The following is a 57,671-nucleotide window of genomic DNA, read 5'->3' on the forward strand; positions in this document are numbered from 1 at the left end:
CGCCTGCCGTAACGGCGGGCTGCAGCAGCATCACTGCGAAGTCGCCACGCTGTGCGCCGAACTCGCCGAATTGTTGCAGCGCTGCGGCCAGCCAGCGGCTGCCGACAACCTGCAAGAGGAAGTCGAACGGGTGATCCACGCCACCGCCGCCAATTACTCTTCGATGTATCAGGACGTCGCCAACCAGCGCCGCACCGAAATCAGCTATCTATTGGGCCACGCCTGCCAAGTTGCCACCCGCCATCAATTGAACCTGCCGCACCTCAAGCAATTGCAGCAGCGCCTCGTCGCGCATCTGCACAGCCTTGGATTGCCCAGCGACTGAGCAGCGGCTACGCTGGCCACTTGTTCCTTTGCTGCGATAAACCTGATGCCATTGCGCCAGCGCCTCGAAAACCTGCCGGTCGGCCAGAAACTGCTGGCCGCCCTGCTGGTGCTGTTGACCACTGTCCTGCTGGTCGCCAACCTGACTTTTATCAGCGCCGCCTATTATATTTCCCAGGAAAGCATGGCACCGCAGGCCTTGCAGACCATCGGCCGACTGATTGCCAACCCGAGTCTGGTCAGCGAGTCCCTGCAATCACCGGAGAGCGCCGAGCGTCTGCTCAAGGAGCTCGACAGTTATTCACCGCTGCGCGCCGCCGCCCTGTATGACGGCAAAGGCGAACGCCTCGCTCAGGTGCAGCGCGGCGACAAACTGAAACTGCCGGAGCGTTATCGACATATCGAAGCCTGGCAGCTCACCGAATTTCGCAGCAATCAGCTGATCACCCTGCCCCGCCCCGGCACCGCGCCCGGCCATCTGTTGCTGGTGGCGAGCAGCGAACTGCCGATGGCCTTCTACACCGGTACGTTGACCGCGAGCCTCGGCATCCTGATTTTCAGCGTGCTGCTGTGGCTGGTGATTGCCCGGCAGATCAAGCGTTTGATCACCCGGCCGATCCACCAGCTCGAAGAGTTGTCGCGTCAGGTCACCCGCGAAGAAAACTACGCCCTGCGTGCCTCGCGCGGTAACCACGATGAAATCGGCAGTCTCGCCGAGGCCTTCAACACCATGCTCTCGCGTATCGAGGCCCGTGAGCAGCAGCTCAAGCGCGCCCGCGATGACTCGCAAGCCGCTTACGATCAGGCGCAGGGGCTGGCGGAAGAAACCCGCCACACCAACCGCAAACTGGAACTGGAAGTGCAGGTGCGCAGCAAGATCGAGAAGAAGCTCACCGGTTTCCAGAACTACCTCAACAGCATCATCGACTCGATGCCCTCGGCGCTGATCGCCCTCGACGAGCAGCTCTACGTCACTCAATGGAACCAGGAAGCCAGCGCCCTCTCCGGGACACGCCTGGACGAGGCGCTGAACCAGCCGATCTTTCTCGCGTTCGAACCGCTCAAGCCATTCCTGCCGCAGCTCAAGCAGACCGTCGAGCAACACACCGTGGCGAAAATCGAGCGGGTGACGTGGTTCAAGGACGATGAGCCAAAGCACTATGCGCTGACGTTCTACCCGCTGATGGGCGGTGCCGGGCGCGGCGTGGTGATCCGCATCGATGACATTACTCAGCGCCTGTCGCTGGAAGAAATGATGGTGCAGTCGGAAAAAATGCTCTCGGTCGGCGGCCTCGCCGCCGGCATGGCGCACGAAATCAACAACCCGCTGGGGGCGATCCTGCACAACGTGCAGAACATCAGGCGCCGGCTGTCGACAGAGCTGCCGAAGAACCTCGAAACCGCCGAACAACTGGGCATCGAACTGGACACGGTCAACCGCTACCTGCAAGGCCGCGAAGTGCCGCAACTGCTTGATGGCATTCAACAGGCTGGCGCCCGGGCAGCAAAAATCGTCACGCACATGCTCAGTTTCAGTCGCCGCAGCACGCGGCAAATGGCGCCGTGCGATTTGCCGGCACTGATCGACCAAGCGGTGGACATCGCGGGCAACGACTTCGATCTGGCCATCGGTTTCGACTTCAAGGGTCAAGCGATCATTCGCCAATTCGACCCGGCGCTCGGCCCGGTACCGGGCACCGCCAATGAACTGGAACAAGTGCTGCTCAACCTGCTGAAGAACGCCGCGCAAGCAATTCACCAGCGCGAGGACGACAGCGAGCCCGGGCGGATCATTCTGCGCACCAAACTCAATCCGCCGTGGGCCGAGATCCAGGTGGAAGACAACGGCATCGGCATGAGCGAGAACGTGCGCAAACGCACCTTCGAGCCATTCTTCACCACCAAGGAAATCGGCCAGGGCACAGGGCTTGGCCTGTCGGTGTCGTACTTCATCATTACCAACAACCACAAAGGGCAGATGGAAGTGCAGTCGGCTCCCGGTCAGGGCACCTGCTTCACTTTGCGCCTGCCACTGGCGCAACCGGCGCCGATCGCAGCCGAAAACAATCAACTACCGAGGTAACCCATGGGCTTTCGCTTGTCGAAGATTTACACCCGCACCGGCGACAAAGGCGAAACCGGCCTGGGCGACGGCCGCCGTGTGCCAAAGGATCATCCGCGCATCGAGGCGATAGGTGAGGTCGACACGCTGAACAGTCAGGTCGGCGTGCTGTTGGCCGGTTTGATTGCCGAACGTGAGGCCTATCCTGGGCTGAATGAACTGATCGAAGTGTTGGCGCCTTGTCAGCATCGGCTGTTTGATTTGGGCGGCGAGTTGGCGATGCCCGAGTATCAGGCGTTGAACGCAGGGGAAATCGAACGGCTGGAAGCGGCGATCGACGTGTGGAATGAGGAGCTGGGGCCGCTGGAGAATTTCATTTTGCCGGGTGGGTCGATGCTGATTGCGCAGGCCCATGTGTGTCGCAGCCTGGCGCGCAGTGCCGAACGGCGCTGTCAGCATTTGAATGCGCTTGAGCCGCTGGCCGGGGTTGGCCTGGCGTATATCAATCGGTTGTCGGATTTGTTGTTTGTCGCGGCGCGGTTGATTGCGCGGCGACAGGGGATTGCGGAGATACTTTGGCAGCCGGCCCCAAAACCGACAGAGATGTAGCGCCTGACCGGCCGCCATCGCTGGCAAGCCAGCTCCCACAGGTTTCGAGTTGTACACAACATTTGTGAACGACACAAAACCTTGTGGGAGCTGGCTTGCCAGCGATGAGGCCTGCTGCCTTTACAGAGAATCAGGCCAGAACGCGCGGATCCCCGCCACACCCTGCGCCCCAACACCCCAAGCCTTCTCGCGCTCCACCGGGCCAACACCGCCCAACAGAAACACCGGTTTACTGAACCCCTCAATCAGCGCCCCAGCCTGCTCCCAGCCCAACGGCTGCGCATCCGGATGCGTCAACGTCGGCTGCACCGGCGACAGCGTGACAAAGTCCACACCCATCTGCTCAGCCAGCGCCAACTCCTCAGCGTTGTGGCACGACGCCGCCAACCAACGCTCCGCCGGCAACGGACGCCCCGCCGCTGCGTATTTACGCAATTGTGCGGAGGTGATGTGCCATCCGGCAGACGGGAAATCGCCGAGCCATTCGAAGGGCCCTTTGATCATCAACTGCGCCTTGCCCGCACACAGGCCGGCCGCATCGACCGCCAGATCGCGGTACTTGGGGTCATAGCCATTCGGCGCACGCAGCTGAATCAACTTGATCCCGCCGGCAATCGCCTTCTGGATACCGCGCAACAACGCCGGGGTTTCCAGGTCTTCCGGGGTGATCAGGTATTCAGCCGGCAAACGCGCTGCCGCCACGATCGGCTGATTGGCCGCCGGGAACTCGTAGTTGACCAACTCCTTCGCCGTCACCCAGGCGAATGGCTGGCCTTCGGCACCGTGCGGTTCACCGGTGAATGCCGAGACTTCCCAGACATCCAGCAGCACTTGCTTGTCGGGATAGTCGTGACGCACTTTGATCAGCGGTCGGGCGGCGCCAACGACGATGCCCAACTCTTCGTGCAGCTCACGGGCCAGCGCGGTTTCGACTGTCTCGTCAGCCTCGACCTTGCCGCCGGGAAACTCCCACAACCCACCTTGATGCTGTGAGTCGGCGCGGCGGGCAATCAGGATTTTGCCGCTGTCGTCACGGATGACGGCGGCGGCGACGTGTACGCGTTTCACGGATTCAATTCCTCCAGTCCAGCCTTTTGCCACGCCTTGAACGCGGGCCATTGGTAGACGGTTTCAACATAGGCTTGGTCGACGGCCGGCAGTTGCACTTGATAAGTACGCAGGCGCACGGCAATCGGCGCGAAGAAGGCATCGGCCAGACTCACCCGGCCGAACAAATACGGCCCGCTCTCGGTGGCGGCGGCACGGCATTCGGCCCACAGCGCGAGCATGCGTTCGATGTCGACCTTCACTTCTGGCGGCACCGGGCTGAGCGGCGCATCGTGATTGAGGTTGAACGGCATGTGATTGCGCATGGCGAAGAAGCCGCTGTGCATTTGTGCGCAAGCGGATCGGGCCTGCGCACGGGCGAAGATATCGCTCGGCCAGAGCTGCTCGGACGGGAACTGTTCAGCGAGGTATTCGGCGATGGCCAGCGAATCGGCGACAGTGCCACGCGAGGTTTGCAGCAGCGGGACCTTGGCGGTCGGCGAATGCTTGAGCAGCAGCTCGCGGGTGTCGGGCTTGCCGAGCTTGATCAGTTCTTCGGTATAGGGTGCGCCGGTCAGCTCCAGCGCCAGGGCGGCGCGCAGGGACCAGGAGGAAAGCAGTTTGTCGCCGATGATCAGGTGCAGGGACATGGGTGAATACCTTCTTGTCAGGGAAACAATCCAGAATGTCTGGCGTCTGTTCGTCCGTCATCGCGGGCAAGCCCGCTCCCACAGTGATTGAGGTCGCTCACAAATTTTGTGTACACCACAGAACCCTGTGGGAGCGGGCTTGCCCGCGATGAGGCCGGCAGCCCGCTCCACCTTTTAGATCAAGTGCGGTACTCAGCGTTGATCTTCACGTATTCATGCGACAGGTCGGTGGTCCAGATGGTTTCGCTGCAATCGCCGCGACCCAGTTCGATGCGGATGGTGATTTCTTCCTGCTGCATCACCGCCGAACCCTGCGCCTCAGTGTAGGTCGCCGCACGCGCGCCACGGCTGGCGATGCACACCTCGCCAAGGAACACGTCAATCTTGCTCACGTCCAGATCCGGCACGCCGGCACGACCGACGGCAGCCAGAATGCGGCCCCAGTTCGGATCGGAGGCGAACAGCGCGGTCTTGATCAGCGGCGAGTGCGCCACGGTGTAGCCAACGTCGAGGCATTCCTGATGGTTGCCGCCGCCATTCACTTCAACGGTGACGAACTTGGTCGCGCCTTCGCCATCACGCACGATGGCCTGGGCGACGTCCATGCACACTTCGAATACCGCTTGCTTCAGTTTGGCGAACAACTCGCCTTCGGCGCGGGTGATTTCCGGTAGTGCAGCCTTGCCCGTGGCGATCAGCATGCAGCAGTCGTTGGTCGAGGTGTCGCCGTCGATGGTGATGCGGTTGAACGACTTGTTGGCGCCGTCGAGCATCAGGTTATGCAGCACATCGCGGGAGACTTTGGCGTCAGTGGCAATGTAACCGAGCATCGTCGCCATGTTCGGGCGGATCATGCCCGCGCCTTTGCTGATGCCGGTAACGGTGATGGTCACGCCGTCATGCTCGAACTGGCGGCTGGCGCCCTTCGGCAGGGTATCGGTGGTCATGATGCCGGTGGCGGCCGCTTCCCAGTTGTTTTCCGAGAGGTCGTCCAGCGCAGCTTGCAGTGCGCCTTCGATCTTCTCGACTGGCAGCGGCTCGCCGATCACACCGGTGGAGTACGGCAGGATCTGCTCGGCAGCAACGCCGGTCAGTTCCGCCAGTTTGGCGGTGGTGCGTTCGGCAGCGGCCAGGCCTGGCTCGCCGGTACCGGCGTTGGCATTGCCAGTGTTGGTCAGCAGATAACGCACGGCGTTCTGTACGCGCTTCTTCGCCAGGATCACCGGCGCGGCGCAAAAGGCGTTCAAGGTGAACACGCCCGCCACGGTCGAGCCTTCGGCGCAACGCATCACGACGACATCTTTGCGCCCGGGGCGCTTGATGCCGGCCGAGGCGATACCGAGTTCAAAACCGGCAACCGGGTGCAACGTTGGCAAAGGACCAAGACCAACAGCCATGAATGCGCTCCTTACTCAATGATGTCAGCACCGCCAATCGATGCGGCGGTGATTTAAATGGCAAAACGCCGCGACGGCAGGAGCCGGTCGCGGCGCGGGTATTTCAGCGATTGAAACGGGTTTTACTGAATCTGCCCGTGGCAATGCTTGAATTTCTTGCCCGAACCGCAGTAGCACAGTTCGTTGCGGCCCAGCTTCTGCTCGTTGCGAACCGGGGCGGTGGCGAGGGCCACATCGACCTCTTCACCGAGCAACTCCGGTTGCTCCAGACCTGGCGCTTCAGCGTGTTCGAACTGCATGCGGGCGGCCAGTGCTTCAGCTTCCTCACGCAGACGTTGCTCTTCGGCTTCCGGGTCTTCGCGACGAACCTGAACGTGCGACAGCACACGGATCGAGTCGCGCTTGATCGAATCGAGCAGCTCGGAGAACAGCGTGAACGACTCGCGCTTGTACTCTTGCTTCGGGTTCTTCTGGGCGTAGCCACGCAGGTGGATGCCGTGACGCAAGTGATCCATGGTCGACAGGTGGTCTTTCCACAGGTCGTCCAGCACGCGCAAAACGATTTGCTTCTCGAAGGAACGCAGTGCCTCGGCACCCGCCTGGTCTTCTTTCTCGTTGTACGCGGCAATCAGCTCGGCCATCAGCTTCTCGCGCAGGGTTTCTTCGTACAGGTGATCGTCTTCGTCGAGCCATTGCTGGATCGGCAGTTTCACGCCGAAGTCGCTGGCAATCGTCGCTTCCAGACCGGCCACGTCCCACTGCTCTGGCAGCGATTGCGGTGGAATGTGGGCGCTGACGGTGGCGTTGAGCACGTCCTGACGGAAGTCGGCGATGGTTTCACCAATGTTGTCAGCGGCCAGCAACGTGTTACGCATGTGATAAATCACTTTACGCTGTTCGTTGTTGACGTCGTCGAACTCGAGCAGTTGTTTACGAATGTCGAAGTTACGGCCTTCAACCTTGCGTTGCGCCTTCTCGATCGCGTTGGTCACCATGCGGTGCTCGATCGCTTCGCCCGGCTGCATGCCCAGGGCTTTCATGAAGTTCTTCACTCGATCAGAAGCGAAGATGCGCATCAGGCTGTCTTCCAGCGACAGGTAGAAGCGGCTCGAACCGGCATCGCCCTGACGACCGGCACGGCCACGCAGCTGGTTGTCGATACGGCGCGACTCGTGACGCTCGGAAGCAATCACCTGCAGACCGCCGGATTCCAGCACTTGCTGGTGACGCTTCTGCCAGTCGGCCTTGATCTGGGCAATCTGCTCAGGCGTCGGGTCTTCCAGCGACGCGACTTCAACTTCCCAGTTGCCGCCCAACAGGATGTCGGTACCACGACCGGCCATGTTGGTGGCGATGGTCAGTGCGCCCGGACGACCGGCCTGCGCGATGATCTCGGCTTCTTTTTCGTGGAACTTGGCGTTGAGAACCTTGTGTTCGATGCCTTCCTTCACGAGCAGTGCGGACATGTGCTCGGAGGTTTCGATGGTCGCCGTACCCACCAGCACCGGACGGCCGGCCGCCATGCTTTCCTTGATGTCGGCAACGATCGCCGCGTACTTCTCTTCGGCGGTGAGGAACACCAGGTCGTTGAAGTCTTTACGCGCCAACGGTTTGTTCGGCGGAATGACCATCACTTCCAGACCATAGATCTGATGGAATTCGAACGCTTCGGTGTCAGCGGTACCGGTCATGCCGGACAGCTTGGTGTAGAGACGGAAGTAGTTCTGGAACGTGGTCGAGGCCAGGGTCTGGCTCTCGGCCTGGATGTTCAGACCTTCCTTGGCTTCGATGGCCTGGTGCAGGCCTTCGGACAGACGACGGCCCGGCATGGTACGACCGGTGTGTTCGTCGACCAGTACCACCTGGCCGTCCTGCACGATGTATTCGATATTGCGGTTGAACAGCTTGTGCGCACGCAGACCGGCATAGACGTGGGTCAACAGGCCCAGGTTATGCGCCGAGTACAGGCTCTCGCCTTCAGCCAGCAGGCCGACGCGGGTGAGCATGTCTTCGATGAACTGGTGACCGGCTTCGTTGAGTTCGACCTGACGGGTCTTCTCGTCAACGGTGTAGTGGCCAGCCTTGGTGACTTCGCCTTCGACTTCTTCAACGTGCAGTTCCAGCTGCGGGATCAGCTTATTGATCTCCATGTACAGCTTGGAGCTGTCCTCGGCCTGACCGGAAATGATCAGCGGGGTACGCGCTTCGTCGATGAGGATGGAGTCGACTTCATCGATCACGGCAAAGTTGAGTTCGCGCTGGAATTTTTCTTCCATGCTGAACGCCATGTTGTCGCGCAGGTAGTCGAAACCGAATTCGTTGTTGGTGCCGTAGGTGATGTCGGCGGCGTAGGCCAGACGTTTCTCTTCCGGCGGCTGGAACGGCGTCACGACGCCGACGGTCAGGCCGAGGAATTCATACAGCGGGCGCATCCAGTTGGCGTCACGACGCGCCAGATAGTCGTTCACCGTCACAACGTGCACGCCCTTGCCGGACAATGCGTTGAGGTAAACGCCCAGGGTTGCCACGAGGGTTTTACCCTCACCGGTGCGCATTTCGGCGATCTTGCCTTCGTGCAAGGTCATGCCACCGACGAGCTGTACGTCGAAGTGGCGCATACCCATGATGCGCTTGCCGGCTTCGCGGGCGACCGCAAAGGCTTCTGGCAACAGCTTGTCGAGGGTTTCCCCTTTGGCGATGCGGGCCTTGAACTCAGCGGTCTTGGCGCGCAATTGATCGTCCGAAAGGGCCACCATTTGCTCTTCGAAGGCATTGACGAGCTGCACCGTCTTGAGCATGCGTTTGACTTCACGCTCGTTCTTGCTTCCAAAAAGTTTCTTTAACAAAGGCGCAAACATATCGGCAGGATCTTCCACACTAAAGGGATGGAGGGCGGCCCCGTGAGCGTCGCCCGTGCAGCCCTCATGGCCGCATGCGAACGAGCATTCTACCCGGAAACGGAAGTGAGGAAAGTGGCGATGTTCCACGATGCTGGCACTGCGCTTTGACGGGGCTCACTTAAAATAGGGGCGTTTTGCTCAACTTCAAGTCATAAAAGGCAGAAGTTAGTCGTTGATTTAATGGGTAAAGCGGGGGCAAAAGCAATGGGCGAGTGATTTCGGCCTTTCTGCTACCATGGCGTTTCTGTTACTTCAGGTGTTCGATCATGGCATTTCGCCCTCTTACGGCCAGAGCACCCGCCGTTCTCCTGCGCGAAGCCAAGCCGCTCAAAGCCATTCTCGGCCATGCCCAGCGACTGGGGCATTTGCAGCGTCTGCTCGAAAGCCAACTGCAACCTGCCGCCCGTGAACATTGCCATGTCGCCTCGTGGCGTGAGGGCAGTTTGTTGCTGATTGTCACCGATGGCCACTGGGCCACACGCCTGCGTTACCAGCAAAAACGCTTGCAGCGGCAATTGCAGATGTTTGACGAGTTTGCCAGTTTGACGCGGATTCTGTTCAAAGTGCAGCCGCCGACGGTGCAGCGCGCGGTGGTTGGCAATACGATGGATTTGTCGACGGATGCCGCGGCGACAATTCAGGCGACGGCGGACGGGATCAGTGATCCGGGTTTGCGTGCAGCGCTGGAACGATTGGCGGCACACGCCAAAGACAAAACCTGAAGCAAGGTCAAAAGATCGCAGCCTGCGGCAGCTCCTACATTAACTCCTGTAGGAGCTGCCGCAGGCTGCGATCTTTACTTTCAGCGGCGTTTGCTGCCGCCTAATAAAGAGCCCATCAGGCCGCGTACCAGTTGTTTGCCCAAATTGTTGGCGGCCTGGCGCATGGCGGATTTCAGTGCCTGGCCGGCGGCGGTGCCGAGGAATTCTCCGGCCCTGTCGGCCAGGCTTGGCTCTTCAGGCGCGGGTTTTGCGTCGGGGGTTTCGGCCTCAGGTGCCAAGCCTTTGCGACCCATGAGGATTTCGTACGCCGACTCACGATCGATCGGCTTGTCATAGCGCCCCTTGAACGGTGACCCGGCGATCAGCAGCGTACGCTCGGTTTCCGTCAGCGGCCCGATCCGCGATTGCGGCGGTGCCACCAGCACACGCTGAACCATCTCCGGCGTGCCCTTCTCGGCCAGCGTGCCGACCAATGCCTCGCCGATACCCAACTCGGTCAGCACCGACAACGTGTCGAACGCCGGATTCGGCCGGAAGCCGTCCGCCACTGCACGCAGGGATTTCTGCTCCTTGGCGGTGAATGCGCGCAAGCCGTGCTGCACGCGCAAACCCAGTTGCGCCAGCACGTCATCCGGCAAGTCCGCCGGCGATTGCGTGACGAAATACACGCCAACGCCTTTCGAACGAATCAACCGCACCACTTGTTCCAGGCGCTCTTGCAAGGCCTTGGGCGTATCCCCAAACAACAAATGCGCTTCATCGAAAAACAATGCCAGCAGCGGTTTGTCGGCATCGCCGCGCTCCGGCAGCTGTTCGAACAACTCCGCCAGCAGCCACAGCAAGAACGTTGCGTAGACCTTTGGCGCCTCATGCACCAGACGACTGGCGTCGAGCAGATGAATCCGTCCACGCCCATCGGCCGCCGGCTGCAAAATATCTTCCAATTGCAGCGCCGGTTCGCCGAACAGGGCTTCGGCGCCCTGCTGTTCCAGCGTCGCCAGACGGCGCAGCAGCGCCTGACTGGAACCGGTGGTCATCAGCGCGGCGTCCTCGCCGAGCATTTGCGGGTTGTCCTTGAGGTGATTGAGCAGCGCCTTCAGGTCTTTCAGGTCCAGCAGCAACAACCCTTCGCGATCGGCCACTTTAAAAGCGGCATACAACGCCGCCTGTTGGCTGTCGGTGAGTTCCAGCAAGCTGCCGATCAACAGCGGCCCCATTTCACTCAACGTTGTGCGCAATGGATGACCGGACTGACCGTGGATGTCCCACAAGGTCACCGGATACGCCTGCGCCTTGTAGTCGAGCCACGGCATCCCGGCGATGCGCTCGGCGACCTTGCCCTGCGGGTTGCCGGCAGCACCGAGGCCACACAGGTCACCCTTGATGTCAGCGGCGAAAACCGCGACACCGGCGTCGCTGAACGCTTCGGCCAGACGCTGCAAGGTCACGGTTTTACCGGTACCGGTCGCGCCGGCGATCAGGCCGTGGCGGTTCGCCAGGCGCATGGCCTGACCAATCGGTTGCGCGGTGAGATCGGCGCCGATTACGAGTTGCGATGAGTCAGGCATTTTGTCACCCATGGTTAATCTTTGATTCACTTTGGCCGATAGATAAAGCGTGAACCTGACTGAAAAGTCGGTCGGACATTTCCCTAAGGAGAGTCGGAAATATCAGTTTGCATTCACCTTTGCCCATATTGCGCGCCTTTATAAAAGCACGCCCAGGACATTAAGACCTTAGCGGAACCCCAAGCCATGAACAAAAATCTGCGCTTCAGCCATAAAATTTTGCTTGCCGCCGCCCTCATCGTCATCGCCGCCTTCGCCTCGTTTACGCTGTACAACGACTGGCTACAGCGCAACGCGATCCGCGATGACCTGAACAACTACCTCAACGAAATGGGCGAGGTCACCGCCGGCAACATCCAGACCTGGCTCAGCGGTCGCATTCTGCTGATCGAAAACGCCGCCCAGAACATCGCCATCAACCCGGAACCGGCCAACGTCGCCAGCCTGCTGGAACAGAAGACCCTGACCTCGACGTTCATGGCCACCTATCTGGGCGATGCCACCGGGCACTTCACCATTCGCCCGGACACGAAAATGCCAGACGGTTTCGATCCGCGCGTGCGCCCTTGGTATAAAGGTGCCGAGAGCAGCAGCACCTCGACCCTGACCGAACCGTACATCGACGCCGCTACCGGGCAACTGATCATCTCCATCGCCACCGCCTCGAAAAAGGCCGGCCAGAGCGTCGGTGTGGTAGGCGGCGACTTGAGCCTGCAATCGCTGGTCGATACCCTCGCCGCCCGCGATTTCGACGGCATGGGTTATGTGTTCCTGGTCAGCGCCGACGGCAAGATCCTCGTGCACCCGGACAAGGCCCTGGTGATGAAATCACTCAAGGAAGCCTATCCACAGGACACCCCGCGCATCAGCAGCGATTTCAGTGAAGTCACCGTTGATGGCAAGACCCGCATCGTCACCTTCGCGCCGATCAAAGGCCTGCCGTCGGTGAACTGGTACATCGGATTGTCGGTGGACAAGGATCAGGCGTTCGCGATGCTCAGCGAGTTCCGCACCTCGGCAGTGATTGCAACAATCATCGCCGTGGCGATCATCATCGCGTTGCTCGGCATGCTGATCCGCCTGCTGATCCAGCCGCTGCACGTGATGACCCGCGCCATGGAAGACATCGCCGACGGTGAAGGCGACCTGACCAAACGCCTGACCATCGTCAATAACGATGAATTCGGCATTCTGGGTACCGCTTTCAACCGTTTCGTCGAGCGTATTCACAGTTCGATCCGCGAAGTGTCGTCAGCCACCGGCCAGGTCAACGAAGTGGCGCTGCGCGTGGTCGCCGCGTCGAACTCGTCGATGTACAACTCCGATCAGCAAGCCTCGCGCACCAGCAGCGTGGCCGCCGCGATCAATCAGCTCGGCGCCGCCGCGCAGGAAATCGCCCGCAACGCCGCCCAGGCTTCGAATCAGGCCAGCGATGCTCGCGGCCTGGCAGAAGACGGCCAGCAAGTGGTGGATCGCAGCATCAAGGCAATGAACCAGCTGTCGAGCATGCTCAGCGCGTCGAGCAGCAACATCGAGTCGCTGAACAGCAAAACCGTGAACATCGGTCAGATTCTTGAAGTCATCACCAGCATTTCCCAGCAAACCAACCTGCTGGCGCTCAACGCGGCGATTGAAGCGGCGCGTGCCGGTGAGGCTGGCCGTGGTTTCGCGGTAGTCGCGGATGAAGTCCGTAACCTCGCGCACCGCACCCAGGAATCGGCGCAACAGGTGCAAACGATGATCGAGGAGCTGCAAGTGGGCGCCCGTGAATCGGTGAGTACCATGAGCGACAGCCAGCGCCACAGTCAGGACAGCGTGGAGATCGCCAACCTTGCCGGGGAACGCTTGAACAGCGTGACGCAGCGCATTGGCGAAATCGACGGGATGAACCAGTCGGTGGCCACGGCGACTGAAGAGCAGACTGCCGTTGTCGAGTCGATCAACGTTGATATCACCGAGATCAACACGCTGAACCAGGAAGGCGTGGAGAACCTGCAGGCGACGTTGCGGGCTTGCTCGGATCTGGAGCAGCAGGCTTCGCGGTTGAAGCAGTTGGTGGGTAGTTTCCGCATCTAAGATTGAAAGATCGCAGCCTGCGACAGCGCCTACCGGGATTCGAATGTAGGCGCTGCCGCAGGCTGCGATCTTTTTGCATCTGCCCCCCCCGTTGTAATCCCGACCGAACATCTATTCTGGATAAAGGTCAACCAAGGGAGAACCACGCAGCGGAGGGTTGATCACCGTGCACATCGCCGACATCACCATGTTCTACGCCCCGGCCAGCGGTGGCGTACGGACGTATCTGGATGCCAAACATCGTCGCCTCGGCTTTAAGCCTGGCATTCGTCACAGCCTGTTGATCCCCGGTGCGCATTTCGGCGAAGACGACGGCGTTTACACGGTTCCCGCCCCCGCCCTGCCCTTCGGCAAGGGCTATCGCTTCCCGCTGCGGCTCGCGCCATGGCGAAACGTCCTGCAGGATTTACAGCCCGATCTGATCGAAGTCGGCGATCCGTACCTCACCGCCTGGGCCGCACTTGATGCGCGCCGGCAACTCGACGTGCCGGTGATCGGTTTCTATCACTCGGACCTGCCGCTGCTGGTCGGCAATCGCATGGGCCATTGGCTCACGCCGAATGTCGAAGCCTACGTCACCAAGCTCTACGGCAATTTCGATCGAGTGCTGGCGCCAAGCCAAGTCATGGCCGACAAGCTCAGCAGCCTCGGCGTAAGCAATGTCTTCGTGCAACCGCTGGGCGTCGATTTGCAAATTTTTCATCCGCACGCTGGCGACCGTAATCTGCGCGCCGAGTTGGGCCTCGCCGAAGACACGCGCCTGCTGATCTTCGCTGGACGAGGCTCGAAAGAGAAAAACCTGCCAGTGCTGCTCAAATGCATGCAGCGGCTGGGCCCGCGTTATCACCTGTTGCTGGTTGGCTCGTCGATGCCCGCCGTGGTGCCGGACAACGTCAGTGTCATCGATGAGTTCTGCCCGGCCCCACGGGTCGCGCAATTGATGGCCAGTGCCGATGCGTTGCTGCATGCCGGCGATCAGGAAACCTTCGGCCTGGTGATTCTTGAAGCCATGGCCTGCGGCATTCCGGTGGTGGCCGTGGCGGCTGGCGCGTTTACCGAAATCGTCAATGAATCGTGCGGCCTGCTTTGCACGCCGAATCATCCGCAGGCCATGGCCAATGCGGTGCGTGAGCTATTCAGTCGTGGCAACACCCGGCTTGGCCAGCAAGCCCGCCAACATGTCGAACAGCATTACGCCTGGGACACGGTAGTGGACAGCCTGCTGGGTCACTATCACGCCGTGCTCGGTGATTCGTTGCCCAGAGTTGCCAATGGCTGAGCCCCTCGCCAAACCCGCCGTGTTGCTGGTGCTGCACGATGTAGCACCTTCGACGTGGGCGGATTACCAGCCGTTTGTCGAAGCGATCGACGCCCTGGGCAACGTGCCGATGACGTGGCTGGTCGTGCCGGACTTCCACCGCCACGACACGCTCGACGCTCATCCGGCGTTTTCTCGAATGCTCAGCGAACGCGTGGCACGCGGTGATGAACTGGCGCTGCACGGTTATTACCATGACGATCAGGAACCCGGCCCGCACACCCCGCGAGACTGGTTTATGCGCCGCGTTTATACCCACGAAGGCGAGTTCTATCGGTTGTCCCACGACGCCGCCCTGACCCGCCTGCGCGCCGGTGTCGAAATGTTCCAGCGCCACAACTGGCCACTGCACGGTTTCGTCGCCCCGGCCTGGCTGATGAGCGACGGCACCCGCCAAGCCTTGCGCCAATTGCCGCTGAGTTACACCAGCGACCCGCAACATCTTTATCTTCTGCCGGACTTCACCCCCGTACCCGCTCCCGGTCTGGTCTGGAGCGCGCGCAGTGCCTGGCGTCGAAGCCTGTCAAAAATGCTCAGCGATCAGCGGCAACAGCGCTGGCGCCAGGCGCCGGTGATTCGGCTAGGCTTGCACCCCGTGGACATGCGTCACCGTTTTTCCCGTGATTATTGGCTGCACACTCTTCAACAACTGCTGGCGGATGGACGCGTACCGATGAGCAAAATCAACTGGCTGGCACAACAGCGCGGTCAACTGGAACACGTCGCATGAGTCGCGGCATTCTGTTACTGATCGGCTTGCTCGCGGCAGTGCTGATCCCGGTGGTGCTGGGCGGCGGCGAAATCTGGGCGCGTTTGCAAAGTTTTCCGCTGCACTGGCTGCTGGTCATGTTCGGCATGATCCTACTCTGCTGGGGCATCAATACCTTGCGTTTACGCTTGTTGCTCGGCGATCAGTGCGAGCGCGTCACGCCACTGAAAAGTCTCGGCGTGGTCATGGCCGCTGAGTTCGCCTATTGCGCCACACCCGGCGGCAGTGGCGGGCCGCTGACGATCATGGCGTTACTGGCGCGCAGCGGCGTACGTCCGGCGCGTGGCAGTGCGGTGTTTGCCATGGACCAGCTCAGCGATTTGCTGTTCTTTCTCTGTGCGTTGAGCGGGATTCTGATTTACGCGCTGTTCCAGCACCTCAGTGATCGCCTCGAATGGCTGCTGATGGTCAGCGCCGTGTCGTTGTTTGGCGGCCTGTTCAGTTGCGTGTTGCTGGCACGTTACCACCGCGCCCTGATCCGTCTGAGCGGTCGTCTGTTGGCGAGGATGAACGTCAAGGCCGGTACCCGTCGCCGTTGGGCGCGCAAGCTGCTGCACTTTCTCGCCGCGTTTACCGACACGTTGAAATTGCCCTGGCAAACCCTGGCCAAGGTGTTCGCCCTGACCTGCGTGCATTGGCTGCTGCGCTATAGCGTGCTGTATCTGGCCCTGCGCGGGCTGGGCGCAGACTTGCAATGGGCGTGGAGTTTTCTGGTGCAGATGCTTTCGCTCGGCGCCGGGCAGTTCAGTCTGTTGCCAGGTGGCGCGGGGGCGGCGGAATTGACCTCGGCGGCCCTGTTGGCGCCGATGGTGGGGAAATCGACGGCAGCAGCGGCGATTCTGATCTGGCGGGTGGTGACGTATTACTTTTATCTGGTAGTAGGGGGACCGGTGTTTTTGTTGATGCTGGGTCGGCCGTTGCTGAGGAAACTGATGAAGGTGCGTCAAGCTTAAAAGATCGCAGCCTGCGGCAGCTCCTACAGGGATAAGGGTTCAATGTAGGAGCTGCCGAAGGCTGCGATCTTTTCAGGCATCCACCGTTTCATCATCAGACTCCGGTTTGAGTTGTTCCCACAATTCAGCTGCACCGGGAAACTCGGTGCCATCCTCCGGGCTCATGTCCTCCGGGTCGTAGCGACTCAAACACCCCTCGCCCAACGTCGCCGGTGCTTTGGAAGTGGCTTTGTCCAGTGGATCGGTCATGGCTTTTCCTCAAAGCAGAAATGACAAAGGGTCTGGACGATTGAACGCCCAGACCCTTGGTTTTTCAAGCCTGCGGGCGTTCGATCAGAACACCACGGTCTTGTTGCCGTGCACCAGCACGCGATCTTCGAGGTGGTAACGCAGGCCGCGAGCCAGCACCATCTTCTCGACGTCACGGCCGAAACGCACCATGTCTTCGATGCTGTCGCTGTGGCTGACACGTACCACGTCCTGCTCGATGATCGGGCCGGCATCCAGCTCTTCGGTCACGTAGTGGCAGGTCGCGCCGATCAGTTTCACACCACGCAGGGAAGCCTGGTGGTACGGCTTGGCACCGACGAACGACGGCAGGAAGCTGTGGTGAATGTTGATGACCTTGTGTGCATATTCGCGGCACATGTCCGGCGGCAGGATTTGCATGTAGCGCGCCAGCACCACCACTTCGGCGTCGTGCTGTTTGACCAGACGCGACACTTCATCGAAGGCCGGTTGCTTGTCCTGCGGATTGACCGGCACATGGTAATAAGGGATGCCGTGCCACTCGACCATGCTGCGCAGGTCGTCGTGGTTGGAAATCACGCAGGAGATTTCGCAATCCAGCTCATCGCTGTGCCAGCGGTGCAGCAAGTCCGCCAGGCAGTGGGATTCGCGGCTGGCCATCAATACAACGCGCTTTTTCTGCTCGGTGTCGGTGATGCGCCAGTCCATCGAGAACTCTTCAGCGATCGGTGCAAACTTCTCGCGCAACACTTCAATACCGAATGGCAGCGAGTCGGCACGAATTTCGTGACGCATGAAGAACCAACCCACCTGATTATCCGAGTGGTGGCTCGCTTCGGTGATCCAGCCATTGTGGGCTGCCAGAAAATTACTGACTTTGGCAACGATGCCAACGCGGTCCGGGCAAGAAATCACCAGACGAAAAGTGCGCATGAGGGGAAGACTCCAGAACTTCGCAAAGGCCGCCATTCTAGCGACTGCGCGGGAAAACTGCAGTATTGATCGGCGCTGGCGTGGGTTTGGGCAGACGATACGGCTTTTTGACGGGGATAAACGTCAACGTGATGGCGCTCTAGTGGCGCCGCATCAACAGATCTTTGTGAATATCTGTGATGACTGCATCACACTATTTAACGGAACAATCAATTCATGCCTATTAATCGTAACTAATTTAAATAAAAACTCCGGTTAAATGTTTACTTGATGAAACAGCCTGACTATTATTGCGGCACTGTCCCCTGCCATTCAACACCTCCACATAAGGTAGTTCTCATGTCCTTGATCAACGAATATCGCGCCACCGAAGAAGCTATCAAAGAGCTGCAAGCCCGTTTGAAGAACCTGTCGCAAGACGACAAACTGCAAACCGAGCTGGAATTCGAAGGCAAACTGCGCACCCTGATGGGCGAATACTCCAAGTCGCTGCGTGACATCATCGCGCTGCTGGACCCAGAGTCGAAAACCAAAGCACCACGCGGCGGCGCAGTAAAAACTACCGGCACCAAGCGTGCTCGCAAAGTTAAACAATACAAAAACCCGCACAACGGCGAAGTCATCGAAACCAAAGGTGGCAACCACAAAACTCTGAAAGAGTGGAAAGCCAAGTGGGGCGGTGACGTGGTTGAAGGCTGGGCTACCCTGCTGGGCTAAGCCGCAACGCCCGTCGCTGATTGATCGGTGACGAAAAAGAAACGCCAGCCAATGCTGGCGTTTTTTTATGCCCGACATTTATGCCGGGCATGTTCGATTTCAAAGATCCAAACGTTTGCGTAATGCCTGGACATAATTCTGCCATTCATTGATCACCGCGCTCTGCATCGGCGTCGCACTAAGCAGCCATTGCTCGGCCGTGTTGATAAATGATGTCAGGGTATTCGGCGCCCCCCATTCAGGCACCGACAAACGCTGCTGGCAAAATATTCTCCAGCGCTCTTGCTCTTCAGAATTCAACGTATCGGGAAAGTTACGCGCTCGATATCGAAAGAGTAATTCAGGCAAACGTTCATCATCGAAAGGCCATTGCTCTTGCGCTAATTGTGCCGGATCGGACGCTCTCACTTGCTCACATAGACGGCGGTCGCGATCACCGATAAATCCGTCGTACAACTGTTGTTCCGGATCTTCGCTGGGGGTGAAATCTTCGCTGGCATAAATCGCCGCCACTTTATCTTTCCAAACTTGTTGTGCGTCAGTTAGTCGCAGTGCTCGCGCCTGATAAAGCGCCATGTCCAGACCCAGTCGCTGCTGATCTTCGGCGCGCAACACCGACAACGGTGCCACCACCGGGCAACGATTGATGTGAATCAGCTTGAGCGGTACCGGCAATTCGCCTTCGAGCAAATCGTCGCGGCGCGTGTAAAGGCGCTGGCGCAGGGTTTGCGCATCCAGGTCGAGCAAGCCCTGCGGGTCGAGGTGCAAGTCGCAGACAATCAGCGCATTGCGGTTTTTCGGGTGCCAGGCCAACGGCATGACCACGCCGACGTAACTGCGCGCCGCGGAGAAGCGCCCGGAAATATGCACCAGCGGCTGCAACAGGCGAATCTGATCCATGACCTTCTGTTTGCTGCGCAATTGAAACAGCCAGTCATAGAGCTTCGGCTGTTTCTCGCGAATCAGTCTGGCCAGCGCGATGGTCGCGCGCACATCGGATAACGCTTCGTGGGCATGACCGTGATCGATGTGGTTGGCGGCGGTCAGGCGTTCAAGCTTGAGGGTGACGCGGCCCTCGTCATCGGTCGGCCAGACCAGGCCGTCCGGGCGCAATGCGTACGCGGCGCGCACCACATCGATCAGATCCCAGCGACTGTTGCCACCCTGCCATTCCCGGGCGTAGGGATCGAAGAAGTTTCGATACAGGCTGTAACGCGTCATCTCGTCGTCGAAACGCAAGGTGTTGTAACCCGCGCCGCAGGTGCCGGGCGCGGCCAGTTGCGCGTGTACGCGAGTCATGAAGTCGGCTTCGCTCAAACCTTTTTCGGCGAGCTGGCTGGGGGTGATGCCGGTAATTGCACAGGCCGCCGGGTGCGGCAGGATGTCTTCGCTGGGCTGGCAGTAGAGGTTGACCGGCGCGTCGATTTCGTTGAGCTCGTGGTCAGTGCGAATCCCGGCGACCTGCAGCGGGCGGTCGTTACGCGGATTGATGCCAGTGGTTTCGTAGTCGTACCAGAAGATTGAAGTCACGGGCGGTTCCTGAACTGAAGATCGGCAAAGTCTAGGCGCTCAACCCTTGTCGCGGCCAGCCTCGCGTCATTTCTGCACGTTGCCTCACACGCGGTGCAATACATAGTGATGTCGTTTCCCCCCGAGAGGCTGCTAGCATCGGACGCACTTGCACCCCGAACAGGCGAACATCAGGTAGCCCATGCTCGAGACCACAGCACCGCCAAGGAAAGCACCGCTGGCCCCGCCGCTGGATACGCGGCATCAGGTCGAAACGCCGGAAGGCATCGACCTGCCCCTGCGTCCGGCCGGATTAATGGTGCGGTCTGTGGCGTTCGCGATCGATCTGGGCATTCGCGGTGTGATCGCGGGCGTACTGTTTATCGCGCTGGCGTTCCTCGGCAAGCTGGGTCTGGGTCTCGGTTCGTTGCTGCTGTTCGCCATCAGCTGGTGGTACATGGTGCTGTTTGAAGTGCTGCGTCAGGGCCAGTCGCCTGGTAAACAGTGGATGGGCCTGCGCGTGGTCCACGATGACGGCACACCGGTGGGCTGGTCGGCTTCGTTGCTGCGCAACCTGCTGCGCTTCGTCGATCTGCTGCCGTTCGGCTACTTTCTCGGCACCCTCAGTTGCCTGCATCATCCGACGTTCAAACGCCTCGGCGACATTGCCGCCGGCACGCTGGTGGTCTACAGCGAACGCAAGCTGACCCGCCCGCAACTGCCCGAGGCCGAACCGCGCCGTTCACCCGTTGTGCTGACCCTCAGCGAACAACGCGCGGTGCTCGGGTTTGCCGAACGTCAGGGCGAATTGTCAGCAGCGCGGGTCAATGAACTGGCCGCCCTGCTCGCCCAGCCGCTCCACATTTCCGCGCCCAAAGCCGTGACGGAACTCAACGGCATCGCACGCGGCTTGTTGGGCCCGACATGAAGCAAAGCCTCTTCGAAAGTCGCCACAAGGCCGAATGGGAGCGTTTTGCGCTGGCCCTCGAACGTCTTGAACGCGGCAAGGACACCTCGCAGGTCAGCGCTTTCCCCAAAGCCTATCGCCGACTTTGCCAGCACCTGGCGTTGGCGCAGGAGCGCGGTTACAGCAGTTTCCTCATCGACTCGTTGCAACAGCAAGTGCTGCGCGGGCATCAGCAGTTGTATCGCCATCGCAGTCGTCTCGGGGCCAATCTGCTGAGCTTTATCCTCGCCGATTTTCCGCGACTGGTGCGCGCCGAATGGCCTTTTGTGCTGGTCGCGGCGCTGTTGTTTTTCGGCAGTCTGATCGGTGTTGGTGTGTTGGTGTATGGGTTTCCCGAGCTGGTTTACAACCTGATCCCCGCCGAACAGGTGCGCGAGATGCAAGGCATGTACGACCCCGTCGCCGGCCACCTCGGTCGTCCCGCCGAGCGCGCGGCCAGCGAAGACTGGGTGATGTTCGGTTACTACGTGATGCACAACATCGGCATCGCCTTCCAGACCTTCGCCAGCGGATTGCTGATGGGCATCGGCAGCGCGTTCTTTCTGTTCTACAACGGGCTGGTGATCGGCGCGGTCGCCGGGCACCTGACCGAGATCGGTTTCGGCCAGACCTTCTGGCCGTTCGTCATCGGCCATGGCGCCTTCGAACTGACGGCGATTACCCTCGCCGGCGCGGCCGGCCTGGAACTCGGCTGGGCGCTGATTGCCCCCCGGCGCCTGCCCCGCGCCGAAGCCTTGAAACGCGCGGCGCGCAAAAGCGTGTTGCTGGTCTGCGGAGTGATGGTGTTTCTGCTGATCGCGGCGTTCATCGAGGCCTATTGGTCATCGAAAACCAGTGTCGCCCCGCTGACCAAATACCTGGTCGGCGCCGGGCTCTGGTTAATGGTCGCGACCTATCTGTTGTTCGCCGGAAGGAATCGCCATGCGCCTGAGTGACGCCACGGTGGTGATCCGTCCACGCACGAACTGGGAAGCCATGGATCTCGGCGTGCTGATGTCTCAGCAGCACCGACGTCTGTTGATGACCAGTTGGGCCATCGTCACCCTGCCGCTGTTTGCCGTGCTCAGCCTGCTGCTGTGGGATTCTCCGTCGCTGGCGGTGTTTATTTTCTGGTGGTTGAAACCAGCCTACGAACGCCTGCCGCTGTACATCCTTTCCAAAGCACTGTTCGGCGAAACACCGACGCTCAAGCAAGCGCTGCGCGAGTGGCCACGGCTGCTCAAACCTCAATTGCTGGCCAGCCTGACCTGGCGCCGGCTGAGCCTGAGCCGCAGCTTTCTGATGCCAGTGATGCAACTTGAGGGCCTCGATGGCAACGCGCGACAGCAACGGGTAACCGTGCTGTTGCAGCGCAGCGCGGGCGCTGCGCAATGGCTGACGATCATTGGCGTGCACCTGGAAACGGCGTTGTGGATCGGCTTGATGGTGCTGTTCTACATGCTCCTGCCGCAGCCGATTGAAACCGATTGGGACTGGCAATCGCTGATTCTTGCGGCGGACCACGACTGGCGCTGGCTGGAGCACCTGACCAATGCTTTTTATGCGCTGGTGCTGGTGGTATGGGAGCCGATCTACGTCGCCTGCGGGTTCAGCCTTTATCTGAACCGCCGAACGCACCTGGAAGCCTGGGACATCGAACTGGTGTTCCGTCGCTTGCGCCAACGCCTGAACAACGCTGTGCTGGGTCTGCTGCTGGCGGTGTGTCTGGTATTGCCGAACATGCCCTCGGTGTGGGCTGCCGAAGCCGACAGCGGGCCCGATGCTCCGCGCTTGTTGAATCAGCCGCTGACCAGCCAGGCCTCGCGCGACAGTATCAAGGCCCTGCTCGAACAGCCGCCGTTCAAGAACAAGGAGTCCGTCACCCGCTACCGTTTTGGCGAAGACCCGGCAGCGCCAGCCAAGGATTCAGAACCCGGTGAAGCACCGCAGTGGCTGAAGACGCTGCTGGGATGGCTCGACGGTCAGCATTTCAACACGCTGGCCAAGCTGATCGAGGTGCTGCTGTGGGGCACGGTGATTGCCTTGCTCGGCTGGCTGGTCTGGCATTACCGTGAATTTCTGCGAGCCTTCGTCAGCCGCCGCCCGTCCCTGCCGGCCAAACCCAAGCGAGCGCTGCCGCAACAAGCCTTCGGCCTGGATTTGAACCGCGACACCCTGCCCGACGACATCGCCACCCGCGCCGAACAACTCTGGCAAACCCAGCCCCGCGCGGCGCTGAGCCTGCTCTATCGCGGTCTGCTCAGCCACCTGCTGCATGACTTTGCGCTGACCTTGAAACCCGCCGACACCGAACATCAGGTGCTGGCGCGCGTTGAACAATTGCAGCGCCCGGAGTTGCTCGCATTCAGCCGCGAACTGACCACTCATTGGCAGAACATGGCCTACGGGCATCGAATCCCGGCGGCGCATCTGCAACAGCAATTGTGCGATGGCTGGCGCGCCCTGTTCGGTCACGGGGCCCGGTCTTGAACCGGCGTTCACTGTGGTGGATCGGCGCGCTGATCGGTACGCTGCTTGTCGCGTTGAGCGTTTTTCTGTTCCTCAAGGCCAAGCCTTATCAGGAAGAAGTCGATCATGGCCCCTCGCCTGCCGTGCAGGCCAATCCGTATCTGGCGGCAGAGCTGTTCTTACAGCAACGCGGCCTCAACGTCAGCCACGCCGAAAGCCTCGCCATACTCCCCGACATCGACCCACGTCGACACACGCTATTGTTGTTCAACGACCGTTCACGCATGACCCCGCGTCAAGTCGAGCAAGTCCTCAACTGGACGCGCGCCGGTGGGCGGCTGGTGTTTGTCGCCGAGTCGATATGGGACGAGCAGACCCGCCAGAGCAACGATCTGCTGCTCGATCGGGTGCAACTGCATCAGTCGCTGAGCAAAGACCTCAAGGAGCCGCCCAACGATCAGGAGCCAGAGCGCTTCCCGCAATTGACCAAGCTCTATCTGGAAGATGAAGACGCACCGGCCTATGCCGGTTTCGACACCGACTTCCACCTCGACGACCCGAAAGATCTCGCGCAAGCCTGGGCCAACAGCGCCAGGGCCACGCACATGATGCAACTGCCCTACAGCCTCGGCTCGATCACCGTGGTCACCGACGCCGAGTTGTGGAAGAACAAAACCATCAGCCAATACGACAATGCCTGGCTGCTCTGGTACCTGAGCGCCGACACCGACGTCACGTTGATCTACAACACTGAACACGACGGGTTGCTGACCTTGCTTTGGCGCTACTTCCCGCAGGCCATCGTCGCCCTGCTCGCCTTGATCGGCCTGTGGCTGTGGCATGTCGGCGTGCGCCATGGCCCGCTCCAGGCGCCGGCCCCGAGCGGGCGGCGACGGTTGCAGGAGCATCTGCGCGCCAGCGCCGATTTCGTCCTGCGCCACAATGGTCAGCAAGCATTGCTGCAAGCGCTGCAACAGGACGTGTTGCGCCGCGCTCGACGCCGTCACCCCGGATTTGATCGATTGAATGTCGCCGAACAATGGCTGGCGCTGTCACGCCTGACCCGCCAGCCGACCCGTGCCATCAGCCAGGCCCTGAGCCCGGTTGCGAACCAGCGTTTGTCCAGCGCCGAGTTCTGCCGTCAGGTCGCCCACCTGCAAACCTTGAGGAACACGCTATGAATGAACAGACCGAGCCCGGCAGCGCCAGCCACGCCGCCCAGCAACGCCAGCGCGCCAGTCAACTGGCGCAAGCGGTTCGCAGCGAATTGCAGAAAGCCCTGATCGGCCAGAATCAGGTGATCGACGACGTACTCACGGCGTTGATTGCTGGCGGCCACGTGCTGCTCGAAGGCGTGCCGGGGCTGGGTAAAACCTTGCTGGTACGCGCATTGGCGCGTTGCTTTGGCGGCGAGTTCGCGCGCATTCAATTCACCCCGGACCTGATGCCCAGCGACGTTACCGGCCACGCCGTGTACGACCTGCAGACCGAGCAGTTCAAACTGCGCAAAGGCCCGCTGTTCACCAACCTGCTGCTGGCCGATGAGATCAATCGCGCGCCGGCAAAGACCCAGGCGGCGTTGCTCGAAGCGATGCAGGAGCGCCAGGTGACGCTTGAAGGTCGCGCCCTGCCGATCGCGCAACCGTTCATGGTGTTGGCAACGCAGAACCCGATCGAACAGGAAGGCACCTACCCCCTGCCCGAAGCCGAGCTCGACCGGTTCATGCTCAAAGTGCGCATGGATTACCCCGACGCCGAACAAGAGCTGAACATGGTGCGTCAGGTCAGTCGCTCGACCCGCGCTGACATGCTCGATGTGCAACCCCTGCGCACGGTGTTGCAAGCCAAGGATGTGCAGGCCCTGCAACGCATTGCCAGTGATCTGCCGATGGATGATCAGGTGCTCGATTACGCCGTTCGACTGGCACGCAGCACCCGCACCTGGCCGGGGCTGACCCTGGGTGCCGGGCCGCGCGCCTCGATTGCGCTGGTACGCTGCGCCCGTGCCCGCGCGTTGCTGCGCGGCGGCGAGTTCGTGATTCCCGACGACATCAAGGGCTGCGCGCTGGCCGTGCTGCGCCATCGCGTGCGCATCGCTCCGGAGCTGGACATCGAAGGCTTGCAAGTCGATCAGGTGTTGCTGCAACTGCTCGACCAGATCCCGGCGCCGCGCCTGTGAAATCCGTTTTGGGCAGAAAAGATCGCAGCCTTCGGCAGCTCCTACAGATGTTCCATGTAGGAGCTGCCGAAGGCTGCGATCTTTTCAACGAACACCCCGGTGCCATGCCATGAAACCCTCAAGACTCCTATTGATCTGGCTGACACTGCTACTGGCCATCGGCATCGTCCTCGGCGCCTTGCAGGCATTGGATATCGACCTCCCGCCCAGCCTGCTGTCGATCAACTGGGGCTTGCTGCTCGCCCTGCTGACGCTCGCCGCCATCGATGCCCTGCGCCTCAAGCGCCTGCCCGCCATTCGCGTCAAACGGCAAATGCCCGGCAGCCTCGCGCTCGGGCGCTGGGGCGAAGTACGCCTGGAGGTGGAACACGACTTCAGCGAGCCGCTGCACCTGCAACTCTTCGACCACGTGCCGGACGGCCTGATTTTTGAGAACCTGCCGCTGAACGTCGAATTGCAACCCGGCAAAATCAGCCACATCGGCTACCGCCTGCGCGCCCTCAAACGTGGGCACTTCAGCTTCGAACACTGCGAAATCAACCTGCCGAGCCCACTGGGTTTATGGTCAGGCAAACGCCTGCTCAACGTCACCGGTCACACCCGCGTCTACCCGGATTTCGCCCGGCTCTATGGGGGTGAACTGCTGGCGGTGGACAACTGGCTCAGCCAGCTCGGCGTGCGGCAAAAACAGCGCCGTGGTCAGGGTCTGGAATTCCATCAACTGCGCGAATTCCGTGAAGGCGACAGCTTGCGTCAGATCGACTGGAAAGCCACCGCCCGCCAGCGCACACCGATCGCCCGTGAGTATCAGGACGAACGTGATCAGCAGATCATCTTCTTGCTCGATTGCGGACGCAACATGCGCAGCCAGGATGATGAACTGTCGCACTTTGACCATGCGCTGAACGCCTGTCTGCTGCTCAGTTATGTGGCGTTGCGTCAGGGTGATGCGGTGGGCATGTGCACGTTCGCTGCTGAGCATCCGCGTTACCTTGCGCCAATCAAGGGCACCGGGCAGCTCAACGTTTTGCTCAACAGTGTTTACGACCTCGACAGCAGTCAACGCCCGGCGGACTATCAGGCGGCGATCCGTCCACTGTTGGCCCGGCAGAAACGCCGAGCGCTGGTGGTGCTGGTGACCAATGTGCGCGAGGAGGACGATGAAGAACTGCTGAGCGCCGTCAAACACTTGAGTCAGCAACATCGCGTTCTGCTGGCCAGCTTGCGCGAAAACGTGCTCGACCCATTGCAGTTGCCGGGCGTGCAAACCCTCGATGAAGCGCTCAACTATTGCGGCACCGTTGACTACCTGAACAGCCGCCATGCACACCATGAGCGATTGGCGGCTCATGGTGTGCAGTTACTGGATGTTCGTCCCGCTGAGCTGGGGGCAGAATTGGCCACGCTTTATCTGAGCTGGAAAAAAGCCGGCCAGCTCTGAATGCCGATTGATCACCCGACGGTTTGTTTGCCAGACGCACCGCTCAACCCGCAACATCCTGCGACTGTGCGCTGGTCGAGGCATTGATCGTGAAAGGGTTTTCCGGCGAAGTGGCGAGTACCCGCTCGGCAACCAGAAACAACGAAAAACTGCCTGCTGTCAGACCCGGCGTATTACTGAAGGTCAATCTCCAGGTCAGCCCCTGAGCCGTCAACAGACGCCTCGTACCCAGCGCAGAATCGACTGTCACACCCAGTTCAGTTGCGCCTGGTCCTCTCCAGCCCAGCTGCACGTAAGTATTGACCGGCAGTTGGGTCGCATCCTTGAGTTTGAGGGTGACTGTATGCGTCTGGCCGCGACGCGCGAACGCCGTCATTTCTCCCCAGGGACTGACTTCTGTACTGTCAAACTGAAATTCCACGTTGTCCCAGACATTGCTTGCCAGTGCCTTGACCATCATCGTTCTGCTGTAAATTTCACCGTCGAACTTACTCTCCAACTCAGCGATGACCTCATGAGGACCGACGGTTTTCGGCTGGTACAAAAACAAGGAAAATCCGTTGCGGCGGCTTGGCTCGGAAGTGGCCTGTCCATCCGTGGAGCCCTTCCACGTCACAGGCACGTCCTCGACGGGCCGTTCGGTGAATAGGGATCGGACCTGCTGCGCCACCCCGACGCGCTCCTGTTCAGCAACCACAGGATCAATAATGGCCTCATGTTCGATACCGGTAAAATCGACCCGGTGATGGCCCAGATTCATGGCAAAAGGTCCGTACGCGAAGCCTGGTCCGATGCCCGGAATGAGCACCGTCAATGTGAACGTGCCTATCTCCACGCTGCTCCGACAATCCAGACTCCACTTGGCTCCTTCCGCGGTCAGTTCAACCGAGGTACCCGGTTCAGGGTCGACCTTTATCTTGAGCTCAGCAGGGGGTTGCCCCTCCCATTTCAATTGCACATCGAGACCTGCCAGCGCACTGCCTGCCCTGTACTGAAAAATAAAAGGCAGATTCATCCCCAGGCAGGGAAAACCACCCAACACAGGGTCGATTTTGAATTGATCAAAAGCCAGCGTTGCTTCATTTTCAAAATTTTTGGAGATCACCCTCCCGACAATCTCCCAAGCTGGAAGAACTCCCTCACAACATATGCGCAGGCTGAAACGCCCCCCTATGGGTGCGTTCGATTTGATACTCCATGTCAGCGCCTGCCCGTATTCCAGTCGCTTTTTTTCGCCCAGGGGCGGATCAAACACCAGATCGAGTTCCGGGTTCTGATCTGACATTTCAAGGTGTATCCATTCGCCGGAAAACTCGGGCTTGATCGAATCCAGCTTCAGCTGTCCCTCCTCCCCCGACAGGCAGACAATGCCTACAGCTGCATCCAATGGCATATCCCGCATCGAGAGGCTGGTGAACTCTGTCCACGGATTGGACTGCACCGGTGCCAGGACAAATGTATGAGAGAAACTGCTTTTGTCGTACGGGCTTGTTACCTGCGCAGTTATATTGATGGGGTCAACGGTTTTGGGTTGATGGGGGAACTCACTCCATCCACCCGCCCCGGTAGTGCGTTCTACGACGGGGCCTTCTCCAACGCGCCAGCCCACAATCACCTCGGGAGCATCAGCGTCGATGGTTTGCGATCTGACCTGAAGACTCAGTAAAGCAACGGTCTCGTCATCAATGACCGGATATTTGGTGGACATCCGGGTCTCGCCTTTATCCAACCAGTTATGCGCCAGCTTCATCAGGTTCGGTCTGGACGCTGTTTTCAACCTTGAACAACTCACAAGCAATGAATATTGACCGTTGCGTTTATTCTCGGCGGCCATGGTCCATATCACCGATGCCTCTGCCAACGGCACAAATATTTCCAGCGATGGACTGAAGCCCACGCCCAGTGTTTGCGGTGAGTCCCCCCCAGCAAGCCAGCTCAAGGCAAAATCGGTATCTTCCAATGGGTGATCTGCGGGCAGTAAAAGCTTGAGTTGATGTGAACCACCGCGGTTGGGATAAGCCGTTGCGTCTCCCCAGAGCGCCGCGTCGATTTCGTCCAGTTGCAACTCGACCGTGTGCCACGGACTGTCCAGCAGTACCCGGACGGGAACCTCCAGAGAAGCGTTATCCGGGTAATAAAAACTATCTACCGATGCGACGATCGTCTGCAGCCCGCCTTGCGTGTTATCGGGTTTGAACGTGAACGTCGCATCGCCCTGCGCGTTGGTATGGCTCTCATCCAAGATCTTGCCCCCGAGCGTCCAGGTTACCTTGCGATAGGCCATCGGTTTTTGCGTGTAGTAGGACTTCACGCGGACGGTGATCGGAATGTCTTCATCCAGTTCAACCACCGGGTAGTACAACGGCCCGTCCACCACCTCAAGTATCAGCCTGTAATGGCCCAACATTGCCGGTATTGAATAAATTTCAGCGGTGTATTCGCTGCGGATCCCTAACGAATGCTCTGTGTCCGGCTCATCCATGTCGGCGCAGATTAACTTCCAGCCCCCCTCCATCGGCTGCTCTTGACCCAACTCAGGGTCCGAACTGACGCCTCCAGAGGGCTCGGCAGATTCATCGAGCAACAGTGAAACCCGGGTGCCAAGCCACGGACTGTCGGCTTTCGGTGTGATCGACAGTCGGTGCGGTTCGGTACCTGCCAGTCCCGCACCTCGACAAAGAAAGATCTTATCGGTGGTTTCTATCTCATCCCCATCAAACTTCAACGACTGCACCTGCAATGGGGGCAGTTGAACCTCGACACTTACACCCGTCACGCGCAACCCTCGGTGAGGTTGACCGCTGTTGGCCGGGGTGACAAAGCGGATCGTGACCTGTTGTTCCGCAGGCGAATAAAATTCGATGGGTTGCTCGAATTTTTCCAGATAAAGCACGAGAGGCTGGGGATTATCCAACAGCGACGATGAGACCAATTCATAGGATTGCTCGGGCCCGCTGTCCGGACTGATCACAACCTGACACGTGGCGCCATTGGTCGACTGAAACTCAAACCGCAAACAATAAACCACCCCTGGCTGAGGTTTGACCGGCACGTGAACCGTTTGCAATGCCTCGCCTTCGTTGACCAGTTTCAAGTGCCAGCGCAGGGTGCCCCCGGAGTCCAGCTCCTGAGCCGCCGTACCTTTGGTGTAATCCGACAATGTCCAGCCGTCCACATTCGAGACAAACTCTCCATTGACGATAAGGTTCTTGTTCGCGAGAAGCGCTGGCGTATTCATGGTTGTGCCTTCCTTGTCCTAACGTTGCCATCGACTGCCCGAGCGTCTGTGCGTCGAGCCTGCTCAACCGCGTTGCGGGTAGTGGCGTTACAATTCTTGTTCGACCTCAGCGGCAAATGCCGCGCCGCCGTCGGCTGCCATATAGCTGAGATGGAAGATGATGTCGGTCAAAGATTGGATGATCTGCTTTTGTCGAGGATCGTTATGACGAGGGAACTTGAACTTCCAGGAGGAAACGGCCCCCGTGCCCTCAAATGGCAAGTAGCGGCCATTGGTAAACTCCAGCGCAACAACGCCGTTATCATTCAGCCCGGAAGACACGGCAATCCGCTGACTGCTACGCACGTTGACCTTGACTTCACTGGGGGCGGCACCGCCCGACGCCACCTGATGAAGATACCGTACCGACTCGATCGTCGGTTTGATGGCGGTATGACTGCCGGTTTGCACCAGTAGCGCACGTACGTCCTGATAGGGCGCCACTACCGCCGGGAGGGTGACCGAGACAGAGATGATCTGACGGAGATAGTGACCCGGATAGTCTTCGTCAAAGGACTTTTGCGCCAAGCGGAATGTCAATTCTCCAATATCGCCCTTGATCAGATCGTCCCACTGTTTTTCATCCTCGGGTGTGGCATCAGGGCCTGTCAGCAATTGGCGTAGCGAAATGGTTTTGACCAACTCCAGACGACGTTCGTGTCGAACGAGATAGGCCTTCTCCATCATCAGCAAAGCATGGCGCAACGATTCACCGACAGTCAGTCCGTGCCACTGATCATCCCAGGTATTGAGAGGGATATGGCTCACGTCATATTCGCCCGTTTCATACATCAAGCTGCTCTGGGCGTTCAGGCACATGCCAAGCACCGCATCGTAAGCCTGGAAATACATGCACTTCAGTTGCCCCAGCAACCAACTGTAGAGTTCGCCATTGGTACTGCGTCGTTTGAAGAATTCATATAGTTCCACGGCCTGAGCGCTAGCGACCCTTGATTGTTCCAGGTTGGCTTTGGCGGCATTGATGGAGTGCTGATGGGCTGCAATCTGTTCATTGACGCCGCGCATTTCCTGCCGGGCCTGATCCAGGGCAAACCGCCACTCCACGTCCCGACGGCGATACTGCTCATTGATGGCATTTTTCTCGGCGTCCATCATCAGAACCTTGGCCGCAATACCCATTGCACCACCCAATGCATACGGAATGGCTGCCAGACGATAGCCCCCCCCAGCAAGGCCCCAAATATTCGGAATCAACTCCAATCCCGAACCAACGGTCTGGAACGCTGCCACACCCAGCTCCAGATATTTTGCCAACTCGGTATCTTTCATCACATCGTACTCGGCCTCGCTGATGCCCTCCTTGACGAGCGCTGCGTAGTGATCAATGCGTTGCTGAACCAATGCAGCATTTTGCTCCAGTGCTTTTTGCGAGCCGAGCAGATTGGCCAGCGCTCCTTCCTGGATAGTCTGCGCATAACTGCCCAAACGGGTGACCTGGCTCAACTGCAATTCTTCCTGCTCGCCACGATTGAACAGTTCCATGTACTGGCGTACCTGCTCACCGTCGCTGATCAGGGTATTGACCATGCCCTTGCAGACTTCAAGCAGGTAACTGAAGCGATAAGGCAGTACCACCAATTGGCCTCCTGCGCTCCTGGGACGTCCGCTGGCCCCCTGCCCCATTGCGATCAGCAGCTCTTCAGGGTCAATCGGTGGACTGAACAGCGGGATGGACACTTGTTTGCCATCCAGTGTCAGGCTGTGGCGCAAGTTGAACAGCCGCGCGTCGAGATCCTTCCACACCCTGACCACCACCTCATCCAGCGGCAGGCGAAACACCTTGCTGCCCAACAGCCCGAATTGAGTACGAGCCGAGGTGCCTACGGGGACATCGGTCACTGGAAGTTCGAATTCGCTCTCGAATTGTTTCAGCGCCGTTTGCGAGTCTGCATCGGCAAGCAACTGTGCAATCGTTCGCGGCTCCCATTGATGGGAGGTCTTGATTTCGGGGGCCGTGCCCATCAAGGCCAGCGCACGCACATACAAAAGCTTTGCCTGGGTGAGGCTGTCACGGGTCAATTGACGGTATAACCAGTCACCATGCGCGATGATGTTCCGCACATACGCAAGAAAGGCAGCCTTGCGAAAGTGAATGGGGGCGGTGTACCCAATGGCATTCGGATCACCAGGCTCACGGACCTCATAGGCTGGAATGATGATATCTCTCAGCAGCGGGCGGCAGCGCCAATAAGCCGGGGCCGGGATGACCACCGGATCATCGGGGTGGGGTTGCACAGGCTCAGTGATTTCCTTGTCCATCGGATTGAACAAGTAGTGCAACCATTTCTGGGCCTCCTCATAGCGCCCCTCGGCATCGAGCCGATTCGCAATCAGGTGGGGCAGATGGAAGAACAGCTCCCAGAAAAACAAGCCGTTGGCCCCTTCGAACGGGCCACTCAGTTCAACGCTGCCATCGGGTGCCGCTGGCTCACTGATATGCTGGGTTTCCCACGCCAACAACGCCTGTATGGAAATACTTGCACGCTGGATCAGTGAAAAACCAAACAAGGTATTAAGGCGTACGTACTTCAATTGCTGTGCCGGGTTATTGAAGGCCAGGAACTCGGCGCCCTCGGCATTGCTTTTATCAATCGACGGAACCGTGAAAAGCCTCAGAGCCGTATTGAACGTCAGGCTGAAATGGTTACGACCGAACGTCGTCCCGTTGTGTGGCTTTTCGACCCCGAAATAGAACGGCATCGACATACCCAAGGGCACACCGTAGTTTCTGCGATACCTGACCCACGGTGTGGTGAACGCACCATCCAGGGTGCAGATCCCTGACCAATCCGGAGGATCATTGACCGAGCGAGCAGCAAAGGTGATTTTGAACTCCGGGCTGGCGTATTGATTGGCGTTGCGCAGAATATTCTGCTGACTGGCGAAACGCGTATTGAACTCAGATACCGAAAAACCTGCGCCATCAAGAATTTCAGTGGCCGTGAGCAGGCTTAATCGAGACAGCTGTGCCGACGACAACGCATACGGCTTGGTAGCAATCCAGCTGTCCATTTCGCCGTCTTGGGAGAAGTCGCTTTTGTTGAAACCGGCAATCGACTCACCCTCCAATTGCAACGAGAAATCAACTCCGCCTTGCGCGGACAGGCGACACATCACGTCAAGAGAAGCTTCGCCGCGATGCTTGATCTGAACCTCTACATCCTGGCCGGCGTAACTGCCTTTCCAGGCGATGGCCAGTTCTTTCAAAGCGTATTTGAGCGGCACCTTCGCCGTGCTGCGCCCGCGTACCCACCAAGTGTCCCAAGTGATGCCTGTTTCGACGGTGCGATAACTGACGGCCTCCAGAGAAAAACAGGCGTTGTATTCGCCCTCTATCTGCCCAGCGCCATTCTCTACACGTACTACGCTGCTGGCCGTGCGTTCTTTGAGCCCGATCTTGAATTGCAATGATTCGCCGGGGAAACGAATCAACTGCAATTCACGCAGCGTGGCCTGGTCATTCTGGACCGGTCGAAACAGCGCGTCCCTTGTCTGGAATATTTCCAGGTCACCGTCCAGCGCCTGCCCGTTCAGCGACGCATGGGTCGAGTACAACAGCGCCAATTGCTCATTTTTAGGGTCGGGCTGGGCAAGGACTACGGCGATAAACTGGCCGGCGGATACGTCGCGGTCATAGTTTTCCTGAAAAAGCGAAAACGCCGGTGACCAGCTGTTGTTGAACGAAAGATATGAACACTTGATTTCCAGCGACCAACGAAACTGCAAGTTTTCACCGTCGGATGACCGCTCACGCCATTCGACCCACACCACAGTCAAGCGGCCAGCCCAGCGCACCAGACGAATACTCAGCACCTTGCCTGAGGCCAGCACCCCGATCGGCTGCCACTCTGTCCACGCCGTCGGGTTGAGTGTCGTGCTTTGATTGTCCAGATCTACCTGCGCTTCGCGCCAAAAGTAACCGAAGGGCTCTGTCTGTTCCTGGGCCACGAACAAATACGTTGCGCGCTGGGAATTGGAGCCGTCGACGTAACCGCTGCGCAGCGTCAGCTTGCTGACTTGCTCGAACTTGTGCAGGTATTCCTGCACCGCGACCTGCACCGAGTCGGTGGTGAGCCGCATCTGTCCCAGATTGCTTTCCAGTGCTTTGAACAGCGTGGTCTTTCTCGGGCGATGCTGCGGCAAAATGTAATGGTACGCATAGTCCTTCAGGCGCTCACCACCTGCCCAGAGCGGGTACGACAGCCGGTACTGCCATTCACTGAGAATCTCCGGCGCGATAGCAACGCCCTCGAATCCACGCTCCATACCATGGACGATCGAACCCACGTGTTGTTGCACCGCATCCACAAAAACGGATAACTGGCTGGCTTCATGGTTGCTGTCTACCAGTGAGTCGATCATCTGGTACTCATAGAGGTCGTTGGGCGTCTTCAGCACTACGCTTCCATCCCAGAGTTTTTCACCCAGAATCAAATCGAGCATCGCGTCCCGACGAGCCTCTGCCAGCTCACTGATAAACTTCTGTTCCATGAACTCTCTCCCTGAAGGCAATCTCTGAAGCTCAAGCGGCATCGTTTGGCCGGGCATTACCGGCCGGGTCGGGATTTGCCCGGATTCAAGGGGCTCAACGTGCCCGGCCAACTCGGCACCTGCTGCACGCGATCACAATGCAGGCCCAACTCGAATGAAGCGCTTTTGCCGTATCCACACGTGATGACCCACACCATGGGCTCGCCCGTGAACTCGCGACGTGCGGCCAACCCTGGGCTGAATTTGATGTCGAGCATGTCCGGACGGTATTTCGAACTCCAGCTCAAGGCCGCTTGTGAGCCAATCAGTGGACTGCCGGTCCCCGGGTCGACAGAGAGACGATATTGGCGTCCCTTGTGCAGATTGAGGGTGTCGCCCATGCCGATGATGGTCTCTTCAGGAGGGTCCTCAGTGAACAGGATGACCTTCCACTCCAGTGCTGCAATCACCTCGATTTTAAAAGTTCGCGTCTCAAGGGGGTTGCCCTCAAGCATGGCGGTCACGGTGTAATGCCCGACCTTCTGCTCATGGAACTGGAGCGTCGAACGACCGTCGGCGGTACTGCGTACCCGGGTGGTCTGGGGCCCCGGATTGCCGGGAAGGGGGCTGGCGGACACTGTCCACAGCACTGAATAGTAGGGAATGGCCCTGCCGCTGCCTGGCTCGACGAGCGCGACCCACAAGCTGATTGCCTGCCCACCCGCCACGGGGAAGGTGTAGTCGTCAGACGCCGTCTGGATGATGACATCGCTGGCCACCTCAACCTCAAGCTGGAGCGCAATATCCGAAGCGAACTGGGCAAACACCGTCAATGCTCCCGCCGCAGGAGCGGGAACCTCGAACAGCGAAATTCCCAACGCCGAACTTGGTACGGTATGTCGCGTCGGATCGGCGCTCGTCCACCAGATGACCTCCTCGTTGGGCTGAAGCGAACCGGAAAGTCCTGCCACCGCACATTGAACTTGTAATGGCCGCCCCGCCACAGCCTCGGATACCTGTGCGAGGGGTTGCAGATAAGGTCGATCGACAAACTCGATTTTGCCGGGGATGACAATCTGGTTCTGATTCTCGCCATAGGTAACGGACAGGATGGCAACACCCGCCTCGGCACTGGACACCTGCACCTGGGTAAAGCCATTTTCATCGGTAAACGCTTCGCTCGGAGCGACCTCGCCATGCGTCGTTGCCCATGCAACCGAACGCCCGGCCCCAGCGTTGCCGAAATCGTCAACCAATCGCACGCTCGCCGTAATGGCTTTCAGGCGCCCGGCCAGCACCGGTTCCACCGGCAGAGGTGTTACCGTCTGGAGGTCGAAATTGAGCGATGGCTCATCACAGTCGATGATCGTTGCCGGCCCATAGGCAGGCTGCCCGAAGTCCAGGTTGAACGTCACATGGGCCGTGCCGACCGTGTTACCCGCCTGAAGCAGCGCCTCGGTTCGTCCCTCATTGTCGGTCATGCTCTCAGGGGTCAGCATGACCCCCAGATCCGTGTTCCAGTAAACCTGCACACCGCGCAACGGCTTGCCAAAATAATCCAGGACGTACAGAACGTAGGTCGCCTTCTCACCCGCCAACCTTGCCACCAACCGGTTCGAATCAACGGTGCAGCGAGTGGTAATGCTCTGCCCCACTTCCCTGGATTCATCGACAGGTTGCACCACAGAAGAAGTCTGCAGGGTTTCCAGTACGTTTTTCGCGGCCGCGGCAATAATCTGTTCGGATGCCAGAGGCTGCAGCTGACCCAGCGCAAGAATCATGGTGGAGTCAAGGCCGCTTTGCCTGGCGAACGCATGCACGCGCAGCAACAGGTCAATCTGCGCCAGGTTACTGATCAGCGCTCTCGACGGCGCCGCACCTACAGGGGGATTAACGTGATGGGCGCATTCCAGGACGTCTCTGATGGTCCAGCCGAAGAAGGTGCCGAGCCTTTCAGCCGCCGCATCACGTACCAGCCGCAGTTGATCTGGCGACATATCGGCAGGCAAGCGGTTGATCTGCACCAGGTAGTCAAGGATGAACTGTTCAGGCTGCTGCCCCAGCGCCAGGACCCGGCTATACAGCGACAGGTAGTAAACCGTGTTGATCGAAATTTCATATTTTTCATTGAGGTTGAACCAGACGTATTGTTCATCCACTAACAATGTCGTCAGAAAAGTCGCGCTGATCTTGAATTGACGGACAATGGCGCTACGTCGTTCGAGCTCGACCATCAATGTAAGGAACGGCTCAGCGTCGCCCTGCTCGCCCTCTAATGCTATCTGCTCGGGCATACGGCTAAATGCCGCGTCCAGCAGAAAGTAAGGCGTGCCCTGCGCCCAGGCCAGAGTCGCCAGGACCACGTCCGAAGACAGCCTGCAAAAAATCACCAACGCCTCGCGTACCACTTCTTGCTGGGCTGCCCGCACTGGCATTAGAACACCGAGGATCAACGCTTCGACCCGCAGCAACTCATGCGGGCCAGTGGTCACGTCCATCACCGACTTGACGGCCTGTCGAATCGTTTCGGTTGCTCTGAGCAAGTAGTCGCTGTCGCTTTCCTCTGCTCGCCCGATCATCAGTCCCTGCGGGTTCACCAATGTCGCCAGCGCTCTCAACCACACACCGTCCTGCCCATTGTGACCAGGCGGCACGCCTGCCGAGATCAATGCAAATTCGAGCAACAACACCGGTTGAACCTGCCTGCGCAACTGCTCCAGCAAGCGGCTCTGCGCATCCGTCTGAACCGGCGTCACCTGCACCGGGTTTACGTTCTGCGCCAACCAGAGCGCAGAAACATCGTTGTCGTTGCACCATTGCACACACATCATCAAGGCGCGAATCACGCTGAGCGCGTCCGGAGTTTCGGCGCTTGTTCGCGTCTGGATGTCAGGCACACCGGCCAGCTGCGCTACCCACCCGTCGCCCCCGTTGTCCAACGTCTGGAGCAGCGAGCCCAGTTCCACGGGAGTGATCTTGAACAGCCGCGCGAGGGTGACCATCCGGTAAAAACTTGAAAACACCTCCAGGCTGCATTCGAGCCGGGTCTTGTAAGAAAAAGACTTGGCAATGAGCGTGGCCAAAAAACGATACGTCCCGAAATTGATATTCAACACGCTACAGATCTGATGCGCGATGCGCATGTCCTGCTCACTGCTGGGGACAATCTCAAATGTGCGGTCTTCCAGCTGCAGAGGCTCTCGATAAGGTGTCTGACTATTGAAGACAAGATCAAATTGCGCCACGGCTTCGCCATGGCGATAGGGCGAAAGAAGTCCAATGAACACTGCAAAATCTTCCGCCGGGCAGTTGTAGCGCGCCCTCAACTCCTGAAACAGACCCAGTGCGCTCAAGGTCTTGCCGCTGATCCAGATATCGGTATTGCCGGATCCGCCTCGCTGCTCGGCGAGAATGGCCGCCATGATCAGTCGATCACTTTCGCGCGGGGTCAAATCCAGCCACAGATCGAGACGCCGTTTACGGTTGATGCGGTCCATGCGATGTTCGTTCGAGTTATCGATATTCTGCAGTTCGAACTCAGCACCGGGTCCGGTTCGAGCAAGACTTATCGCCGGGTCAACTGTCGCATTGATGTACGCGGCACCTGAGTGCGCCGCCGACACTGTTGTGTCCTCGGGATGCAACAACAAGGCATTGGGCGAAAGCGTCGGAGCATGGTCGGCGAGGGCAAAAAAAGCTTCGACACCCTCCTTGTCCAGCCTCAAGGACATGCGCAAAACCCAGACCTGCATGAGGTCTTTCAAGCCTATATAGCCAAAGTTAGTCAGGTAAAAATCACCGGCGGATTTAGCAGGGTCAGGATCAATCAATCGTGTACCAGGATCGACCCGTTGCGTAGCTGAGTGCACGCTATGGGTACCGAGCGAAAAATACGGACTCTCCAGTAACAGCGTCTGTTGAACCGGCCCCAAGCCGCTCAACAGGCGCAGCGCCGTGTCTGACTGGCGACCCCGAGCGTTTTTGTTTTTGAAGTAAGGGAAACCGATATCGGTCCATCCGATGAGATCACCCAAAGTGACGTGGTCGCCGGCGCGTCCAAGCACATAGGTAATAGCGTGCCAGTCCGGATCATAGGGAAGCTTGTGCGGATGCCTCGAACGACGCAGCAAAGCATCAACATCCTTGTCGCGGCCCAACTTCTCCTTGATCTGCGCTTCAAGCAGATGATTGACGATTTCCAGTGCCGGTGCGCTGCGCCGAACAGCCATGGAGTCCATCAAAAACTGCATCAGCTCGGGACGGCGTGTGGTGAGCGGTTGATAAGTCAGCGGGTCGGCCAACGGGACGACTTCATCGTACATCCACTTCAACAGCGCAATCAGGTAAGCCAAAGGTGAATAGGCCGACTCAATCGCATCGACTGGGGCGGCGGCGGTAAAGTCAGGTTTGAATTGGTCTATAAATGTCGGCAGCTCCACCAGCGCCCGCACGCCTTGGCCCTGAGGCGCTTCGGACGGGGACTTGAGTACCTGACGCTGCTCGCGGAATGCGCGTGCGATGTACAGGGCCAGACTGTTGGCGCGCCCGGCCAACTGAGTTGCGTCCTCGATACTCAACCCGGTTTTCCGGGAAAGCTCGGCCGGGCGCAGGTTCACCAGATCAAAAACACTGTCCCTGGACGCGAGGAATGGGTCCAGCCGGGCCGATGCCGATGTCACCGAGGCAGAGTCACCGAACACTGCACGAAACAGTTGATCGACAGGCCGTTGAGAGGAATGGGACATAGGCGGTCTCTCCTTGAGACTGTTACTGCATGAACAACGTTGCTCAGGACTGGGCGAAGCGCTTCGTTATGGTTAACGCAGCGTTCAGATCGCGAACGGGTTGACGGTCAAGTGACAATCTTGAACGTGAGGGGCTCGGTCACGTCAGACTGCTGGCCGCCTCGGCTTTGCCGTGCCGACACACTGATCTCACCCAGCGGCAAGCGGCGATTGCTCGGCGCAACCCATTTGTCGCCGTATACGCTGCCAACGGCCAGGACATCCGCTTCATCGCTGGCGTCGAACACCTCGACAGTGTCCCCGGTAAAACCTGTTCCTCTGAAAGTCAGCCAACCTGTTTCTGCGCTTCCCGGTTGCGGCGAGGTGAACTCGGGCGCCGCGGGAACCACATCGAAAACCTGTACCGGACTCGTTGCGCAGAGCAATTCTTTACTCTGTACCGCCACAACCTTCATCGGCGCGGGATGGTCCATGGCGACTTCGACCTGCCAGCCTTCAACGGTGACCGGGATCTTCGTGGCAATCGGAGAGGCGTCCTCGTTGACGAACAAATCGATCGTCGCGCCGGCCAGGCCACGGCCGCAGATATTCACTTTGCCGCGCACCGCGCGGGTGTGTAATTGCGGCATCAAGATCTGCGCTATCAATGGGTCCACTGCCAGGGAGATGTCAGGTGAATAGGGTGAATCGAAGGTCGTCGTCGCATGTCGCCGGGCCTTGACCTTCAGCACTGCTGTCGGCGCTTGCAGGCCGGAATCTGGGGGGTGCTGCCAGTTGCCATCGACGTCAACCATAGAGGTCATCAACACCGTCGAGACACCCGTGACGACGACCATGGTGTCGCCGGGGTAGCCTTTGCCGGAGATGAGCGGCCACGGGCCGACCGTCGACCCATCCCACTCACTGTCGAAAACCGGCGTTTGCGGGGTGACATTGAACGAGACGATGGGGCTGGGTTTTGATTCTCCGTAATAGTCCTGAAACGCCTGAACCGTCGCAGGTCCCACATCGGGTGTCGGCGCTATGGCGGCACTCCATTCACCGTTGGCGTTGACCCGGATGTTTTCGACCGCCGGTTGCAAACGCTGGTCTATCTTCACTTCCAGGCCTATGACTGAACCGGCAACCGCTGTCCCCGATACCGTTGTCTCCCGCTGCACATAGGCGTTGGCTGCGGGACCCAGAATCACCGGGGCATGGGTCTGCACGACAAAGTGCCGATCTTCGCTCAGCGCAGAAGCGTATCCGTCGACAACCTGGAGCGCTCTGATCGTGCAGGGGCCTGAAGGAGCATTGGCCAGTTGCATTGTCCAGGTCATGTCTGGCTTGACCATGGCTTGTCCCATCGGTATGCCGTCTTCGCGATAGACAAATATGTCTGCGCGGGGCCAGCCCCGCCCTTGCACCTGTGGGGGGGCGTCGACAACGTCATTGTCGGAGGGGGTGGTGAATTCCGGCTCAGGGACTGTCACTCGGAAGGTACACGATACCCACTCAGACGCGATCCCTTGTACGACCTGCCGAGCCTGAAGCGTCTGGCTGATCGGCGCCAACGGAGTATCGGCCGCGACCTGGAACGTCCAGCCCCCTAGAGCATCGGCTACTGTGGGGCCGAACACATCCCCATCCAGCGTCCGCAACTCGACACTTGCATTGGCGATTGCCCTGCCTGCAAAAGTTGGCGTCTGTTCATCGATCACAGCGTCTGGCAACGGCTGATCGATAGTGGGGCTAACGGGGGTCACAATGAGAGCGTCTGGTTCCAGCATGACGTATGCCGATCTCAGCGTATTGAACACTTGTTGAAATTCGATGTGGTAAGCGCCTGGAGCCCATTCCTTGCCCGTAATCTCCCAGCGACCATCAATGACTTCAGCTGAAGACTGTGCAGCACCATTGGCAATCCACACCTCCACTCGAGCGGCATTCTGGCCTGCCCATTGGTGGCCAATGCCCTTGAACGTCGGCACCTGATCGACAACGTGCAGGCTTTCAAAAACAGGTGTGGGAACGGCGACCGCAACGGCCGTACCGGCGGTGGATGCAGACGCTACTTGTGCCACTCGTTGCAGCGCCGAGAAGTTGTATGGACCCGGCACGACAGCCGGAAACTCGACTCGCCACTGACCGTCATCCCTCACCGTGTCACTCAACTCGATGCGTCCTGCCGGGCCATTGCATTCAACCGTCACAGTGGCGCCCGGGAAGTCCGAATATCCCGAACAGATCACGTTGCCTTGCGTGGTTAGCCGCGACTCAAAGTGAGCCAGCGCAGAGGGACGAACCATCAGTGGATACGCCTCGCTGACTGCCGAGGAATCCGTCTCGTTTTTCTGCTGCACCAGCAGGATCAGTTCACCGACATCAGGCTTGTCCAGCGTAATGCTGATGCTCCAATCGCCTTCAGGACTGATGGTTTGGGTTTCTCCCAATGGCTGCGGCATCAGATCGCGAAAGAGGCTGACAGTGGCGTCGGCGATGGCCTTGCTCCCGGCGATGGTCTGCGCCCCGAGATCAATCACCGTCCCTCTCGCTGGCGTGGTGATGGCCGGCGTAACCAGCTGTTGAAGCGCTTCCTTCACCATCGACCCACTCCCCTCGCCTTGGCACTTGGATTTCGTGTGCTCATTAATTGGCCAGAGGGAAGTTGTGCGTCTACCTGTAAAAACTGACAGTCCCGACGAGCGGCTAACCGACCTGTCAGATCTGACAGTAGGCAGCGTTTCAATCCGCACGCTTAATCTTCGTGGGTGCCAGAGGGGGCGTCATTGTTGGAAGTAGAGGTGTGATCCAGCTTCTGCGTTCTGCAACAGAAAGCGAGCGCCTCATCGTCGCATACCTGCACCGTTACTCAATTGAAAGGGAGCAACACAATGAAGTCCTTAGGCACCGAAATGTGTGCAGAACAACACTGCGCAGCAGTGTCCGAATACGTCAACAAAATATGCAAAGAGAACGGCTGGCAGGTAAACCACCTGGTTCAGGTTGAGGATCCAGTGACGGAAATCATTTGCTTCTGTTCATGTTCTTGCCTGGCGTACGATTCGCCAGTACTGCAGTCCGCCACAGCGAGCAAGCCGATTCAGATGTTCGTGGTAGATGACCCGGTGCTGGCCTTTGACGCCGATGGTCAATCCAGGGTCGGCACGATCGCCTTTTCCAACGGCACCTCCGCGACAAGCGTTCAACCGGAAATGGCCTATGTCTCCTTGCGGATCGGCAATGAAACCGAGACCTTGGTCGCCACCCTCAATCATCCGTTTTTGGGGGAGGACAAGCGGTTAATCCAGGCGCAGATGCTGGTGCCAGGCTATCGCCTGATGTTGATCGATGGTACTACCGCCGAAATCACCCGGCTGGAAATCAAAAGCTACACTGGCGGTGTCTGGAACATCGCTACATCCATCGGAGAACCACAGAACCTTGATGGCCACCTGCTGGCGATCGGTCGCGTTCTGTCGGCTGACTATGCGGCACAACTGTATTACGACGAACTGGCAAAAAAAGGCTTTGCGGTGCCGCGCGGCTCAGTCCCCACAGTCACCACCCGAGCCCACGACGCGATCGTCGATGCCCATGCCACTCGTCAGCAAGGCGTGGCACTGGCACAGCGCCCGGAAATCGACCTGAAGTCCTTCCTGGCGTCGGCGGGCAGCAGCAAGGCGATCGCCATTCTCAGTGCCGGCACCGGTAGCATCACGCTCCAGGGTGATCACAGTGTCACCTTGCAAATACCCGCGTCGGCAATGAACCAGGGGTTTCTCACACAATCTCAGGCCAGTGAAGTGCAGGAGCTTCAACAAGCTGAATCGACTCGCGACCCGCAACGAGCCGGCAACTTCCTGTGGCTGCTGAAGACTTTTCATGCTTTCTATCCGCACATCCACTTCATCTTCGACACGTCTTCTCGTCAGGCAAACGCTTTTTCGTTCGTGCTGGATTCGCAGCCGTATGTGCTGGTGCAAGGAGGCCTGGTGCGTGCCCAACACTTGGAATGGCAAGGTATGGCCCTGGTGCTGGGCTATCTGGTTAAACGCTTCGAGCGCGAGGCACCTTACACGTTACGCTGCAAAGCCATCGTCGATTACCTGGCCCCATCTGTCTTGCAGACGGTATTCAATCCGCTCTATAGCAAGGTCATTCACGATGCTTTGAGCCAAGTCAGTGCGATGTTCATTGAAATCCCGAGCAAAGCGGATGAGCCCGAGTCCGGATGTGCCAGCACGACGCTTGATTGCCGTCTCGAGACGTACAAAAAATCCATGGGATTTTTACCCGAGCCGTCCTGCATCACGCCAACCTCCAACTGATCATGAGTCATGCAGCGGCGGTCGCCAGCGAATGTTCGGCGATCACCGGCCTGCAAGCCTGCCAGCCCACGCTCATCGAAAATCAGGAGTCGACCCATGACGCCCCATCACCATCAGGACCTGCCTCCTGACTTCAAGGCATTTGCCAGCGTAAAGGACGCCTGCGCGCAACTCGGGCAGTATCTGGGACTTGAGAAGCCCATTACGCGCGAAGTGTTTGCCGCCATCATCAAAAATCCGGGTTACGCCACCAATCTCTTCATTGCCCGCCCCGCTCCAGCGTTTCGCGATTACCTACTGGCGCACCCAGACCATGGCGAATCGATCACCGGCAACAGCGTCGAACCGGTGCCTGCCCGTTACGTGGAACTGGACAACCGCGCCTTGCTGAAAAAAGCCGCCAGTTCTTTCGTAGCCTGGAGTCGTGAGGGCTTCAAGGCCGCAGATAACGATCTGTTCGAACAGCGAATCAGCGCGTGTAATGCCTGCCCGCATCAAACCGACACACCCGACAGGCTCGCCTACCGGATAGGTGCCGCCCTGACCGGCGCCAGCAATCGCAAGATCTGTGATTTGTGTGGTTGCGTCACTGGAAAGAAAGCCCGGCTGAGCCACGAAAAATGCCCGGGCGATGATCCTCGGCGTCCAGGGTTAAGTCGTTGGGGGGATCCAATGTCCGGTGCCGCGCGCACGATCATTGGCTGAGCCTTTCAAAAAACCTTCAGGCAGTCCTGAAGGTTGTTTCTTTTTTGCTCAACTCACCATCACCTACACCGACTCGACAATAAACGGCTCGCTTAACCTCCAGTCAGACAGTGCATCTGCCGCGCCCGCCACCGGTCGGGCAGCACGTAGCTGAATGCGGTTTTGTCCGGGCGGCAAGACACTACTCAACGGCACCCTCCATTCCCCCGTTGCATCAGCTGTCGCCACAGGACCCAGCGTTTTCTGCGAGTCGAAGGCGTCCGCCACGGTAATCTTCGCGCCAGCCACATCCCGACCACTCACCTGCGGTTGTGTACCGAGCCGGTCAAAGGCTGCCGGCACTTCAAACGTCGGCGCCGTAGCCAGTACATTAAACGTTCGCGTTTTATGCCAACCGGAATTGTAACTATCGCGTCGTTGCTCGATTGAAAACGCATAAGGCGCCCCTGCAGGTAGTTCCAACGCTGAACGAACCGACCAGGTACCGTCGGGTGCCACGACAACAGCTCCCAAAATAACGGTTGCAGCGTTGTTCTTGACCACAAAAACAGTATCCCCGGAATCTCCGAAACCGGAAAAGACAGGTCGCGTGGAGAGGTACTCGCTTTCGGCTGGCGTTTCCAGCGAAGGCATATTGGGCAGCAATGTTATCGCGACTGCCGCACTGACGCTGGAGGGCTGACCTTTGAATTTTTGCACGCCAGTGAGGGTCAGCGGCCCGACGCCGGCGTCGATGTTCACCTCCCAGGAGCCACTCGCGGCAACCTCGATGTCCTTATAGGGTGAGGGCTTACCATTGAACAGCAAATCAACAGTGCCCCCCGGGACACCCTTGGTTCCGCGCAGGGTAAAAGTGCGTGGCCCCGTTGCACCGGGGTTAGTAATGACCGGTACCGGCACCGCCACCGTTATCGTGAACCTGGCAGACTCATCGGAGTGGTGGGTATTGGCGTAAGTCTGGACGGTGTAAACGTCCAGAGCCCCGACAGGCTGCTCAGCCAAATCGGCGTGCCAGGTGCCGTTGATGACTTGCCCACGGCCAAGCGGCGTTCTGTTCTGGAATCGAAAGACTTCTACCCACGCCCCCTCCCAGCCCGTTCCGGATAACGTTACGTGATGGGGCGAGGCTGAACTGCCCGCAGGATCGACAATCGCCGTTGGAGTTTTGACAGAGAACGAGCGTGCCTGCTCAAGTGATACCTCATTGTTAGCCAATACCTGCGCTTTCAGCTCATAGGCTCCAGGGTTCCACAACTTGTTGGCAGGAAATGACCACGTTCCGTTGGCCTGCACATCAATAATCGTCAACTCTGTACCGTTGGCGCTCAACTTGACCTTTCCCGGGTACCAGGCGCCCTCTCCGCTGATCCGCGGAGACTGACCGCTCGGCAGACCCAACGGCGGTTCAATGAAGGTGGTGGGCAGAGGCACGATGCGCAATTGTTCATTGAGGATGGTCGCCTCCGACCAATGCGTGTTCACCCATTGCAACGCCGACACTTCGTAACGACCTGGGGCTATTTTGCTGGAGGCAGTAATGGAGAAGGTGGCGCCATTGCCTGCATACAACGGTAAAAGCGGATGGGTATTGCCGTTGAGCTTGATCTGAATCTGCCCCACCACATCCCCCCAAACATTGCGCGAGCCGTTAAAGGTGGGAACCTGCGCGGTTTCAACCACCGGGTTCAAGCCCGGGCGAGGCGGCATCAACCTCAGCTCGCGGTCCGGTGTGGGCTGCGAGGGAATCCACTGCGGCGTGTCAACCTGGATCGCCTGCTCGGCATTCATTCGAAAGATATTCGGCAGTACCCGCGGGAACTCCAGCGACCAGTCACCTCGGGCATCGACATAGGTAGCACTGGAGATGAGCTGCTGGGCCGAGAGGTACACGGTCACTCGCGCATTGGGAATGCCCTTGCCGGCGAACCTTACGCCCGTGGGGGGTGGGTAGCTGATGCCGACGTTAGGCAGCGGTGCCGGGCGAACATAGAATGTGCGACGAAAGCCACGGTCGGAGAAATCCGCACCCAATGTCTGTTTCGCCGACAGAGCGTTCAGGCCATGGGGCATGTCTCTGTCGAAGGTGGTAAGGGTCCAGCGACCATCGGCACCGCCATAGCCCCAACCAAGCCGGACATCGGTGGTGTCGAAGAACACCTCGATCAACGCGTTTTGGTAAGCCACATCGCCACTGATGATCGGTCGTGAATCCTCGATGGAGCCCTTGGCAGGTAGAAGTATGACTGGCGCAAGCAACTTCACCTTTGGTGAGGAATCATTGGTGTCGACAGACGCGAGGGTTGGCTCGTCCATATTGGGCTCCGGATGAGAGTGCAGGTGCAAATATCAGGGGAATAACCCAACCAAGAAGAGCAGGTTGACCAGTGGCTGCCACCTGACAGAACTGACAGTCCCGACCAGCGGTTGTAAGGTTTTCCCGGGTATTTCAGAAACTTTCAAGACAAAGGAATAGAGGCTACGAATCCTCGCGCCTTTGCCTACACATCCGCCAGAATCCGCCGGCTTGTGCGCTTTGCTGATGCCCCGTAACTTGATGCGTGCCGCTGATGATCAGTGGTCGGGTTTAGTCGCTCGGGGTGTGTCATCAATGTGTACAAGCGTCATCCAGTCGGGTATCCCATCTTCAAACCCGCTTCACGCAACTCCGTCGATCGCGCGATGCAGATGTTCGTCGTTGCCCCTGACATCAATCCCGAAGCCATCGCCATCCAGACCTACGAAACGTTTTCGTCGGTGAGCATTTTGTTGCTCGATCTGGCGGACAGCCTGGAAGACACACCACGGCATCTGGCGATGGCGATTTATCAGTTGAGCGAGATGGGGTTGTTGTTGGCGGAGAAGGCGCTCGACAGTGAGCACGCAGTTGCCATGAACGGATGAAGACCAAAAGATCGCAGCCCTCTGCAGGAACTGCCGCAGGCTGCGATCTTTGGCTTTGGCGTTTGCTGTATCAGGCGGAAGCTGGCAGCGGCTGAAAACTGAAGTACTGCTTCAACGCCTGCACCAGTTGCCCGTACTCCGGCGGCGGCCGGTGCAGGCTGAAACCCGCGTCATAATGCTGCGGGGTCGCGTCTTCATGGCACCACAGGCAACACGCCGTCAGGTCGATGACCTGCTGGCAGCCTTCATCCATGGGAATTTTCAGACGCAGCCTGAAATCCACACCGATCATCATCGGTAACTGGCTGATGAGCATCAGCCCGTCTTCGGAGACGTTGCCGAGAAAGCCGATCGGTTTGTCGGTAATGCTGTTGAACACTCTCAGAAAGTACGGCAGTTGATGCCGTTCGATTCGGCGGTCGGTAAACATGCGCAGTTCGCCAGGCAGGGCTCCGTCACGGAGCCGCACTTTTGCTTCGGAACGAACCTGCCTTGCAGGCCCGCTCTCCCCGCTTCCGGTGTGCCGATCGCTACCTCGCCGTCACTTGACCACTTGCCAGTCGCAGGTGTTGCCCCGGAACAGCGCCAACGCGCTGAAACCGGATCATTCGACTATAGCTCAGCCTGTACACACGGCCAGCGTTTGTATGACAACTGTCATCAGAAACGCGTCGGGTGTACCACGGCTGCAGCACTGCGCGTTGGGTAATGGCCCAGGCTCTGCAGGGTTTCCAGACGGGCGCGGGCGCGGTAGGCGTATTCGCTGTTCGGGTACGAGGCCATGATGAACTGATAGGTTTGCGCAGCATCAACAAACATTTTCTGCCGTTCCAGGCACTGGCCGCGCATCATCGACACTTCCGGCCACACGTACGGGCGGGCACGGCTGGCGCGTTCGACCTTGGACAGCTCCAGCATGACCTGCTCGCAATTGCCGCGATCATAGGCGCTGTAGGCGTTGTTCAAATGGTGGTTCATCGACCAACGGGTGCAGCCCGTGACGGCGAGGACGCTGAGGGCAAGGGCGGCAATGGGCAACAATCGCATGGGGGGTTCTCCTGTCTTGTGCTCTGTATCGACCTTGCGCCGGAAATCTTCAGAACGGTTTGTGCCGATTGTCGCGTTCGTCGCGTTCAATAAAGAAAGTAATAACAAAGCCCTTCACAAAAAGTAGTGCATTCGAACAATGACTACACCCCAAGAGCATAGTAGCCTTCGCTTGCGCTTGAACTCAGGAGTCTTTGCATGTCCGTCCGTCGTACCAAAATCGTCGCTACCCTTGGCCCGGCCAGTAACTCGCCGGAAGTTCTCGAACAGCTGATTCTGGCTGGCCTGGACGTTGCCCGTCTGAACTTCTCCCACGGCACCCCCGACGAGCACAAGGCTCGCGCGAAACTGGTGCGTGACATTGCCGCCAAGCACGGTCGCTTCGTCGCCCTGCTGGGTGACCTGCAAGGCCCGAAAATCCGTATCGCCAAATTCGCCAACAAGAAGATCGAGCTGAAGATCGGTGACAAGTTCACCTTCTCCACCAGCCATCCGTTGACCGAAGGCAACCAGCAAGTGGTCGGCATCGACTACCCGGATCTGGTCAAGGACTGCGGCGTAGGCGACGAGCTGCTGCTCGACGACGGCCGTGTGGTGATGCGCGTTGATACCCAAACTGACGATGCATTGCATTGCACCGTGACCATCGGCGGCCCGCTGTCCGACCACAAAGGCATCAACCGTCGCGGTGGCGGCCTGACCGCGCCGGCCCTGACTGAAAAAGACAAGGCCGACATCAAGCTCGCCGCTGAAATGGAAGTCGATTACCTCGCGGTATCCTTCCCGCGTGACGCTGCCGACATGGAATACGCCCGTCAACTGCGCGACGAAGCCGGCGGTACTGCCTGGCTGGTGGCGAAGATCGAACGCGCCGAAGCCGTAGCCGACGACGAAACCCTCGACGGCCTGATCAAGGCCTCCGACGCGGTGATGGTTGCTCGTGGTGACTTGGGTGTGGAAATCGGCGACGCCGAGCTGGTGGGCATTCAGAAGAAAATCATTCTGCACGCACGCCGCCACAACAAGGCTGTGATCGTCGCGACCCAGATGATGGAGTCGATGATCCAGAACCCGATGCCGACTCGCGCCGAAGTGTCCGACGTGGCCAACGCCGTGCTCGACTACACCGACGCCGTGATGCTGTCTGCTGAATCCGCAGCAGGTCTGTACCCGCTGGAAGCGGTTCAAGCGATGGCGCGCATCTGCGTCGGCGCTGAAAAGCACCCGACTGGCAAGACTTCCAGCCACCGTATCGGCAAGGAATTCACCCGTTGCGACGAAAGCATCGCGCTGGCGACCATGTACACCGCCAACCACTTCCCGGGCGTTAAAGCGATCATCGCGCTGACCGAAAGTGGCTACACCCCGCTGATCATGTCGCGCATCCGTTCTTCGGTGCCGATCTATGCGTTCTCGCCGCACCGCGAAACCCAGGCGCGCGCCGCGATGTTCCGTGGCGTGTACACCGTACCGTTCGATCCGGCTTCGCTGGAACCGCACGAAGTCAGCCAGAAGGCGATCGACGAGCTGGTCAAGCGCGGCGTTGTGGAAAAAGGCGACTGGGTCATCCTGACCAAGGGCGACAGCTACCACACCACCGGCGGCACCAACGGCATGAAGATCCTGCACGTGGGCGACCCACAGGTCTGAGTGATCGGTTGTTCGAAAAACAAAAGCCCCGCCATGTGAGTGCCGGGGCTTTTTGTTTTCTGATGTTCCGAAGATGTGGTGCCTGTTCGGGCCTCATCGCTGGCAAGCCAGCTCCCACAGGGATTGAGTTGTACACACTGTACTTGATCAACAAAGAAACCTGTGGGAGCTGGCTTGCCAGCGATGAGGCCAGTCAGGTCAGCGACAATTTCAATGCCGTTTGATGAATCCGCTCAACGCCGCCAATGCTTCCGGCGAACGCAGGCGCTGGGTGAACAACATACCCTCCTCCTCGATCACCCTGCGGATCAACTCGCGATCCGGCGCCTTCATCAATTGCTTGCTGATACGCACCGCTTCGCTCGGCAGTTCGTCAAAACGCAACGCCATCTCCCGCGCCTTGCTCAACGCCGCAGCGCCGCTGCCCAACGCTTCGGTGGCAATCCCCCACTGCGCCGCCTGTTCACCGCTGAAGCCTTCACCGAGCAACAACAACTCCGCCGCTTTGGCCTGGCCGAGCAAGCGCGGCAGGATCAGGCTGGAGCCGAATTCCGGGCACAGGCCCAAGTTGACGAACGGCATACGCAACCGTGCATCGCGGGCCACGTAGACCAGATCGCAATGCAGCAATAACGTGGTGCCAATGCCCACTGCGGCGCCCGCCACGGCGGCAATCACCGGTTTGCGGCACTCAAGCAGGTTGAGCATGAAGTGGAACACCGGGCTGTCGAGGTCGCTCGGCGGTTGCTGGATGAAGTCGGCGATGTCGTTGCCGGCGGTGAAACACTCAGCGCTGCCGGTGATCAGCACGGCGTTAATCTCGGGGTCGCTGTCGGCTTGCTTCAACGCCTCAGCCAAACGGCTGTACATCGCCCGGGTCAGGGCGTTTTTCTTGTCGGGGCGATTGAGGCGCAGGGTGAGCAAACCGCGCTCGCGTTCCAGCAGGATGGCTTCGGTCATGGCGTCTCTCGGCGATAGTCGGGCTTGCGAAGGTCAAATGGGGATAGTGCCTTCTGTGGCCAGGGGACTTCTGTGCCTAGGGGGGCTTTTGTGGCAAGGGGATTGTTGTGGCGAGGGGATTTATCCCCGCTGGGCTGCGCAGCGGCCCCAAAATCTTGCGAGCGCTGCGCACTCAAACGGGGATAAATCCCCTCGCCACAAAATCCCCTTGCCACAAAATCCCCTTGCCACATAAATCCCCTTGCCACAAAAAATCCTCTGACCATAAAGACTTGGCCACAAAGAACCTATGAAACCCGATAAGCATTAGCGCTCAACCACGGGACAGGAATACGTCGGCCAGCAGCTGATTACGCGGCAGTCCGGCCAGGTACAGGCGCCTGGCGAAGGCGTCGACACTGGCCGTCGAACCGCAGACTAAGGCCAGGGTTTGCCGTGAGACAAGCCGCAGTTGCGCCAAAGCGGCGGCTGACTCGGCCGCCGTCCATAGCTCGACGCTGAGGTTTTCTCGCTGCGCAGCCAGCGCGGCAAGGGGTTTGGCCAGATAGTGTTCACGCTCATCATGGGCCAGGTGAATGACGCGGATCGCGCCTTGGTGATCCTGGCGCAAGGCTTCGCGCAGCACGCCGAACAACGGCCCCAACCCGGTGCCAGCGGCGAGCAGCCACAGCGGCCGGTCGTGCCAGTCCGGGTCGTAATGCAAGGCGCCGCCGCGCAGTTCGCCGAGGCGGATCGGATCGCCGATCTGCAAGCGCCGCGCGGCATCGCTGAACTCGCCGGGCTGGCGGCAATCGAGGTGGAATTCAAGAAAGCGGTCTTCTTCCGGCAGGCTCGCCAGCGAGTACGGCCGAGCGATGTGATCAATCCACAGCACCAAATGTTGCCCGGCGCTGTAGCGCAACGGCCGTTGCGGGACGAGGCGCAGGCGCAGGACGTTGTCGCTGAGCCAGTCGAGGGCTTCGACCACCGCCGGGCGACCGTCGGCAATCGGGTCGAAGGTGTGCACCTGCAAGTCTTCAACCACCTGGCACTGACACGCCAGGCGCCAGCCCTGCTGACGCTGCTCGGCGCTCAAGGCGTCCGGTCGACTGTCAGCCGGCAGACCTTGCACGCATTGCACCAGACACGCATGACAACTGCCGGCGCGGCAACTGTAAGGCACGGCGACACCGTTTTGATTGAGGACGTCGAGCAGGTTGCTGCCCGTCACCACCGACCAGTGTTGTTCACCGACACGAAGTTCAGGCATCGGCGTTCTCCCACGCGGCCGCGCAACGATTACGGCCGTCACGCTTGGCCCGGTAAAGCGCCTGATCGGCGCGTTGCAAGGCGTCATCGAGATCATCGCCCAGTTCCAACAGGGTCATGCCGGCCGACAGGCTGAGATTGCGCACATCCAGGCCGATCAATTCGACATCAGTGAAGGCAATGCGCAAGCGCTCACAACATGCGGTCAGCCGTTCGGCATTGCAATCGGGCAGCAACACCACAAACTCCTCACCACCGTAACGCGCCAGCACATCGCCGTCGCGCAGACACGCCTGGGCGACACCGGCGAAGGCCTGCAACACCTGATCGCCGGCGGCATGGCCGTGCAGGTCGTTGATGCGTTTGAAGTGGTCGAGATCGATCAACGCCAGACCGTGGGCCACATCGCTGTCCATCGCATTCAATTCACGCGAGGCCAGGCGCAGAAAGTGCCGGCGATTGAACAGCCCGGTCAGTTCGTCAGTGGCCACCAGGTCTTCGAGCTGGCGCATCATCCCGCGCAACGTGTCCTGATGCGCCTGCAAGGCAAACCGGCGCTGGCGCATGCGCTGCCGCGAGATCTGCACGAAACGTGCGTAAAGCACCAGCCACGCCAGCACCATCGCCAGAATGCACACCTGCAATGCCGCCAGCGCAGGCTCGGGCAAGAGGAAGTAGTAGCCATCCCATAAGGTGATCGCCGAGAAACTGAAGAACACCATCAGCGCGCAGCGAATGAACGCGCGTCGACTGAGATGGAACAGGCCAAACAGCAGGATGAGCACATAAAACACCAGAAAGGCGCCCCGCGCCTCGTCCAGATGGGCGATCAGCCAGGTCTGCCAGCCAAGCCCGAGCAGCACCTGCACTTCGGTCAGGCTGGGGTCGGCAAAGCGCTGGTTGCGCCCGCTCCAGAACAGCCCGAACAGGGTCGCCTGACTGATCACCACCAGCGCGCTGCCGATGACCACAGAACTCAGGGTCTGGTCGTAATGACCGGTAAAAAACGCCAGCCACAGCAGCAGCAAAGCCAATCCATAGGTGGCTGCAGCGAGGGCAAAACGTTTCATTAAAAGACGTTGAATGGCGTTATGGGTCAATCGTTGACTCACCGTGCGATAGGAGGCTGACCGAGTGTCCTACTCTACAGACCGGCTGCCACTTTAGAGGCCCGGTCGATAAATGACCACCGATTTTCAGGCCCGAAAATTGACGTCAAAAACCCACATATTCCCGGTAGGAGCTCCTGCAGGATTATGCGAAAGACATGCGACCAACGAATGACTGCCGGCGCGTGTATGCCCCACCGAGGCGCGGTATACTGCCGCGCCTTTTTAGCGTCGCGCCAGCAGCCCCGGCGTGCCTTGAAAGGTGCTTGCGACCGACCGATGCACCCAAGCCGCAGGCACCTTATTGAATGTTCCCGTCTTTTAGAGGAGCGCGACTCATGACCGTGATCAAGCAAGACGACCTGATTCAGAGCGTTGCCGACGCCCTGCAGTTCATTTCCTATTACCACCCCGTGGATTTCATCCAGGCGATGCACGAAGCCTACCTGCGCGAAGAATCGCCAGCGGCACGTGACTCGATGGCACAGATCCTGATCAACTCGCGCATGTGCGCCACCGGCCATCGCCCGATCTGCCAGGACACCGGTATCGTCACCGTGTTCGTGCGCGTCGGCATGGACGTGCGTTGGGATGGCGCCACCATGGGCCTGGACGACATGATCAACGAAGGCGTGCGTCGCGCCTACAACCTGCCGGAAAACGTCCTGCGTGCCTCGATCCTCGCCGACCCGGCGGGCGCTCGGAAAAACACCAAGGACAACACCCCAGCCGTGATTCACTACTCCATCGTCCCGGGCAACACCGTGGAAGTGGACGTGGCGGCCAAGGGCGGCGGTTCCGAGAACAAGTCGAAAATGGCCATGCTCAACCCGTCCGACTCGATCGTTGACTGGGTGCTCAAGACCGTTCCGACCATGGGCGCCGGCTGGTGCCCACCGGGCATGCTCGGCATCGGCATCGGCGGCACCGCCGAGAAAGCTGCGGTGATGGCCAAGGAAGTGTTGATGGAATCCATCGACATCCACGAGCTGAAAGCCCGTGGCCCACAGAACCGCATCGAAGAAATGCGTCTGGAGCTGTTCGAGAAGGTCAACCAGTTGGGCATCGGCGCCCAGGGCCTCGGTGGCCTGACCACCGTGCTCGACGTGAAGATCATGGACTACCCGACCCACGCCGCCTCGCTGCCGGTGTGCATGATCCCGAACTGCGCCGCCACCCGTCACGCACACTTCGTGCTCGACGGTACAGGTCCGGCCTCGCTGGAAGCGCCACCGCTGGACGCCTACCCGGAAATCGTCTGGGAAGCCGGCCCGTCGGCCCGTCGCGTCAACCTCGACACCCTGACCCCGGAAGACGTGCAAAGCTGGAAGCCGGGCGAAACCGTCCTGCTCAACGGCAAAATGCTCACCGGTCGCGACGCCGCGCACAAGCGCATGGTCGAGATGCTCAACAAAGGTGAAACCCTGCCGGTCGACCTCAAAGGTCGCTTCATCTACTACGTTGGCCCGGTTGATCCGGTCGGTGACGAAGTGGTTGGCCCGGCTGGCCCGACCACCGCAACGCGGATGGACAAGTTCACCCGTCAGATCCTTGAGCAAACCGGTCTGTTGGGCATGATCGGCAAGTCCGAGCGCGGCCCGACCGCGATCGAAGCGATCAAAGACAACAAAGCCGTGTACCTGATGGCTGTCGGCGGCGCTGCTTACCTGGTGGCGCAAGCGATCAAGAAGTCGCAAGTGTTGGCGTTCGCCGAACTGGGCATGGAAGCGATCTACGAGTTCGAAGTCAAAGACATGCCGGTCACCGTTGCGGTGGACAGCAAAGGTGAGTCGGTACACATCACCGGCCCGGCGATCTGGCAACAGAAGATCAGCGAAAGCCTGGCGGTTGAAGTGCAGTAAGCGCTTACGCTGCGAATAAGGCCGGCCTCTCGAAAGAGAGCCCGGCCTTTTTTATCGATTGGCTGATGGTTATGAAAAATCCACAGCGTGGTTTTTTCGAACTAAAAGAATCGCCTGACCTGTCAGACCTGACAGGTTACCTGGACGATGTGGCCTGCTAGCGTTGCTCCATCTGCGTCTTCGCACACCGGATGGAACCATGACCTACGAAATCGCCCGAGGCATGTCCATGACGCTGACGTGCACTGAAATACACAACGGCGCAGGCAACCCATTTACAGCAAAACCCTACTCGCGGCCCCGGCACTGATGAACCGTGACGTGCACCAAGGCACCCCCTCCGTCACGGTAAACGACGGTCGAGGCTTACCGGTTCGTCAGGTCGCCTACTTGCGCGCGATCGCCAATGAACCGGCCATTGCATTGCTGAGCCGACAAGCGTTCGACGGAGCCGGGCGCGTAACCCGGCAATGGGACTCGCGGCTTTCCGAACCGAACCTCAGCACCGTATATGGGCTGAACGGTGCGGCATTGAAGATCAGCAGTGTCGATGCCGGCTGGCGTTTGAGCCTGCCAGGACTGGCCGGGGAAACACTGGAGCATCATGACCAACGCGGTAACGTCTGGCGCACCCGTTACGATCAACTATTGCGCGTTGTGGCGCGGGAAGAAAACCAGCAGCCGAACGTCGAGACCTTCGTGTATGCCGACGGCTCGGCCAACGCATTGATGAACCTGCGCGGGCAATTGCTCAATCAGGTCGATCCGTCGGGTCGCATCGATTGCGAAAGTTATGCAATGACCGGCGCTTTGCTGCGCGACACGTTCACTTCCCCTGACAACCAGTCGTTCACCAGTGCGCGCACCTACAGCCCTTTGAGCGCAGTGCTTGCACACCTCGATGCCGGCGGCCATCAGCAACAATTTCGCTACGACCTGGCCGGGCAGATCCAACAGGTGCAGCTGCAACTCAACGCGCAAGCAACCTGGCAAACGGTTCAACTCAACGCGCAATACAACGCGGCCGGTCAGGTCATTGAGCAAGAGGCCGGCAACGGCGTGACCAGCCGTTGGCAATACGCTGCGGCGGATGGCCGGCTGCATCGGCATTCGGCACGCATCGGGCAACAGTCACCGTTGCAGGATTTCGAATACACCTATGACCGGGTCGGCAACATCACCCAAATTCTCGACCACACCTTCACACCGACTTACTTTGCCAATCAGCGGGTCGACGGCGCTCGCAAATTCATTTACGACTCGCTGTATCGGTTGCTCAGCGCCAGCGGTTACGACGACGCGGTGCCACGGGACAATCCCGGTCGCCCGCAACCGACCGATCCCAACGACCGACGCAACTACGTCCAGACGTACACCTACGATCACGGCAACAATCTTGTCGAGCTTCGCCACGTTCGCGACGGCGCCAACCATACCCGGCGCATGCGTATCGACCCGAACAGCAACCGTGGCGTGCGCTGGAACGACAACGATCCCGAGCCGAATTTCGACACGCTGTTCGACCGCCATGGCAATCAGCAGATGCTGCAACCGGGCCAGCCTCTGCAATGGAATACACGCGATCAACTGGAAAAACTCACGCTGGTAGCACGCGATAATCTGCCTGACGACGAAGAATTTTATGAGTACAGCCAGGGCGCCCGGGTGTACAAGCGCCACACCCTCGATAGTGGCAAACATTTTCACGCAGTGCGCTACCTGCCCGGCCTGGAGATCCGCAGCAAAGACAACGGTGAAGCGTTGCACGTCATCACGCTCGCCACCGGCATCGGCAGCGTGCGTTGTCTGCATTGGCGCACGTCACCACCCTCAGGGGTCGAGCAGAATCAAATGCGCTACACCCTCGAAGATCATCTGGGCTCAAGCACGATGGAGCTTGATCAGCAGGGCCGGATGATCAGTCATGAGGGTTACTACCCGTTCGGCGCCACCGCCTGGATGGCGGCACGTTCGCTGATCGAAGTGGCGTACAAGTTCATCCGTTATTCCGGCAAAGAACTGGACGTCAGTGGCCTCTATTACTACGGGGCGCGCTACTACGCGCCGTGGCTGCAGCGCTGGGTCAGTGCCGATCCGGGAGGCGATGTGGACGGGCTGAACCGGTACGCATTCGTCGGCAACAACCCGATGAACTATTTCGATGACACCGGGCTCAATCGCTCGCCCACCGAACTCAAGCGACTGATCAGCTGGAACATGCAGGCGTTGTCTTCCATAGATCGAAAAATGAGTAGCCTTCAGGATCAACTGATCGATCTGCAACATCCCGGGCAATGGCGCAAGACGCTGGCAAAGAACGTTGTTTATCAAATCGGCAGCGCCGCCGCCGGCTGGTTCACCTCGTACAATGCCGCCACGTTTGCCTCCGAAGCCTTGCCCGGGCTTTCCGCTGATTTGATCGGTTTGACACTGGGCAACAACATTGCCGACCGGAGCGTTGGCCTTTATGGAAAGCTGATGGCACCACTGCAGTTGAACTCACCGATTGTCCCACGCACCTCCACCTT

General features: G+C 59.2%; 38 protein-coding genes and 2 pseudogenes (1 of these 40 running past the window's edge). 22 read left to right on the forward strand and 18 right to left on the reverse strand.

The annotated features are described in order from the left end of the window. The 3 genes from PMI37_RS09755 to PMI37_RS09765 form a co-directional block, all read left to right on the forward strand. The coding region (locus tag PMI37_RS09755) for a ketopantoate reductase C-terminal domain-containing protein (RefSeq protein ID WP_008080371.1) at positions 1 to 325 on the forward strand (325 nt) is incomplete at its 5' end. A 45-nt stretch (positions 326 to 370) separates the two neighbouring features. Continuing rightward, the gene (locus PMI37_RS09760) at positions 371 to 2,407 is read left to right on the forward strand and encodes a sensor histidine kinase (RefSeq protein ID WP_008080373.1); all 2,037 of its coding nucleotides are present in this window, start codon (positions 371 to 373) and stop codon (positions 2,405 to 2,407) included. A 3-nt stretch (positions 2,408 to 2,410) separates the two neighbouring features. Beyond that, positions 2,411 to 2,995 carry a cob(I)yrinic acid a,c-diamide adenosyltransferase gene (locus tag PMI37_RS09765; protein WP_008080375.1) on the forward strand — a complete coding sequence of 195 codons (585 nt, stop codon included), beginning with the start codon at positions 2,411 to 2,413 and terminating at the stop codon, positions 2,993 to 2,995. A 120-nt stretch (positions 2,996 to 3,115) separates the two neighbouring features. On the opposite strand, the gene PMI37_RS09770 is transcribed toward PMI37_RS09765, so the two are convergent. From PMI37_RS09770 to secA, 4 genes are all read right to left on the reverse strand, one after another. After that, positions 3,116 to 4,063: a Nudix family hydrolase gene (locus PMI37_RS09770; RefSeq protein WP_008080376.1), complete on the reverse strand. Its 948-nt coding sequence runs from the start codon at positions 4,061 to 4,063 to the stop codon at positions 3,116 to 3,118. Further along, positions 4,060 to 4,692, reverse strand: a complete 633-nt coding sequence (locus PMI37_RS09775; RefSeq protein WP_008080377.1) for a glutathione S-transferase family protein — start codon at positions 4,690 to 4,692, stop codon at positions 4,060 to 4,062. The genes PMI37_RS09770 and PMI37_RS09775 overlap by 4 nt, the downstream gene beginning before the upstream one ends. 179 nt (positions 4,693 to 4,871) lie before the next feature. Further along, the gene (gene argJ / locus PMI37_RS09780) at positions 4,872 to 6,089 is read right to left on the reverse strand and encodes a bifunctional glutamate N-acetyltransferase/amino-acid acetyltransferase ArgJ (RefSeq protein WP_008080378.1); all 1,218 of its coding nucleotides are present in this window, start codon (positions 6,087 to 6,089) and stop codon (positions 4,872 to 4,874) included. Between the two features lie 122 nt (positions 6,090 to 6,211). After that, a complete protein-coding gene (gene secA, locus PMI37_RS09785) occupies positions 6,212 to 8,947 on the reverse strand; it encodes a preprotein translocase subunit SecA (RefSeq protein WP_008080379.1) in 2,736 nt (911 codons plus the stop codon). 308 nt (positions 8,948 to 9,255) lie between these two features. On the opposite strand from secA, the gene PMI37_RS09790 reads away from it, so the two are divergent. Continuing rightward, on the forward strand, positions 9,256 to 9,711 hold the full coding sequence (locus tag PMI37_RS09790; RefSeq protein WP_008080387.1) for a DUF721 domain-containing protein: 456 nt from the start codon (positions 9,256 to 9,258) through the stop codon (positions 9,709 to 9,711). Between the two features lie 80 nt (positions 9,712 to 9,791). Here PMI37_RS09790 and PMI37_RS09795 read toward each other — a convergent pair whose 3' ends face one another. Then, a complete protein-coding gene (locus tag PMI37_RS09795; RefSeq protein WP_045123087.1) occupies positions 9,792 to 11,279 on the reverse strand; it encodes a helicase HerA-like domain-containing protein in 1,488 nt (495 codons plus the stop codon). Between the two features lie 186 nt (positions 11,280 to 11,465). Between PMI37_RS09795 and PMI37_RS32450 the strand changes: the two are divergent. The 5 genes and pseudogenes from PMI37_RS32450 to PMI37_RS09815 all read left to right on the forward strand — a co-directional run. After that, positions 11,466 to 12,497: pseudogene (locus PMI37_RS32450) on the forward strand (HAMP domain-containing protein); the annotation flags it as partial. Between the two features lie 93 nt (positions 12,498 to 12,590). Further along, positions 12,591 to 13,355, forward strand: a complete 765-nt coding sequence (locus PMI37_RS32455) for a methyl-accepting chemotaxis protein (protein ID WP_371043227.1) — start codon at positions 12,591 to 12,593, stop codon at positions 13,353 to 13,355. 187 nt (positions 13,356 to 13,542) lie between these two features. Continuing rightward, positions 13,543 to 14,634 carry a glycosyltransferase family 4 protein gene (locus PMI37_RS09805; protein WP_177323307.1) on the forward strand — a complete coding sequence of 364 codons (1,092 nt, stop codon included), beginning with the start codon at positions 13,543 to 13,545 and terminating at the stop codon, positions 14,632 to 14,634. After that, complete coding sequence (locus tag PMI37_RS09810; RefSeq protein ID WP_008080395.1) at positions 14,627 to 15,403, forward strand: DUF2334 domain-containing protein; 777 nt, start codon at positions 14,627 to 14,629, stop codon at positions 15,401 to 15,403. The genes PMI37_RS09805 and PMI37_RS09810 overlap by 8 nt, the downstream gene beginning before the upstream one ends. Next, a complete protein-coding gene (locus PMI37_RS09815) occupies positions 15,400 to 16,395 on the forward strand; it encodes a lysylphosphatidylglycerol synthase transmembrane domain-containing protein (protein ID WP_008080397.1) in 996 nt (331 codons plus the stop codon). The genes PMI37_RS09810 and PMI37_RS09815 overlap by 4 nt, the downstream gene beginning before the upstream one ends. 72 nt (positions 16,396 to 16,467) lie before the next feature. On the opposite strand, the gene PMI37_RS32020 is transcribed toward PMI37_RS09815, so the two are convergent. Together PMI37_RS32020 and purU are read right to left on the reverse strand one after the other, a co-directional pair. Beyond that, positions 16,468 to 16,644: a hypothetical protein gene (locus PMI37_RS32020; RefSeq protein WP_008080399.1), complete on the reverse strand. Its 177-nt coding sequence runs from the start codon at positions 16,642 to 16,644 to the stop codon at positions 16,468 to 16,470. An 84-nt stretch (positions 16,645 to 16,728) separates the two neighbouring features. Beyond that, positions 16,729 to 17,577 carry a formyltetrahydrofolate deformylase gene (gene purU, locus PMI37_RS09820; protein ID WP_007912774.1) on the reverse strand — a complete coding sequence of 283 codons (849 nt, stop codon included), beginning with the start codon at positions 17,575 to 17,577 and terminating at the stop codon, positions 16,729 to 16,731. 339 nt (positions 17,578 to 17,916) lie between these two features. Between purU and mvaT the strand changes: the two genes are divergently transcribed. Next, the gene (gene mvaT / locus PMI37_RS09825) at positions 17,917 to 18,294 is read left to right on the forward strand and encodes a histone-like nucleoid-structuring protein MvaT (protein WP_007933316.1); all 378 of its coding nucleotides are present in this window, start codon (positions 17,917 to 17,919) and stop codon (positions 18,292 to 18,294) included. A 99-nt stretch (positions 18,295 to 18,393) separates the two neighbouring features. Here mvaT and sbcB read toward each other — a convergent pair whose 3' ends face one another. Further along, complete coding sequence (sbcB, locus tag PMI37_RS09830) at positions 18,394 to 19,824, reverse strand: exodeoxyribonuclease I (RefSeq protein ID WP_008080401.1); 1,431 nt, start codon at positions 19,822 to 19,824, stop codon at positions 18,394 to 18,396. Positions 19,825 to 20,005: 181 nt separating this feature from the next. On the opposite strand from sbcB, the gene PMI37_RS09835 reads away from it, so the two are divergent. The 6 genes from PMI37_RS09835 (at position 20,006) to PMI37_RS09860 (ending at position 26,838) form a co-directional block, all read left to right on the forward strand. Then, positions 20,006 to 20,731 carry an RDD family protein gene (locus PMI37_RS09835; RefSeq protein WP_008080403.1) on the forward strand — a complete coding sequence of 242 codons (726 nt, stop codon included), beginning with the start codon at positions 20,006 to 20,008 and terminating at the stop codon, positions 20,729 to 20,731. After that, positions 20,728 to 21,705 (forward strand): stage II sporulation protein M, encoded by a 978-nt coding sequence (locus PMI37_RS09840; protein ID WP_008080405.1) that lies wholly within the window; start codon positions 20,728 to 20,730, stop codon positions 21,703 to 21,705. The genes PMI37_RS09835 and PMI37_RS09840 overlap by 4 nt, the downstream gene beginning before the upstream one ends. Next, a complete protein-coding gene (locus PMI37_RS09845) occupies positions 21,692 to 23,239 on the forward strand; it encodes a DUF4129 domain-containing protein (RefSeq protein ID WP_008080407.1) in 1,548 nt (515 codons plus the stop codon). Before PMI37_RS09840 ends, PMI37_RS09845 begins: the two co-directional genes overlap by 14 nt. Further along, on the forward strand, positions 23,236 to 24,399 hold the full coding sequence (locus tag PMI37_RS09850; RefSeq protein ID WP_008080409.1) for a DUF4350 domain-containing protein: 1,164 nt from the start codon (positions 23,236 to 23,238) through the stop codon (positions 24,397 to 24,399). The genes PMI37_RS09845 and PMI37_RS09850 overlap by 4 nt, the downstream gene beginning before the upstream one ends. Beyond that, complete coding sequence (locus PMI37_RS09855) at positions 24,396 to 25,397, forward strand: AAA family ATPase (protein ID WP_008080411.1); 1,002 nt, start codon at positions 24,396 to 24,398, stop codon at positions 25,395 to 25,397. The genes PMI37_RS09850 and PMI37_RS09855 overlap by 4 nt, the downstream gene beginning before the upstream one ends. Positions 25,398 to 25,506: 109 nt before the next feature. Next, positions 25,507 to 26,838 (forward strand): DUF58 domain-containing protein, encoded by a 1,332-nt coding sequence (locus tag PMI37_RS09860; RefSeq protein WP_008080413.1) that lies wholly within the window; start codon positions 25,507 to 25,509, stop codon positions 26,836 to 26,838. Between the two features lie 43 nt (positions 26,839 to 26,881). On the opposite strand, the gene PMI37_RS09865 is transcribed toward PMI37_RS09860, so the two are convergent. The 4 genes from PMI37_RS09865 to PMI37_RS09880 all read right to left on the reverse strand — a co-directional run bounded on the left by PMI37_RS09865 (position 26,882) and on the right by PMI37_RS09880 (position 41,936). After that, a complete protein-coding gene (locus tag PMI37_RS09865) occupies positions 26,882 to 30,076 on the reverse strand; it encodes a hypothetical protein (RefSeq protein WP_008080415.1) in 3,195 nt (1,064 codons plus the stop codon). A gap of 87 nt (positions 30,077 to 30,163) precedes the next feature. Continuing rightward, the gene (locus tag PMI37_RS09870; protein ID WP_008080418.1) at positions 30,164 to 34,627 is read right to left on the reverse strand and encodes a neuraminidase-like domain-containing protein; all 4,464 of its coding nucleotides are present in this window, start codon (positions 34,625 to 34,627) and stop codon (positions 30,164 to 30,166) included. Between the two features lie 56 nt (positions 34,628 to 34,683). Beyond that, positions 34,684 to 39,351 (reverse strand): Ig-like domain-containing protein, encoded by a 4,668-nt coding sequence (locus PMI37_RS09875; protein WP_008080420.1) that lies wholly within the window; start codon positions 39,349 to 39,351, stop codon positions 34,684 to 34,686. A gap of 107 nt (positions 39,352 to 39,458) precedes the next feature. Next, positions 39,459 to 41,936 (reverse strand): hypothetical protein, encoded by a 2,478-nt coding sequence (locus PMI37_RS09880; protein ID WP_008080423.1) that lies wholly within the window; start codon positions 41,934 to 41,936, stop codon positions 39,459 to 39,461. A 288-nt stretch (positions 41,937 to 42,224) separates the two neighbouring features. Between PMI37_RS09880 and PMI37_RS09885 the strand changes: the two genes are divergently transcribed. Together PMI37_RS09885 and PMI37_RS09890 are read left to right on the forward strand one after the other, a co-directional pair. After that, positions 42,225 to 43,661 carry a hypothetical protein gene (locus PMI37_RS09885; RefSeq protein ID WP_008080425.1) on the forward strand — a complete coding sequence of 479 codons (1,437 nt, stop codon included), beginning with the start codon at positions 42,225 to 42,227 and terminating at the stop codon, positions 43,659 to 43,661. Between the two features lie 96 nt (positions 43,662 to 43,757). Beyond that, positions 43,758 to 44,366, forward strand: a complete 609-nt coding sequence (locus PMI37_RS09890; RefSeq protein WP_008080427.1) for a hypothetical protein — start codon at positions 43,758 to 43,760, stop codon at positions 44,364 to 44,366. Positions 44,367 to 44,429: 63 nt separating this feature from the next. On the opposite strand, the gene PMI37_RS09895 is transcribed toward PMI37_RS09890, so the two are convergent. Next, positions 44,430 to 46,679 (reverse strand): hypothetical protein, encoded by a 2,250-nt coding sequence (locus PMI37_RS09895; protein ID WP_008080430.1) that lies wholly within the window; start codon positions 46,677 to 46,679, stop codon positions 44,430 to 44,432. Positions 46,680 to 47,021: 342 nt separating this feature from the next. Here PMI37_RS09895 and PMI37_RS09900 point away from each other — a divergent pair. Then, a pseudogene (locus PMI37_RS09900) lies at positions 47,022 to 47,267 on the forward strand (DUF6124 family protein); the annotation flags it as partial. A 70-nt stretch (positions 47,268 to 47,337) separates the two neighbouring features. Here PMI37_RS09900 and PMI37_RS09905 read toward each other — a convergent pair. Both PMI37_RS09905 and PMI37_RS09910 read right to left on the reverse strand, forming a co-directional pair. Then, positions 47,338 to 47,697: a PilZ domain-containing protein gene (locus PMI37_RS09905; protein ID WP_008080432.1), complete on the reverse strand. Its 360-nt coding sequence runs from the start codon at positions 47,695 to 47,697 to the stop codon at positions 47,338 to 47,340. A gap of 230 nt (positions 47,698 to 47,927) precedes the next feature. Further along, positions 47,928 to 48,314 (reverse strand): tetratricopeptide repeat protein, encoded by a 387-nt coding sequence (locus tag PMI37_RS09910; RefSeq protein ID WP_008080433.1) that lies wholly within the window; start codon positions 48,312 to 48,314, stop codon positions 47,928 to 47,930. Between the two features lie 198 nt (positions 48,315 to 48,512). On the opposite strand from PMI37_RS09910, the gene pyk reads away from it, so the two are divergent. Then, positions 48,513 to 49,964 (forward strand): pyruvate kinase, encoded by a 1,452-nt coding sequence (gene pyk / locus PMI37_RS09915; RefSeq protein ID WP_008080434.1) that lies wholly within the window; start codon positions 48,513 to 48,515, stop codon positions 49,962 to 49,964. Positions 49,965 to 50,174: 210 nt separating this feature from the next. On the opposite strand, the gene PMI37_RS09920 is transcribed toward pyk, so the two are convergent. From PMI37_RS09920 to PMI37_RS09930, 3 genes are all read right to left on the reverse strand, one after another. Then, positions 50,175 to 50,924 (reverse strand): enoyl-CoA hydratase-related protein, encoded by a 750-nt coding sequence (locus PMI37_RS09920; protein WP_008080435.1) that lies wholly within the window; start codon positions 50,922 to 50,924, stop codon positions 50,175 to 50,177. Between the two features lie 313 nt (positions 50,925 to 51,237). After that, a complete protein-coding gene (locus PMI37_RS09925; protein ID WP_008080436.1) occupies positions 51,238 to 52,173 on the reverse strand; it encodes an iron-sulfur-binding ferredoxin reductase in 936 nt (311 codons plus the stop codon). After that, a complete protein-coding gene (locus PMI37_RS09930) occupies positions 52,166 to 53,272 on the reverse strand; it encodes a GGDEF domain-containing protein (RefSeq protein ID WP_045123086.1) in 1,107 nt (368 codons plus the stop codon). Before PMI37_RS09930 ends, PMI37_RS09925 begins: the two co-directional genes overlap by 8 nt. A gap of 347 nt (positions 53,273 to 53,619) precedes the next feature. Between PMI37_RS09930 and PMI37_RS09935 the strand changes: the two genes are divergently transcribed. Together PMI37_RS09935 and PMI37_RS09940 are read left to right on the forward strand one after the other, a co-directional pair. Beyond that, a complete protein-coding gene (locus PMI37_RS09935; RefSeq protein ID WP_008080438.1) occupies positions 53,620 to 55,143 on the forward strand; it encodes a fumarate hydratase in 1,524 nt (507 codons plus the stop codon). 309 nt (positions 55,144 to 55,452) lie between these two features. Then, positions 55,453 to 57,671, forward strand: partial view of an RHS repeat-associated core domain-containing protein gene (locus PMI37_RS09940; protein WP_008080439.1) — the 5' portion only. Its footprint extends 523 nt past the window's final position; only the first 2,219 of its 2,742 coding nucleotides appear in the window; the start codon lies at positions 55,453 to 55,455; its stop codon lies beyond the right edge, outside the window.

Source organism: Pseudomonas sp. GM80, assembly GCF_000282515.1.
In the GTDB taxonomy this organism is placed as follows: Bacteria; Pseudomonadota; Gammaproteobacteria; order Pseudomonadales; family Pseudomonadaceae; genus Aquipseudomonas.

Bases quoted from the DNA above. Each gene is read 5' to 3' on its own strand.
- argJ (WP_008080378.1), bottom strand. From the start codon at position 6,089: ATGGCTGTTGGTCTTGGTCCTTTGCCAACGTTGCACCCGGTTGCCGGT.
- purU (WP_007912774.1), bottom strand. From the start codon at position 17,577: ATGCGCACTTTTCGTCTGGTGATTTCTTGCCCGGACCGCGTTGGCATC.
- PMI37_RS09855 (WP_008080411.1), top strand. From the start codon at position 24,396: ATGAATGAACAGACCGAGCCCGGCAGCGCCAGCCACGCCGCCCAGCAA.
- PMI37_RS09790 (WP_008080387.1), top strand. From the start codon at position 9,256: ATGGCATTTCGCCCTCTTACGGCCAGAGCACCCGCCGTTCTCCTGCGC.
- PMI37_RS09910 (WP_008080433.1), bottom strand. From the start codon at position 48,314: ATGCGATTGTTGCCCATTGCCGCCCTTGCCCTCAGCGTCCTCGCCGTC.
- PMI37_RS09870 (WP_008080418.1), bottom strand. From the start codon at position 34,627: ATGGAACAGAAGTTTATCAGTGAGCTGGCAGAGGCTCGTCGGGACGCG.
- PMI37_RS09815 (WP_008080397.1), top strand. From the start codon at position 15,400: ATGAGTCGCGGCATTCTGTTACTGATCGGCTTGCTCGCGGCAGTGCTG.
- PMI37_RS32455 (WP_371043227.1), top strand. From the start codon at position 12,591: ATGTACAACTCCGATCAGCAAGCCTCGCGCACCAGCAGCGTGGCCGCC.
- PMI37_RS09935 (WP_008080438.1), top strand. From the start codon at position 53,620: ATGACCGTGATCAAGCAAGACGACCTGATTCAGAGCGTTGCCGACGCC.
- PMI37_RS09845 (WP_008080407.1), top strand. From the start codon at position 21,692: ATGCGCCTGAGTGACGCCACGGTGGTGATCCGTCCACGCACGAACTGG.
- PMI37_RS09775 (WP_008080377.1), bottom strand. From the start codon at position 4,692: ATGTCCCTGCACCTGATCATCGGCGACAAACTGCTTTCCTCCTGGTCC.
- PMI37_RS09890 (WP_008080427.1), top strand. From the start codon at position 43,758: ATGACGCCCCATCACCATCAGGACCTGCCTCCTGACTTCAAGGCATTT.
- PMI37_RS09880 (WP_008080423.1), bottom strand. From the start codon at position 41,936: ATGGTGAAGGAAGCGCTTCAACAGCTGGTTACGCCGGCCATCACCACG.
- PMI37_RS09860 (WP_008080413.1), top strand. From the start codon at position 25,507: ATGAAACCCTCAAGACTCCTATTGATCTGGCTGACACTGCTACTGGCC.
- PMI37_RS09835 (WP_008080403.1), top strand. From the start codon at position 20,006: ATGCTCGAGACCACAGCACCGCCAAGGAAAGCACCGCTGGCCCCGCCG.
- PMI37_RS09895 (WP_008080430.1), bottom strand. From the start codon at position 46,679: ATGGACGAGCCAACCCTCGCGTCTGTCGACACCAATGATTCCTCACCA.
- secA (WP_008080379.1), bottom strand. From the start codon at position 8,947: ATGTTTGCGCCTTTGTTAAAGAAACTTTTTGGAAGCAAGAACGAGCGT.
- PMI37_RS09875 (WP_008080420.1), bottom strand. From the start codon at position 39,351: ATGTCCCATTCCTCTCAACGGCCTGTCGATCAACTGTTTCGTGCAGTG.
- PMI37_RS09925 (WP_008080436.1), bottom strand. From the start codon at position 52,173: ATGCCTGAACTTCGTGTCGGTGAACAACACTGGTCGGTGGTGACGGGC.
- PMI37_RS09885 (WP_008080425.1), top strand. From the start codon at position 42,225: ATGAAGTCCTTAGGCACCGAAATGTGTGCAGAACAACACTGCGCAGCA.
- PMI37_RS09840 (WP_008080405.1), top strand. From the start codon at position 20,728: ATGAAGCAAAGCCTCTTCGAAAGTCGCCACAAGGCCGAATGGGAGCGT.
- PMI37_RS09805 (WP_177323307.1), top strand. From the start codon at position 13,543: ATGTTCTACGCCCCGGCCAGCGGTGGCGTACGGACGTATCTGGATGCC.
- pyk (WP_008080434.1), top strand. From the start codon at position 48,513: ATGTCCGTCCGTCGTACCAAAATCGTCGCTACCCTTGGCCCGGCCAGT.
- PMI37_RS09760 (WP_008080373.1), top strand. From the start codon at position 371: ATGCCATTGCGCCAGCGCCTCGAAAACCTGCCGGTCGGCCAGAAACTG.
- PMI37_RS09865 (WP_008080415.1), bottom strand. From the start codon at position 30,076: ATGAATACGCCAGCGCTTCTCGCGAACAAGAACCTTATCGTCAATGGA.
- PMI37_RS09810 (WP_008080395.1), top strand. From the start codon at position 14,627: ATGGCTGAGCCCCTCGCCAAACCCGCCGTGTTGCTGGTGCTGCACGAT.
- PMI37_RS09905 (WP_008080432.1), bottom strand. From the start codon at position 47,697: ATGTTTACCGACCGCCGAATCGAACGGCATCAACTGCCGTACTTTCTG.
- PMI37_RS09795 (WP_045123087.1), bottom strand. From the start codon at position 11,279: ATGCCTGACTCATCGCAACTCGTAATCGGCGCCGATCTCACCGCGCAA.
- PMI37_RS09765 (WP_008080375.1), top strand. From the start codon at position 2,411: ATGGGCTTTCGCTTGTCGAAGATTTACACCCGCACCGGCGACAAAGGC.
- PMI37_RS09920 (WP_008080435.1), bottom strand. From the start codon at position 50,924: ATGACCGAAGCCATCCTGCTGGAACGCGAGCGCGGTTTGCTCACCCTG.
- mvaT (WP_007933316.1), top strand. From the start codon at position 17,917: ATGTCCTTGATCAACGAATATCGCGCCACCGAAGAAGCTATCAAAGAG.
- PMI37_RS32020 (WP_008080399.1), bottom strand. From the start codon at position 16,644: ATGACCGATCCACTGGACAAAGCCACTTCCAAAGCACCGGCGACGTTG.